The following is a 57,671-nucleotide window of genomic DNA, read 5'->3' as shown; positions in this document are numbered from 1 at the left end:
CCAAGTAGGGAAAACCACCGGGCAAGTACACCGGGATCGGGCACAGATATCTTGTCACCAGGCCGGTTAAATCCTATGTTGAATGATAGAGTTCACCGATCTAGTGAATCACCCAATGAGAACCGCCCCGCCTAACGGTTCTGATCACCTGGTGCATTCGCTTTGGCGTGGTTCTGCGCTGACCGGCAAGGAGAAGCTAGCATGTCAATAACGTCAGAAACTCAATTATCCAAAGATGTATCAGGCTGGATCGACCCAACCATGGACTCGGTACGCGGGACTGAAACGCCCAAGGATCCGAACAAAGGCTACATTGCCCTGCTTGGCTGGAGCTTGAATGCGGTCAAGGCCGCGCAGAAGTTCGACCGTCGCTATATTGTGGTCGCTCCCGACTGGGCTGCGGATTTCTGCACCGCAAACAAGATACCTTTCATTCCATGGGATTTTACCCGCCTGAATGACCGGTCCATGGAGATTGCAGAAAGGCTAAAAGCGGAAGGCGTTGATGTAGCGCTGCCTCTGTTCGAGGAAACCGTCGAGTGGTCAGGGGCGATCAACTCAGTCCTGTTTAACGAACCTCATATGTACGGCCAGTCTATTCTGTTTCGTGACAAAGCCCTGATGAAGCGCCGCGCACAACTTGGCGGTATTCGCGTCGGGATCTTCGAGGAGGCGTATGAAAAAGACGACATTGTCCGCTTCATGAGGCGCGTCAATCAGACACTCTTGCACCTTGAGGGTGACCCGGACGACCCGATTCACGTCAAGGCCTTCGACAAAGCCGGTTGTCTCGGCCATCGAATGATTCGCAAGATAGAAGACATTGACGCCATTCCGCCGGAAGAGTATCCCCTGTTGATGGAGAGTCACCTGAGTGGCTGGGAGTTTGCTGTCGAGGCCTGGATCCACGACGGGAAAATCAAGTTCCTTAATATTTCCGAATACGTCACGCTGGGTTACTCGGTGTTCGTCCCCGCTACCAATGAGCTCGAGAGCTGGCGCAACGCGATCACCAAGCAGATCGAACTCCTGATCAAAACCTTCGACATCAAGTTCGGTTTTATTCATCCCGAGTACTTCGTGACTGCTGACGGTGCAATGTACTTTGGCGAAGTTGCGTATCGTCCGCCGGGGTTCAAGGCGTTCGAGCTGATCGAGCGAGCCTATGGATTCAGCGCTTACCAGGCCTCAATGCTGGTGTTTGACCCCAAGAGCACGAAAGAGGAAGTCGATGCCTTTTTCCCCCGCGAAGTGGTCGACGCGAAGGGCTACGCAGGGTGCTTCGGCGTGTATCCAAGACGTCGTGTAATCAGCAGACTGGAAATGCCCAAGGAAACGGTTGAACACCCCTACTTCGAGTCTCACGAATTGATCGCGCCTAAAGAAGAGATAGTTCCTGAACGGTTAGCCTATGGGACTCATTGGGGCCTGATCTTCTTCTTCGGTGACGACCCCATCAAGATGCGGGACCTCCTGAAAGCCCAGGAAGATCTGGACTTCTACGTTTAGAGGCGCTGTTCAATGCGTCTGGTTCTTTAGCGCGGCGATAGAGCTGGCATGGAACGCCGCTGCATCGGAAACGGCCGCGCAACCGGGGTCGTTTGCCAGGACATTGAATGTATTCACCGGTTTTCCCGTCAGCGCCTGGCTGACAGCGTAGGCGCTGTCAGCCAAAGCCTTGGCACTGTAGCCGCCTTCCAGCATCAGTACCAGGCGCCCCTCACAAAGTTCGTCGGCCAGGTTGCTCATGCGCTGGGTGACGGCGGCATACCCGGTTTCATTCATGTTGCAAACCATGTCGAGGTAATGGCAATCGAAACCCGTGGATACCAGCAGAATATCGGGCCGGAATGCACGTGCTGCCGGCCTCACCACCTGTTCGAAGACCTTCAGTAACGCGGCGTTGCCAAAACCCATGGGCAGTGGGACGTTGAGATGATAACCAAGGCCCGGTCCAGCTCCGGTTTCATCCAACAGGCCGCTGCCCGGGTAGAACGGTGCCGCGCAGTGGCTATCGACCACCAGCACGCCAGGATCGTCATAGAAAATGGCCTGGGTGCCGTTGCCGTGATGCATGTCCAGGTCCCAGATCATGACTCGTTCGTAGCCGAGGGCTTTGCGAGCATGCGCCGCGGCCACCGCCAGGTTGTTATAAAGGCAAAAGCCACGGGCACGATCTGCGGGAGCGTGGTGCCCGGGCGGACGCACAATACAGAACGCTCGCTCGGCTTCACCGGCGGCGATTGCTTCGATCGCGCTGATTCCGGAGCCGGCCGCCAGGCGGGCCGCTATCACGCTTCCCGGCGACACTACTGTCGTGTCTTGAGACAGCCAACCGGATTGCCCATCCAGCGACTCAATATGGGCCACATAGGCTGCATCATGTACCCGCTCGAGTTGAGGGGCGCTGGCCGGGGATGGCAGCATCCAGCGCACGCCGTCGATGGGCTCGAGAAGCAGCCGATCGACGATCGCTGTCAGGCGCTCCGGACGTTCGGGATGGCTATAGGTGTCCAGGTTGGCATTGGGATACTGCCGCTTAATCATCGCCTTGACGGCGTCAGTCCATTCGGGTCGGTCAGGATCCCAGCCGTGTGGATTGTGACCGAGCATACGGAAGTCGTAATAGAGCAATAAGGTCGCGGTCATAGCTGTCATCACAAGACATCATGTTTTGACCTACCCATCTCGCCCGCGTGGATGATGCTCAAATAAGCACGTACCAACACAGAGACAAAATAAAAAGTGCAGATCGTAACGGAGTCTAATGCAGAAATCAGTGAACGTGAAACCTGGACGGCCCAGAGCACCAGTGCAGGAAAGTGTTCAGAAGGAGATATGAGTTACTGAGGTTATGGAAAATGGCGGTGGGCCAGGGATTCGAACCCCGGGAAGGCTACTAACCTTCGGCGGTTTTCAAGACCGCTGCATTAAGCCACTCTGCCAGCCCACCGGTTTTCCATTCGCCGCCATTGCGACAGCGGTGAGCATGATACCGGAATTGCCTGTGCTGTCAACGCTCTGCATAAAACCCGCCGCATTTTTCAACATTAACGGTTTTTAATGGAATCCGGAAGGCGGTTTCCTGTCGTAAATGATTGAAAGTTGCGTATCTGACACTATTATGGGACACAGTATCCAGTCGTTATAAACGGAGATGACAATGGAAGACAGACGATTCGGCGTTCAGAACTCTCAGGGAGCCTATTCGACTCCCCAGACGGAGCGTGCGACTACTGGCATCAGCGATGATGCCATGAAGGTGTTGCGCAACACCTACATGCTGCTTGGTATGACCCTCGCCTTCTCGGCGCTGACTGCATTCCTGAACATGAACGGAACCCACCCGGGCTTCCTGATCACCATCGTGGGATACATTGGGCTGCTGTTCGCGACCTATAAGCTGAAGAACAGCCCCTGGGGCATTCTGACCACGTTCGCCCTGACAGGCTTCATGGGTTACACCCTGGGCCCGATCATCGGAGCGTTTGTAGCTGCCGGCGCTTCCTCGATTGTCGCCCAGGCGCTGACACTGACCGCTGTTGCGTTTGTTGGCCTGTCTGCCACGGCAATCATCACCAAGAAAGACTTCAGCTTCATGTCCAGCTTCCTGACCGCTGGCGCGTTTGTGCTGATCGGCGCGATGCTGCTGGCCTTCCTGATGGAAAGCTCTGTTCTGCATCTGGCAGTGTCCGCTGGCTTCACGATCTTTGCCTCGATCATGATCCTGTTCGAGACCAGCCAGATCATCAAGGGTGGTGAGCGCAACTACGTGATCGCCACGGTTGGCCTGTATGTATCCATCTACAACCTGTTCGTCAGCCTGCTACACCTGCTGTCTGCTTTCAGTGGCGAAGATTGATACCAGGCTGAATAAGCCGCTTGAAAACCCCGGCACTTGCCGGGGTTTTTGCTTTCGGTAAACTGAAAGTCACTATCTGGCAGACTGATAACGAACAGGAACCATGTCCGAGACCTTTACCCTGGTAATTACCGGCGCGCCCTACTCCTCTCAGGCGCCCCAGACCGCTCTTGGCTTTGCGAAGGCAGCGGTAGATGCTGGCCATCACATTGATCGGGTGTTCCTCTACGGTGACGGTGTGCATCTGGCCTCTGCGCTCTGCGCGCCTCCGTCGGACGAAACCCACTGGACAGCCGAATGGTCGCAGTTTCTTTCGCAACACAGCATCCCCGGCGTGGCATGCATTGCCTCGGCTCTGCGTCGTGGTCTGGTAAATGAAACCGAGCAGAAACGCTATGAATTGCCTTCGGCCAATCTTCGGGCCCCGTTTGAAATCGCCGGTCTCGGAGAATGGGTCGAGGGACGAATCAAATCCACGCGCACGCTTTATTTCCACGCTGGAGACTGACCATGAGCACACTGATCATGATTGACCAGCCACCCTACGGCACGTGGACCGGACGGGAAGCACTGGATATGGCGTTTTCGCTGGCAGCCTTCGACCAGTCGACATCCCTGCTGTTCACCGGAGCCGGCGTTAACTGGCTGAGACAGGCTCAGCGCGCCGGAGGAATTGAACAGAAGTCCGTGGAGAAGAATCTCTCTGCAGCACCGATATTCGGCATTGACGCGATCCTGGCTGATCGGGCTGCCTGCATTGCCTACGGCCTCGATGAGCATTCGCTGATTGAAGGCGTGACTATGGTTGATGCTGATACCGATCTCCTCACTGGCTATGACCACACCGCATTTGCAGGTTAGATCAGATGACTGACATCCAGACATTGCACATATTGAACAAATCCCCCGATCATCCCCGGGCCGCCCGGTGCGTTGCAATGATGTCTGCGGAAGATGGGCTTCTGCTGACCGGTAATGGCGTGCTGTTCCTGGCAAGCGGGAACCTGCCGGGCGCCCGCAAGGTCTTTGCTCTCGCTCCGGACGTTGAGGCACGAGGAATTGAAGATGTGAGGGGCAACGTCAGTTCTGTGGACTTCGCGGAGATGGTTACGCTTTCATTGCAGGCACAACGGGTAATCAGTTGGTAGACCATGGTCAGTAATGCAATGCCAGAACGAAACAACGAAGGCTTTCTTGAAGACGCCCAGGCTTGGACGGAAGGTGTCGCCACCGCCATCGCTGCCGAGGACGAGATGGATCTCACAGAAAACCACTGGGAAATCATACGGTTTCTTCGGTCTTTTTATAAAGAGCATGAAATGTCGCCACCCTCTAACCGCCTGTTTGTGAAGGCGGTCAAAGAAGCGCTCGGTGAGGATAAGGGGAACAGTATCTATCTTATGCAGCTGTTTCCCGGCACCCCTGCAAAGACCGCCTGCAGGATTGCGGGTCTGCCGAGGCCGACTAACTGCCTTTAGAGTTCTTTGAGACAGTGCCGTCCGCCTGCCTTTTGCGTTCCAGGTCGGCGGCACTGCCAAGGAAGCTGCTCAGGCCGTTCTCAAACAGGCCAGAGCCGAATTTCAGGAACTGGCGGGTCGATTCTTTCACCGTACCGTCAAGAGCGCTTTCTGGCAGTTCCCGGATGGTATCGGCCACACCCTTTTTCACACCGCGTGTCACCGCCGGCTCGATTCCACGGCTGGCCTCAATCAGTTCCGCCACCCTGGCATCAAGGTATGGACGCACCACGAAACGCCAGAACCCCCAGAGGGTGACAAGCACGGCACCAACGGTTGCAAGAATCTGGATTGTCAGTGTTAACCAAAAAGGCATGGCCTTCCTCCTTGTACTCCCGATAACGGGACGCACTCCGGCTAAAGATTCAAATAGCTCAGGGACAGGAACTGAAGCAATCCTGCCAGGGCCCCGAAAATACCGCCCACGATCATCAACTGAACTTCCTCTTCCCGGAACGCTGGGCGAAGGATGTCCTGAAACTCATCGGGTTTTAGCGCTTTCATCTGGCCGGACAGAACCTCTGCCACTACCGGCGCCCGTTCCCGGTTGAAGGCCGGGTCACTGAACACGTCACGGGTAGCCAACACCGCCTTCTGGTTCATGGCTTTTTTGAGTTCCGTATAACCGGTCATACCAACGGTGACCTGAGCGGTCAGCTTCATGATGACAGAATTGTCGAGCAGTGGCCGAAGGTGTTTCTGGATGATTGCACGTGTCCTGTCGCCATGGCTCCCGTTAATCATGGCATCGGCAACCTTTTCGACCGTAATCAGCTCTTCAGCGACCAACTTTGCCCAGACATCACTGATCTCCGGTTGCCTGCGCAGAAACAGCCCCTGGATTTTCCAGAACAGAAACCGACGGGGCCTGAGTGGCGCAAAGATCAGGTTGATCGCAATCCAGTTGGTTACAAACCCGACCACAAAGCCCCCCAATGGCAGCAGCCAGGGCTCCGGGTAGCGCGTCCATAAAGGGACAAGGATGGCTCCCAGAATGCCGCCGATAATCGCGCCACGGTTGATCACGGATTGCAGCTCCACCGCACCGGCTTGCTGGAAGATCCGGTTCATCATATCCGGATGCTTCTCCAATTCCCGGCTGAGTAGCACCTTGAGATCCACCAACTCATCCAGATCGTCGCCGAAGTCCTCAACCAGCTCCTCTACCCTGGACGGCAACTGCTCACGGGCCCACTGATAAATCCGGTTTCTTACAAACAAAGGCAGGTTGTCCCAGAGAACGGGCTGAATCTCGTACATAACTTCATCAATGTACTCATCCATCCGCGGGGTCACCTGGGAAATAACCTGCTCAACAATGCGCTGGGGTTCGAGCTTTTGGTAAACGGCGTTCAGATCGCCGAACTGCTGAAGCGTCCTGTCTATGCAGATATGCGCCATTTTTTCCGCCTTGCGGGGAATCACCCCCTGCCACCCGACCAGGCCCACGCCGATGAACTGCACCGGATAGAAGGACATCTGGATGGCAAGCCAGTTGGTCAGCCATCCAACAACGGCCGCCATGATAGGCACTGACAGTAGCGCAACGTCGAACAAGTTTGACCCCGGTGTAAGAGTGTAATTCGTTTTAAGCCAGTAATGGTGCCGTTAACGGACAGACAGGATAGTGCCTGCCTGCAGTTGCTGTGTATGCGACAAATGATGCAGTAATTGAAATGTCACAACATTGGCCGAGCAGCCATGGCGATGACGGTAATGCGGCAGGCCGGGATAGGCACCGCGCCCCGGAGGACGCGGTAAACCGGGCAGGATGGCCTTACTGGTAGTAGGCGTTTTCAGTATAGGAGTGGTCGGTTACATCACGCACGGCAGTGATTTCCGGTACGCGCTCCCTCAGGGTTGTTTCAACGCCCTGCTTCAGGGTCAGACTGACCGCAGAGCAGCCCTGACAGCCACCACCGAAACGCAGCACAGCCACGGATTCGTCGACAATCTCGACAAGAGATACCTCGCCACCATGGGCCGCCAGGTTCGGATTGATCTCAGAAGCCAGAATGTAATTCACCCGATCCGGCAGTGGCGCATCGTCATCAATCTTTGGCACTTTTGCGTTCGGTGCCTTGATGGTGAGCTGACCACCCATCTGATCCTTGGAGTAATCCACGTAGGCCTCTTCCAGGAAGGGTACGGAATTGTGATCCAGATACAGGGTGAATTTGTCCAGATCCACCTGCTCGTCCGTGGGTACTACTTCATTGGGCGGGCAGTAGGCCAGACAGGTTTCGGCGTTCTTAGTGCCGGGCTGGGTCACGAATATACGCACACCCATGCCTTCAACGTCCTGTTTTTCGATAAGTTGTGCAAGATAATCCCGTGCGGGATCTGTCACAGTAACCTGAGCCATGTTTTCAACCCGTTTGAAAGTTTGGATTCATTTTAAGGGAGTTCTCGGGAACATGAAAGACCAAGTAAAATAGTCGGGCTTTACGGAGGTAATGAATTTCCCGTATTGGCAGGTATTTGCAGTAGGCAATTGATAATCGTCATTCGTACTAAGACGGGCTCGGGCAATTTTGCTATGATCCCGCGCCATTGAATTTAATACCGCGTTCTTAACGACATCCGGAAGTAAACCTATGACCGATCGCACCACCCGTCTCGACCAGCTCCATAAGGCCCTGCAGGAACGCATTGTGATCCTTGATGGCGGCATGGGCACCATGATCCAGAATCTCAAGCTGGACGAGAAGGCGTTCCGTGGCGATCGGTTTGCCGACTACGAGCGGGAAGTCCAGGGCAACAACGACCTGCTGAACCTGACCCAGCCCGCCCTGCTCCGCAACATCCACGCGGACTACCTGGACGCCGGTGCGGACATTATCGAGACCAACACCTTTAACTCCACCCAGCTGTCCCAGGCGGACTATGGGCTGGAAGCGATTGCCAGGGAACTGAACGTGGCCGCAGCCGAACTGGCCCGGCAGATCGCCGACGAGTACACCGCGAAAAACCCCGAAAAGCCGCGATTTGTCGCCGGTGCCGTTGGGCCCACATCGCGAACGGCCTCCATTTCGCCGGACGTGAACAACCCGGGCTACCGGAATGTCGATTTCCAGACCCTCGTCGATAACTACTATGAGGCGGTCGAAGGCCTGGTTGAGGGTGGCTGTGACCTGATCCTGATCGAGACCATTTTCGATACCCTCAACGCCAAGGCCGCGATCTACGCCACTCAGCAGTACTTTGAAGACAGTGGCATCACCCTACCGATCATGATTTCCGGCACCATTACGGATGCCTCCGGGCGCACACTCTCCGGCCAGACCACCGAAGCCTTCTGGAACTCCGTGGCGCACGCCAACCCCATCTCCGTGGGCCTGAACTGTGCACTGGGTGCCGACGCCCTACGCCCCTATGTGGAAGAGCTGTCGGCCAAGGCGGAAACCTATGTCAGCGCCCACCCGAACGCCGGTCTTCCCAACGAGTTTGGTGAATACGATCAGACACCCGAGGAAATGGCCGAGATTATCGAAGGCTTCGCACGTGACGGCTTCCTGAACATCATAGGTGGCTGCTGCGGCTCACGTCCGGACCACATCGAGGCGATTGCCCAGGCGGTCTCCAAGTACCCACCCCGGAAAATTCCCGAGCGCCCGAAGGCATTGCGCCTGTCCGGCCTTGAGCCGTTCACTGGTGACGACAACGTCCTGTTCATCAACGTGGGTGAGCGAACCAACGTCACCGGCTCCAAGCGTTTCCTGCGCCTGATCAAGGAAGAACAGTACGAAGAAGCCCTCAGTGTTGCCCGGGACCAGGTTGAAAACGGTGCCCAGATTATCGACATCAATATGGATGAGGGCATGCTGGAGTCGAAGGAGGTGATGGTCACCTTCCTGAACCTTGTCGCCTCCGAGCCAGATATCTCGCGGGTGCCGGTCATGATCGACTCCTCCAAGTGGGATGTGATTGAGGCGGGCCTGCGCTGTATTCAGGGCAAGGCGGTGGTGAACTCGATCAGTCTCAAGGAAGGCGAAGAGGAATTCATCAAGCGCGCCAACGACTGTATGCGCTACGGCGCCGCTGTGGTCGTGATGGCCTTTGATGAACAGGGCCAGGCAGACACCTACGAACGCAAGACCGAAATCTGCAAGCGCTCCTACGACGTCCTGACCGGGATCGGCTTCAACCCCGCCGATATCATTTTCGATCCGAACATCTTCGCCATTGCCACCGGCATTGAGGAACACAACAACTACGCGGTGGATTTCATCAACGCCACTCGCTGGATTCGGAAAAACCTGCCTCATGCCTCCATTTCCGGCGGTGTGAGCAACGTGTCCTTCTCGTTCCGGGGCAACGACGTGGTCCGGGAGGCCATCCACTCGGTGTTCCTCTACCACGCCATCAAGGCCGGTATGAACATGGGCATCGTGAACCCCGGCCAGCTGGTGATCTACGACGAGATCGATCCGGAGCTCAAAGAGCTGGTTGAAGATGTTGTTCTGAACCGCCGTGATGATTCCACCGACCGGCTCCTTGAGATCGCCGAACGCTACAAAGGCAAAGGCGGAAAAACCCAGGAGGAAGACCTGGCCTGGCGTGAATGGCCTGTGGAGAAGCGCCTGGAACATGCACTGGTCAAGGGCATTACCACCTACATCGTGGACGACACCGAAGCCTGTCGCCAGAGGGCCACGCACCCAATCGAGGTCATTGAAGGCCCGTTGATGGATGGCATGAACGTGGTCGGAGACCTCTTCGGCGATGGCAAGATGTTCCTGCCCCAGGTGGTCAAGAGCGCCCGCGTTATGAAACAGGCGGTTGCACACCTGATTCCCTACATCGAAGCGGAAAAAACCGAAGACCAGAAAGCCAAGGGCAAGATCCTCATGGCCACGGTGAAGGGCGATGTCCATGATATCGGCAAGAACATCGTAGGCGTGGTGCTACAGTGCAACAACTATGAGGTGATCGACCTGGGTGTAATGGTGCCCTGCGACAAAATCCTTGCCGCCGCAAAAGAACATGATGTCGACATTATCGGCCTCAGTGGGCTGATCACGCCGTCTCTGGACGAAATGGTGCACGTGGCCCGCGAGATGCAAAGACTGGATTTCAACATTCCGTTGATGATCGGTGGCGCAACAACCTCCAAGGCGCATACTGCGGTAAAAATCGAGCCCCAGTTTAAGAACGACATTGCCCTGTACGTGTCGGACGCATCCCGCTGCGTGAACGTAGCATCCCAGCTTCTGAGCAAGAATGCGAAGCCGAAGTTTGTGGAAGGCGCCCGTACGGAATATGACGAGATCCGCGAGCGTCGCAAAAACCGGGGTGACCGGACCAAGCTGGTTTCCCTGACGGAAGCCCGCGATCGCGCCCCGGACATCTCCTTCGAAGGCTACCAGCCTCCAAAGCCGGCATTCACCGGCGTCCGGGTGTTCGAGGAATATGACCTCAACGAGCTGGTGGATTACATCGACTGGACGCCGTTCTTCATGTCCTGGGATATTTCCGGCAAGTACCCGGCCATTTTTGATGACCCGAAGCGTGGCGAGGCGGCTCGCAACCTCTTTGACGATGCCCAGAAGATTCTGCATCGGATGATTGATGAAAAGCGGGTCTCTGCCCGTGGCGTCATCGGTTTCTGGCCAGCCAACCGCCGCGGTGACGATGTCGTACTGTACACCGACGAGTCCTGCACCGAGGAGCTGACTACCCTGCACCACCTCCGTCAGCAGGATGAAAAGGCACCGGGCAAGCCCATGATGGCGTTATCGGATTTCGTGGCGCCTGAAGGCGCCAACACGGTGGACTACGTGGGCGGTTTCGCGGTTACCACCGGCATTGGTGCTGAAGAATTCTCGGTTGAGTTCAAGGATGCCAACGACGACTACAACGCCATCATGGTCAAGGCGTTGGCCGACCGCCTGGCAGAGGCTTTTGCTGAGCGGATGCACGAGCGGGTTCGCCAGGAGTTCTGGGGCTATGCTGCCGATGAAAAGCTGGCCAACGATGACCTGATCAAGGAAAGGTACCGCGGAATACGCCCGGCACCCGGCTATCCGGCGTGTCCGGACCACACGGAGAAGGCAACCCTGTTCAACTTGCTCGAGGCCACTGATACCGCAGGCATCGAGCTGACCGAACATTTTGCCATGTTCCCGACCGCTGCTGTGTCCGGCTGGTACTTTGCACACCCGGAATCCAAGTATTTTGCGGTAGGGAAAATTGGCGCTGACCAGGTTGAGGACTATGCTGAACGCAAAGGCATTTCCAAGGCCGAGGCAGAACGCTGGCTTGCGCCAAGCCTGGCGTACGATCCGGCAGAGTAAGCTTCGGGTGAGCAGAGATCGGGGGCGGATGTATGACGGAATCTTCAGAAGCGGAAAAACGGGAAGAGAAGAAGCCGCGTGGACCTGGCGTTTTGAAAGTCATGCAGAGCATACTTGCCGGCGCGTTCGGAGTTCAGTCCGACAAGCGCCGGGAAGAGGACTTTTCAAGCCATAGCCCCTGGCCCTACATCATCGCCGGCATTCTGTTTACTGCCAGCTTTGTTGTGGGCCTGATCGTTATTGTAAATCTGGTCCTGGCGAGCCAGTAGGCTACTGGCCAGCCACCCAGACCACCGCGAAAGCCACGGCAAGAACCACCAGCAGCACGGCGGCAACGGCATCGGCCTGACTGTCAGATCGTGCGGTCTTTTTCATGTCTGCTCCTCTTTCCGAGTTTTTTGTCTCGTGTTTTTCTTGTTATCACGGCAGCAGCACACGCTGGTGCCGTCGTTCTTAAGTTAAGCAGTTAATTGATATTCGTCCAGTCCCTTGTTCCTTATGCTTATCGCCTGAGTCGATAAACATATTTTGAAATAATCATTTTAAGAATAAAAACCCGCTGTTATCCTTCCCGTCAGATATAAGGCCGTCGGCCTGGATACGTCGCTTTCAAGCAGGATCTTCCCACTATGTACGTATACGATGAACACGATCGGCAAATGGCTGCCGAGAGGGTTGCCCAATTCCGTGACCAGACCGAAAGGGCGCTGGCCGGAGAGTTGGCTGAAGACGAGTTTCTTCCCCTTCGCCTGCAGAACGGCCTGTACGTTCAGCGTCTTGCCCCCATGCTCAGGATCTGTGTTCCTTACGGCATGATGCGCTCGGACCAGCTTCGCCGGCTTGCCCGAATCACTCGGGACTACGACAAAGGCTATGCGCACTTCACCACACGCCAGAATGTTCAGCTTAACTGGCCGGCGCTGGAAGACGTTCCCGACATCCTTGCGGAACTTGCGGAAGTGGAAATGCATGCAAACCAGACCAGCGGTAACTGCATTCGTAACACCACTACGGACCAGTTCTCTGGGGTTCAGTCTGATGAGATCGCTGATCCACGCCCCTACTGTGAGATTATTCGGCAGTGGTCTACATTCCACCCGGAATTCGCCTTTCTGCCACGCAAATTCAAGGTTGCCGTGAATGCGTCCGAGCATACGGATCGCGCAGCCATCCAGGTGCACGACATCGGTCTGCAAATGGTACGCAATGACGCTGGCGAACTCGGCTTCCGTGTTCATGTTGGCGGTGGCCTCGGCCGCACGCCCATGGTCGGACCGGTTATCCGTGAGTTCCTTCCGGAACTGGACCTGCTGACCTACCTGGAAGCGGTGCTCCGGGTCTATAACCGCTATGGTCGGCGCGACAACAAGTTCAAGGCCCGAATCAAAATTCTGGTGAAGGCGCTCACCCCTGAGGGATTTGCCGAGAAGGTTGAAGCCGAGTGGCAGCACCTCAAGGATTCCCCCACCCGACTGACACCCGAGGCGGTTCAACGTATTCAGGCGTACTTTACCGAGCCGGATTACGCCGCGGTGGACAATGCCACAGATCTGCTGGCCAGCCAGCGGTTCGAGAATCGCGGCTTCGACCAGTGGCTTACCCACAATGTGGACACCCACAAAAAGCCGGGCTATGCCATCGTCACCATGACCATGAAAAAGACTGGTACTCCTCCAGGTGATGTCAGCGACAAACAACTGGAGCAGATTGCCGATCTGGCAGACGAGTTCAGCTTTGGCGAAATCCGGGTAACTCACCAGCAGAATGTGGTGCTGGCCGATGTGCGTCAGGACCGGCTACTTGAACTGTGGCAGGCGATCACACCCATGGGCTTTGGCACCGCGAACCTGAATACCCTGACGGACGTAATCTGCTGCCCCGGTGGCGATTACTGCGCGCTGGCCAATGCCAAGTCCATTCCGGTGGCCGAGGCCATCCAGCGGCAGTTCGATGATCTGGACTACCTGTACGACCTTGGCAACATTGATCTGAACATCTCAGGCTGCATGAATGCCTGCGGTCACCACCATGTCGGCAATATCGGCGTTCTCGGTGTCGACAAGAAGGGCCAGGAGTTCTATCAGATCAGCCTTGGCGGTTCGTCCCATCATGACGCCTCGATTGGCAAGATCCTGGGACCGTCGTTTGCCCGGGATGAAATGCCTCAGGTGATTTCCAAAATCATTGATGTCTACGTGGATAAGCGCACGGAAGAAGAGACCTTCCTGGATACTTATCGGCGTGTAGGAATTGATCCTTTCAAGGAGCGGGTATATGCCTAACATTATTTCCCCGGATGGCAGCATCCGTCAGGACAACTGGGTTGTGGTCCCCCGCCCGGCCGAAGGCGAATCACTGGATGTTCCGACCGACCAGCCGGCGTTGATCCCTGCGGATCTCTGGCTGGCAGGCTATGAGCACTTCACCGGGCGGCAGGAGATTGGCGTCTGGTTCGACAGCCACGACGAGCCGGAGATTCTGGACGGTCGGGTGAACGAATTGCCGGTGATCGCTGTGAATTTTCCGAAGTTCAGTGACGGGCGTGGTTACAGCATTGGCCGGCTACTGCGTGAGCGTTTCGGCTTTGAGAACGAGCTTCGGGCCATCGGCGACGTGCTGCTGGATCAGCTGCAGTTCATGAAGCGCTGCGGGTTCGACGCCTACGTGCTGCGCGCGGATAAGGACATCACCAAGGCCCAGAAGTGCCTGAACTTCTTCAGTCAGGGCTACCAGGCCGCTACCGACACTGACATTCCGCTTTTCCGGCGTCGGGCGTCTTAGTTATCAAGCTTTAGAGTACTGTAGGTCGGATTAGGCAAAGCCGTAATCCGACAAACAGCACCAACCGGAAAGAATTACCTGGAGTGATCCAAAACAATCTTGCCGGCTGATTCGCCTTTCAAGAACGCCTTAAGCGCCCCATCGAGCTCACCGCGACCGATATCACGAGCGGAAGCCTCGGTCTTCGGACACGCCCACTCCCCGGCGAATTTCTTCCATACGGCTTCTTTCTCTGGCAGGGGAATCTCTACCGAATCCACACCCAGCAGATTCACGCCTCGCAGGATAAACGGCAGCACGGTGGTCTGAAGGCCCGGACCGGCTACGAGACCACAACAGGATACTGAGCCACCAGGCTTGATCTGCTTGAGCAGTTCGGCCAATGGGCCACCACCCACCGTATCGACAGCGTTGGCAAATGCCGGTTTAACGAGGGGTTTCTTTTCCTCGGCCAGGGTTTCACGACCCACAACTTCTTTAGCCCCGAGAGCTTTGAGATCGTCTGCATGATCGGCCTTGCCGCTTATGGCAACGACGTCGAACCCAAGCTTGGCAAGCAGTTCCACCGCAACGGTGCCAACGGCACCGGAGGCTCCTGAAACAGCGACTTTGCCCTGCTCCGGTTTGGCGCCCATAGTCAGAAGCTTCTGAACACAGAGACCGGCGGTGAGACCGGCGGTGCCATAGATCATAGCGGTACGGGCGTTCCAGCCTTCGGGCATGGGAACGCACCAGGCGGCAGGTACGCGGATGTATTCGCCAAAGCCACCGTCGGTATTCATGCCCAGGTCGTAACCGGTCACGATAACCGGACTGCCGTTCGAGGGTGTGCCAGTGGCGGATTCAACAACTTCCCCTGCTGCGTCAATACCCGGAGTATGAGGAAAAGAACGGGTAACGCCCTTGTTGCCGGAAGCCGACAGCGCATCCTTGTAGTTAAGAGAAGAGTGGCTTACCCGTAGCAGGATGTCGCCATCCGGAAGGTCGCCAGTACTGAGAGACTTTTCGGCACCGACATACTCGCCGTTCTGCTCTTCAACGCGCCAGGCTTTGAATTCGGAATTGGTTGTCATCATTAGTCTCCGCTTTAAGTGGTCTACTGGAACTTCTGGTTGCGGAAGGCGCCCAGGACTTTCCAGACGGTGTGTTCAAGCGCCGAACTGGTGGCCAATCCGAGTTTTTCCGGAAGGGTCCGTTTGCGCTGGTATGCCACTGAGACTACGTCTGCCCGGTCGCAGGCTTCAATGAGATATTCGTCGGAGGTCTTGATCTCGTCGATCAGTTTCACCTCAAGCGCCCGCTTGCCAAACCAAATATCTCCATTGGCAACGACTGCAATGTCCAGATCCGGCCGGCGTTCGCTGACATACTCTTTGAAAAGACCGTGAGTGTCCTCAAGATCTTCCAGAAATTTCTGACGCCCTTTGTCGGTGTTCTCACCGAAGATGGTCATAGTGCGTTTGTGCTCGCCGGCCGTCAGCACTTCGAAGTCGACATCGTTTTTCTTTAGAAAACGATGAAAATTAGGAAGCTGAGCAACCACGCCAATAGAACCCAGAATGGCAAACGGCGATGCAACAATCCGGTCAGCAACACAGGCCATCATGTAACCACCGCTGGCCGCGACCTTGTCGACACAAGCAGTGAGGCGTACACCTTTGCTACGAATTCGATCTAGCTGGGCGGCTGCAAGGCCATAGGAGTGGACCAGTCCTCCGCCGCTTTCCAGGCGGATAACAACTTCGTCTTTTTCCGGATCAGCGATGCTCAATACGGCGGTAATGGCACGGCGAAGCGGATCTGTGTCGCTGGCCTTGATATCGCCGTCGAAATCCAGGACGTAAACACGACCACGGCTGTCTTCCTGCTCGCTGATATCTTTCCTGGCCTTAGCCGCCTTTTTCTCCGCCTTCTCTTCTTTCTTCCGGGCCTTCTGAAACGCCTTGCGTTGCTGATCAGACATCAGCCGAGACTGAATCGATTCACGCAGTTTCTCGTATTTCTCGTTGAGTTTTTTGATCTTCAGCTCTCCCTCGCCCTCATGATCGCCCCGATCCTTCTGGGCGGCAGACATGATGACAGAGATCACCACCAGGGCCGCCACCACGAAAGTAACGATCTTGGCTAAAAACAAACCGTATTCTGTCAGGAACTCCAAAGTGCTTCTCCAACTGGATGTATAAAGGCAAAAGTGTAACTTACCGAATTTAGGGTGATAAGGAGAGGAAAAAAATTAAAACAAGCGTTCGATCGACCTTGACAGAAACGACCACTCACCATAAAGTCGGATTGCGAGGTCGGCTCTACCCGGGCACCCGATCAGGCTCGTGCAGCCAGGGACATCAAGCCGTCGTGATCATGACTAGACAACCACCAAAAGGGTAAAACAATGTCTGTAGCTCAGGTATTTGAACAACTCGAACAGAATTTCAACGCAGACGCAGCTCAAGGCCTGGACCTGGTATTCCAGTTCGACATCGAAGACGACAAGACCTATCACCTCGTCATCAATGACGGCACCTGCAAGAAACACGAAGGCGCGCATGACGATCCTTCTGTTACCCTGATCATGAACTCCGAAACACTGCAGGGCATCGTCTCCGGCGAGACGGACGGCATGCAGGCTTTCATGGCAGGTCAGCTGCGCGCCGAAGGCGACATGATGCTGGCAACCAAGCTGGGCGAACTGTTCAAGATGGGCTGATTGCTTCCGGCAAAACAAAAAAAAGCCTGCGTTCCGACGCAGGCTTTTTTTTGTGCCCGGGATTCTATTGATTCCAGAACTGCACGGCCTCCCTCGCCTGCTCGTTAACCGGAACGGCCGCCAGACCCGAGGACGAAAGCTTTACTTCGAAAACAGCCCCATCCCGCATTGGCATGAAGGTCATGCTCCCGTCCACGGCATCCACAAACGGCAAGTTCAGTTGACGGCCCCACCGCCAGAGATCCGGCCAGATCTCTTCAGACAGCTTAATAGCTGTCCTCGGCGCCGACCGCTCCTGCTCGAGGGACGTGTAACGCCCGCTCAATTGCTCAAGCCGGTACCCGGGAGCGATATCAAGCCAACGGAATGGTCCGGTAAACCGGATGATCCTGGCGTCAATTTGCCATTGATCGCCCTGCAGCGTTCTAACCACGGACAACCCATCCTGGCTTTGGAGGGAAACCTGCCAGATCTGTTCGGCCTGTCGCTGGGTGGAGATGCTTGCCGCGGTCTGCAAGCCTACCAGTGACTGATAACTGGTCAGATTTACCGCAATAACGAGGACATATAACCCGGCCAGAATGACACCGAAAACCGCCGTTCCTTTAATCCAGGTGAGTAACCAACGGGGATGCCTGAAAAACAGCAGGCCCGCTATAACCATCACGAGGCCGGCAGCGGCCAGTACAATGGTAGCGAGCGTATGGGACATGGAACTACAAACCTACATCGTCCAGCGACGATTCAGCGAGTTTGAGTAGATCTACGTTGCGGTCTTCGCTTTTGCCGATACTCTCGATGTAGTACTCCAGCGAAGTCAGAGCGTCCGCCAGCGCCTCGAGCACCTGGGCTGCCGGTGCTTCCTTCGCATCCAGCAAGCGCTCCTGGATTGAAGCCGCAACTCGCTCCAGCACACCGGCGGCTCCGGGATCATTCACCATTTGCAAGCCACCCCAGATGCTGTGCAGGGTTGCAGGCAGATTGGCCAGATGCAGTTTGTCGTAGTCTGATTCAATAAAGGCGGTGATTGCGCGCTTTGCCAGGGTCAATGCCCCACGGGCTTCATCAGCCACCACATAGAGCGCCTCACGGAGGTATACAGACTCCTCTCGCTTGCGTTCGCCGCCGGCCAGCGCATCGGTTTCGGAGGTGATGCCCCGGGTCACAATCTGCATCACGGCATCTTCGATTCCGAGGACGGAATCGGCGAGTCGGTACAGTTCATCATCACCGGGCAGGCGGGATTCTGCTTCCCAACCCCGAAGTTTGCTCGCCTCTTCTCTTGAAACGCCCGCCAGCTTGTTCAGGTCAAGCATCACCAGCGTGTTGGCCAGTCGTTCCAGGGCATCGGCAATGGAAGACAGCTCCGCCAGATCCGGCTCGATACCGCGCTCAATGATGTCCAGTTTGTCTTTCAACTGGTTCAGTTCATCCTGCAGGGCTTCTGACAGGGATTTGAGGACATCAGTGCCAGGACCGTACAACCTGCGCGCATGGGCCTCCAGCATGGAATCCGGAAAATCCGCCGGCGCGAGATGGTAGGCGGACAACACCTCAGTAGCTTCAGGGTTAGCCGACCCGCTGCGGTACAGCAGGTAAACCAGATCCCGGATCAGCGAATCCGGCGCGTCTTTGCCAGTGGCAACCTTGCCCACGTAAACCACTTCCCGGGCATATTTCTCGATCCGCATGAACATGCGCTTGCGGGCCTTGTTAAAGACCATGGCACGATCAAGCATGGTATCTGCAACAATGCCGACGAGGCACCACATCTGCCCCATGGGCGCGCCCTGGCAAAGGCGCGCAAGCCCTCTCGAAGCGCGGCCAATCAATTTCTTGTTCACCACATCGTTCCGGTCGCGAAGAATTCCCAAAAGCGCCACCTGGAAGGTCAGGCGCATGCGACGCGCCATGACTTCGTAATCCGCCTCATTGCCCTCAAACGGCTGCAATGACAAACCGGCACAAAAATCCGGCCTCTCTTTGACATCGACATCAAAAAAACACGATTCGGGATAGGGTTTTTCCCGGCGGGCCTCTCGGAGGTCATTGATCACGGGAAGCAACAACTCAGGATGGTCTTCCCGCTGCTGATGGTAGTACTCGACATAGCGACGGAGAATAAACAGTGCGCTGTTAAGGGTAGTAAGAAGGATGTTTTTGTCGTCATTGGCGCCAACGGGAACGTCGTTGGCCATGGTTACCGCTTCCTGGCAAAGCAGGGTTCCGCCCCGCAGCTCCACCAGAATGAAAATGCCCCGCAACTGGTTGATAAAATCAACACAGTTCTGGAGATCCTCCCCCCTTTCGCGGTTTTCCTGAAAGCGTTCAAGGCTGGATTCTGCCTGCTTGATGGTCTGCTCTATTTCACTTTTGACCAGATCAAACGACTGCGATTTCGTCGCGAGAGACGACTGAACCATAAACGCTTCCCGTTAATGTTGCGGAGACTACCGCATCCTCTTTGGTGGTCACTGGTCCGGCTGTCGCGTACCAGGCCTTTTTGTTCTGGGCCGGTTAACCCCTTTTCCGGCCAAAGCCAGTTCGCAAAAAACTGGCGAACTTATCATTACTTATAACATAAAACTCAAGTACCTCAAGAAAGGCGGAATGTAACATTTGGTACAGCCCGACCCAGTTCTCATTCCTGGCTCTGGAGTTTACCCCACACGGTTTCGCCCGCCTGTTTTTCAAGCAGGGACATGAACTCTTCGTGGGCTTCGGTCTCTGAGCTGGAAGCACGAACCACCGACAGAGGCGCTCTGTCAGAAGGGAGCCTCCGAATTCCGCCGTTACCGCCACCGTTCTCGGATCCGGCATCCAGTGACAGCGCGGTCTGGCCCCCGGTAAGTAGCAGGTACACATCGGCCAGGATCTCCGCATCCAGCAAGGCGCCGTGGAGGTCGCGGTTGCTGTTGTCCACGCCGTAGCGCTTGCAGAGCGCATCCAGGTTGTTCTTCTGCCCCGGGTGGCGGGCCCTTGCGATGGCGAGGGAGTCGACGATTCCGCAGTGGTCCGCGGTTTTCCGCACCGGCTTGAGGCGGGCAAATTCCGAGTCCATGAAGCCGACGTCGAACGCAGCGTTATGGATAACCAGCTCGGCGCCCTTGATGAACTCAAAAAACTCGTCGGCGATTTCGGCGAAACGGGGTTTGTCGGTGAGGAACTCGTTGGTGATGCCGTGAATGGTGATCGCCTCGGCCTCTACTTCCCGATCCGGGTTGATGTAAACGTGGTAGTTGCGGCCGGTGAGTTGGCGCTCCATCAATTCAACACAACCGATCTCGATGATCCGGTGACCCTCTGCCGGGTCGATACCCGTGGTTTCTGTATCCAGTACGATCTGTCTCATTGCCTGTACCTGGTTATCTGTATTTATGCGCTCTGAATCTATGCGCCGGAAAGCTCATCGACACCGCGATTGGCCAGTTCATCCGCCAGCTCATTGTCAGGAACGCCGGAGTGCCCCTTAACCCAGTGCCAGTTAATCTGGTGCCGGGCCACTTCGGTATCCAGCTCGCGCCAGAGATCTTCGTTCTTCACCGGCTTTTTCGCGGAGGTCTTCCAGCCATTGCGCTTCCAGCCCGCCATCCATTCCGTAATGCCTTTACGCACGTACTGAGAGTCTGTAAACAGCTCCACGTCGCAGGGTCGCTTCAGGGCCTCCAGACCACGGATGGCGGCCATTAACTCCATGCGGTTGTTCGTGGTATTTGTCTCCCCGCCGTGAAGGGTCTTGCGATTATCACCATAGCGCAAAACCACTCCCCAGCCGCCGGGCCCGGGGTTGCCTTTGCAGGCGCCATCAGTATAGAGGGTTACCTTGCCGGCCATTCAGCCTCCTGGTTTGGTTTTCGATGATTCACTTCGGTCTGTTAATCGGCGAGCCACTGCGACTGCAACCGCGGGAAGCACCAACGGTACCGGTGCCCGGCAGGGCAATAACCTTGCTTTGACGCCAGACGGGGCGCCTGGGCAACCGGGCGTGGACACGTTTTTTGGCAAGGATACAGTAATAGGCGCCTACCGGCAGGAGTCGATTCCCGGACAACCGATTGTCAATCCGGCTCGTCGGCTTGCGGCCACTGCGCTGCAGCGGCGTTCTGAAAAACCGGGTAATCGACGCTTCAACATTAAAGCCCAGCAGGTGAAGCCAGTCTTCCATGCGTCCGCGCAAGAGGAAGCGACCGCCCCAGGGGCCTTCGCTACTTCTGGAAATCAGTTTGCGCGCGCCCCAGAGGCTCAGAGGATTAAAACCAAACAAGGCCATCGTGCCCTCTCCCCGTAGCACGCGGGCCGCCTCTCGAATCACCTGATGAGGGTAAGGAGAGAAGTCGGCCGTATGGTGCAGCACGACAAGATCCATGGAGTCACCGGGAAAGGCCAGCTCGTCGGCATCGCAGATGGCGACCCCGTCCGGGATATGGGGATACCATCTTGGCGCTGTCATGATCTTCTGGGAGAAATCCGTGCCCGTAGCCAATGGCAGCCGATGGCTGATGCCGACCTGCAACTGCCTGGCGCCTGTCAGACGCTGTAGCTCGGCGTCGACGAAGCGTCTCTGGTCAGCCAACAGTGCCCGACCAAGCGGGGTCTGAAACCAGCGCTCAAAGCTCTCATGTCTGGCGGAATAATCAACAGCCTCGGATTCACTCACCAATGCGCCACTCCCGGAAGCCCTTTCCCATGGTTGGGGCCTTGTATTTAATGCTCTATCATATCAGTCACATTCGATAAGCACATGTGGGGCCCTATGCTGACCATTTCCGCCATACCCGCCTTCAGTGACAACTATATCTGGTGCCTTTCCAACACCGCCAGCGACAAGGCGCTGATAGTCGACCCGGGCCAGGCGCAACCGGTTCTGGACCATCTGGCCGAGAACGGACTGACTCTGGATACCATTCTGGTGACCCATCATCATCCGGACCATGTTGGCGGTGTCAAAGACCTGGTTGCCCGGTTTCCGGATTGCAGGGTGACGGGGCCGGCCGATTCTCCCTATAAAGGCAGTACCAACTTGGTTCATCCCGGTGACGAGGTGATCTGGGAAGATATCACCTTCCAGGTTCTGGGCGTTCCCGGCCATACTCTCGATCATATTGCCTACTTCACCGATGTCGAGGTAAATGATCGACCGGTCCTGTTCTGTGGCGATACCCTTTTTGTCTGTGGATGCGGACGTCTGTTCGAAGGCTCCCCGGAGCAGATGCGTCAGTCTCTTCAGACCCTCCGGGCGCTGCCTGGCAAGACCGCCGTTTACTGCGCCCATGAGTACACCCTCGCGAATCTGCGTTTTGCCCGCAGCTGGTTGCCGGAAGACGAAGGTCTCCGGGCGTTCGAGCAGGAGTGTCAGGCCGCCCGCAATGCAGGAGAACCGACGGTTCCTTCAATCCTTGAAAACGAGAAACGGCTCAATCCGTTTCTGCGCTGGGACGATCCGGCGGTAGTGGACTCCGCCCGCACCTATTGCTCAAGCCGGGGCCTGCCCGCCGATTCTGAGAACGCCATTTTTGCAGCTATCCGCCACGGCAAGGATAATTTCTGACGCCCGGCGATACGCACTTAACAAATCCTCTCAGAGCCGTAACGAGAGGTTTCTTGACCCATTTTAAAGCGGTCCCATAGAATCGTTTCAAAATTGTGACCGTAAATTGTTCAATATGCCGGATTTTTATATGCTGAATCCGGCCTCAACCTTCACCCGGATGCTGTTATGTCGGTCAGACGATTGTCGTTTTTGTTTTTCGCCGGAGCCCTCGCAAGTGGCTGCACCAGCCTGATCAGCCAGGGAGAGCAAAGCCCGCTGAATACGCAGGAAGTTACCGTCGCCGCTGGCGATGAAGGGCTAAAGAAAGCTGTCGAGACCGGAGAAAACCGCGACGCTGCCCGAGATGAGCCGCTGGACGAAGCTATTGCTCCGGAATTGAAGGATGCTGCCAGGGATGCCCGGGAGAAGCTCGACAATCCGGTTCAGAAAACCGCTGAGGCGGAGGTGGTTGAGCAGGATCTGTGGGCAAGACTGCGCACGGGATTTGTTCTGGATCACGATATCGACAATGAACGAGTCCGGGACCAGTTGAACTGGTATGCCCGCCATCCCGGCTACATTGATCGGGTTGTGGAACGCGGCAGTCGCTACCTTCACTATATCGTCAACGAGACCGAGAAGCGGGGGCTGCCTGCCGAATATGCCCTGCTCCCCGTTGTTGAAAGCGCGTTCGATCCCTTTGCCTACTCCCATGGGCGCGCCGCGGGCCTCTGGCAATTCATTCCCTCCACGGGCAAGTACTTTGGCCTGACACAGAGCTGGTGGCACGATGACCGCCGGGACGTCATCGCCGCAACCGACGCCGCCCTGACCTATCTAGAGCGCCTCGCAAACCGTTTTGATGGCGACCACACGCTCGCTCTCGCCGCCTACAACAGCGGCGGCGGCACTGTTTCCAGTGCCATGCGCCGCAACCGGAATGCCAACAAGCCTACAGACTTCTGGTCTCTTCACCTGCCCCGGGAAACCAGACACTACGTCCCCAAACTGATAGCCCTCGCGAAAATATTCGACAATCCCGAGGCCTATGGCATCGAGCTACCATCGCTGAAGGACGAACCCTACTTCGAAGTTGTTGATACCGGCTCCCAGCTCGATCTTGCCCAGGCGGCGGAACTGGCCGGGGTAGACGTGGACGAGATTTACCTGCTGAATCCCTCGTACAACCGTTGGGCAACCTCGCCGGATGGTCCTCACCGGTTGCTCGTCCCGGTACAGAATGCCGAGACTTTCCGCGCAGCCCTGGCTGAGATTCCGGCCAATCAACGGGTTTCCTGGCGCAACTACGAGGTTAAATCCGGGGACAGTCTCAATTCGATCTCCCGCAAATTCTCCACAACGCCGTCAGTGCTGCAGCAGGTCAACAACCTGGACAGCGACCTGATACGCATCGGCCAGCGCCTGATCATCCCCTCGGCCTCCAAAGGCAGCGATGCCTATGCCCTGAGCGCCTCCCAGCGGCTTGAACGTAAACAGGAGCGCAAGCGGGACGGAAACAAAGTTCGCTACACGGTTCGCAAGGGCGATACGTTCTGGGATATTGCCCGAGAGCACCGGGTTTCCGTGCGTGAAGTTGCTGCCTGGAATGGCATGGCTCCCGGCGACCCGCTGATCCCCGGCAAGGAACTGGTTATCTGGTCCCAGACCAGCCAGCCAACGGTGATGGCGGCCAACAGTGGCCGTGGCAAGGCGATGGTTCGGAAAGTGGGCTACCGGGTTCGCAAAGGCGACTCCCTCGCCCGGATTGCCAGCAGGTTTTCCGTGAATGTGCGGGACATCGCAAGCTGGAACGATCTGAATACCGCCCGTTATCTGCAACCCGGGCAAAGTCTGGTACTCTACGTTGATATCCGAAACAGTCCCTGACGTGCGAGACTTATGACAAGAACACGGAAAGCCTCATCCCTTACGTCGTTTTTTTCAGCCCTGGCGCTTATCGCCACACCGCTCATCTCACCGTTTTCCGTCGCCGACGAGGCAATGCCAACACATGGCATTGCCATGCATGGCCAAACCAAATACCCCGCCGGTTTCAGCCATTTCGATTACGTTAATCCGGACGCTCCGAAAGGCGGCACTCTGAAAATGGCGGTTGTTGCCAACGGCTTCGACTCCTTCAACCCTTTTGATATCCGGGGCGTTGCCGCTGCAGGCATCAGCAACTATCTGTATGACACACTCCTTGAGTCGTCGGACGATGAGCCCTTTTCCGCCTACGGCCTGATTGCCGAATCCCTGGAGACTCCTGAAGACCGAAGCTATGTGGTTTTCAATATCCGGGAGCAGGCGCGGTTCCACGACGGTGAAGCCATTACCGCTGAAGACGTAAAATTCTCCTTCGACACCCTTACTACCCAGGGGCACCCCTTCTTCCGGAACTACTACGCTGACGTCAAATCGGTGACCATAGAGGGCCCTCAGCGGGTACGTTTTGACTTCAAGGAAACCAGCAATCGGGAGTTGCCGCTGATCCTTGGCCAGATGCCCATTTTGCCCCAGCACTACTGGGCTGATCGGGAGTTCGGCAAGAATGGCCTCAACCCACCGTTGGGCAGTGGCCCTTACCGTATTGGTGACTTCGAAGCCGGTCGATCGATTACCTACGAACGCGTTGAAGACTATTGGGCTAAGGACCTTGGCGTTCGGAACGGACGGTTCAATTTCGACCAGATCACTTACGATTATTACACCGATGACACCGTGGCGCTGGAGGGCTTCAAGGCCGGCAGTTTTGATTTTCGGCTGGAGTCTTCCGCCAAGAACTGGGCCACGGCCTACACCGGGGAACGGTTCGAAAACGGCACGATTATCAAGGAAGCCATCGAGCACCACCGTCCTTCAGGCATGCAGGGTTTTGCCTTCAACACCCGCAGGAAGGTGTTTTCCGACCCGCTGGTTCGTGAAGCGCTGGCCTATGGTTTCGACTTTCAGTGGGCCAACAAGAACCTCTTTTTCGACCAGTACACCCGCACTGACAGCTACTTCGCAAACAGCGACCTGGCTTCCTGGGGTCTTCCGACCGGCCGTGAACTGGACATACTCGAACCTTACCGGGATCAGCTACCCGATGATGTGTTTACCGAGGAGTACCAGCCACCCACCACCGAAGGACAGCAGGGCCTGCGCGAGAACCTGAGAACCGCTATGGAGCTGCTCAAGTCCGCTGGATATGTCATTCGAGATGGCAAGATGGTACACGGCGAAACTGGCGAACCATTGGCGTTCGAGATCCTGCTGTTCCAGAAGAGCTTCGAGCGGGTGGTTCTGCCCTTCAAGAACAACCTCGGCCGTCTCGGTATCGATGTGACCGTGCGCCTCGTGGACAGCAACCAGTACATCCAGCGCCTGAGGGAATTCGATTTCGACATGATCACCCAGGTCTTCGGCCAGTCGGATTCGCCGGGCAATGAACAGCGGGAATACTGGCATTCATCCACCGTGGATGCCAAAGGCTCGCGGAACTACATGGGCGTGAGCGATCCGGTGATCGACGAGCTTGTGAACATGGTCATTCAGGCTCCAAACCGTGAGGAACTGGTTTACCGGGTTCGGGCATTGGACCGGGTTCTGCTGCACCACCACTATGTGATCCCACACTGGCATCTGAGAAGCGACCGCGTCGCCTACTGGAACCATCTGCAACGTCCGGCCGAGACGCCGAAGAACGGCATCGATCTGGACAACTGGTGGGCGAAGCCCTGAGGAAAACGCCGCTAAATGGGCATCTACATACTCAGGCGTCTGGCGCTGATCATTCCCACGCTGATCGGAATCATGCTGCTCAACTTTGTCATCGTACAGGCGGCCCCCGGTGGCCCCGTTGAGCAGCTTATCGCGGAGATGGAAGGCCACGGCGGCAGCGCCCTGGCCCGGGCTTCCGGCGGCGGCACCGGCGGCGAGGTAGCGGACTCTTCCGGCGACACGCGTGGTTCCCGCGGCATACCCGATGAGCTTCTGAAAGAAATCGAAGTCATGTATGGCTTCGACAAACCGGCCCACGAACGCTTCTTCAAGATGCTCGGCGATTACGCCACCTTCAACTTCGGTGACTCCTTCTTCCGGGAAAAAAGCGTCATCGACCTGATTCTCGATAAAATGCCCGTTTCCATCTCCCTGGGTCTCTGGTCAACGCTGATCATCTATTTCATTTCCATCCCCCTGGGCATCCGTAAAGCCGTTACAGACGGCTCCAGGTTCGATGTCTGGACCAGCTCAGCCATTGTGGTGGGCTACGCCATTCCGGGCTTCCTGTTCGCGATACTGCTCATCGTGCTGTTTGCCGGCGGCAGTTATTTCGACTGGTTCCCACTCCGGGGCCTGACCTCTTCGAATTTCGACGAACTTACCTGGTATCAGAAAATCGGGGATTACTTCTGGCATCTGGCGTTGCCGGTCACAGCAAATGTAATTGGCGGTTTTGCCACCCTGACCCTGCTTACCAAGAATTCGTTCCTGGATGAGATCGGAAAACAGTACGTGGTAACCGCCCGCGCTAAGGGGCTGGATCAGAAAGAAGTGCTGTATGGCCACGTTTTCCGCAATGCCATGCTGATCGTGATCGCCAGCCTGCCCGGGGTCCTTGTCGCTCTGTTCTTTACGGGCTCACTGCTGATTGAGGTGCTCTTCTCTCTCGACGGGCTCGGGCTGCTCGGCTTCGAGGCGGCCCTGAACCGCGACTATCCCGTGATCTTCGGCACCCTTTACATATTCACCCTGATGGGCCTCATCCTGAAGCTGATCAGCGACATTACCTATGTCCTGGTCGATCCTCGGATCGATTTTGAAAGCCGGGAGGGTGCGTGAGTTCCCGGTCTCTGACTCCAATCCAACAGCGGCGCCTGCGAAACTTCCGGAAAAACCGCCGGGGTTTCTGGTCTTTGTGGATCTTTCTCGCCCTCTTCGGTCTGTCATTGGTCGCTGAGCTGATTGCCAACGACTCGCCGCTGGTCGTATCCTATAAAGGCGACCTCTATTTCCCGGTCGTCCAATCGGTCCCGGAGGAAACCTTTGGCGGTTTCCTGCCCACGGAAGCCGATTATCGCGACCCCTTTATCGCCGATGAGATCAGCGCCGACGGATGGATGGTCTGGCCACCGATCCGGTTCAGCTACAACACCATCAATTATGATCTTGAGGTGCCGTCACCGGCGCCACCGAGTGCAGAGAACTGGCTGGGGACAGATGATCAGGGCCGGGATGTTGCAGCCCGGGTGATCTATGGTTTCCGTATTTCGGTGCTGTTTGGCCTGACCCTGACCATCGCCAGTTGCATTGTCGGCGTAGTGGTCGGCGCCATCCAGGGCTTTTACGGTGGCAAAATTGATCTGCTGGGCCAGCGCTTTATTGAGATCTGGTCCGGCCTGCCGGTGCTGTATCTGCTGATCATTCTTTCCAGCATTGTGCAGCCAAACTTCTGGTGGCTGCTGGGCATCATGCTGCTATTCAGCTGGATGGGGCTGGTGGATGTGGTCCGGGCGGAATTCCTGCGGGCCCGTAACTTCGAATACGTCAAGGCTGCCCGTGCGCTCGGCCTCGATAACCGCAAAATCATGTTCCGGCATATCCTCCCCAATGCCATGGTAGCCACGCTGACGTTCCTCCCGTTCATTCTGACGGGGGCAATTACAGGCCTGACCTCCCTGGACTTCCTCGGCTTTGGTCTGCCCTCCGGTTCGCCCTCGTTGGGTGAACTGATTGCGCAGGGCAAGGCCAACCTGCATGCGCCCTGGCTGGGCATATCCGCCTTCGTATCGCTATCGCTGATGCTCACCTTGCTGGTGTTCGTGGGTGAAGCCGTACGCGATGCCTTCGATCCAAGGAAGAGCTGATATGAGCCAATTACTTCAGATCTCCGATCTTTCCATCTGTTTTGATCACGGGTCTCCAGCCGTCGAATCCCTGTCATTGGCGATCCGTGAAGGCGAGACCCTCGCACTGGTGGGCGAGAGCGGCTCCGGGAAATCCATTTCGGCACTGTCGATTTTGCGCCTCCTGGATGCGCGGCATGCCAGTTACCCCAGCGGGCAGATCCGGTACCGTGATGAAGATCTGCTGGCCGCCACCGAGAAACGCATTCGCCAGATCCGCGGTCGGGAGATCGGGATGATATTCCAGGAGCCGATGACATCCCTTAACCCGCTGCACACCGTGGAGAAGCAGATTGGCGAAACCCTGGAACTGCACAAGGGAATACGCGGGCCACAGGCAAAACAACGCTGCCTGGAGCTGCTACAACTCGTGGGGATACAGAACCCGGAAAGCAAGCTTGGCGCCTACCCCCACCAGTTGTCGGGAGGGCAAAAGCAGCGGGTGATGATCGCCATGGCCCTGGCCAATGAACCCGATCTCCTTATCGCGGACGAACCCACAACGGCACTGGATGTAACCGTACAGAAACAGGTTCTCGAATTGCTCAGGGACCTTCAGAAGAAGCTGGGGATGGCCATTCTGCTGATTACCCATGACCTGACCATCGTTCGCCGATACGCCGACCGGGTGGCCGTCATGGAACATGGCAAACTCGTGGAGGAGGCCGACACCGACGCTCTGTTTGCCAGCCCACAACACGCCTATACCCGCAAGCTGCTGGATGCTGAGCCCCCGGAAGCGCCCCTACCCCTCGATAAACGTGCAGAACCGCTGCTTGCTGTTGAACGACTGGACGTGCGTTTCACGATACGTAAAAGCCTTCTGGGCAAGGTGAAGGAATCCTTTCACGCCGTGCAGGGCGCCGATTTCCAGCTCAACCGGGGCGAAACACTTGGGATCGTTGGGGAAAGTGGAAGCGGCAAGACGACCATCGGCCACGCCCTGCTGAAGCTTACCGCCAGTACAGGGAGTATACGCCTCGGCGGCGAGGAGCTGGCGTTTCTTAACCAGAAGGATTTCAGGCCCTGGCGAAGGCGCGTACAGATTGTCTTTCAGGATCCGTTCGGCAGCCTGAGTCCCAGAATGTCCATTGCGGAAATTGTCCGGGAAGGTCTGGAGATCCACGACTCAGACAACGCAGCAGAACATGACAACAAAGTGATTCGCGCGCTGACCGACGTTGGCCTGGACCCGGAGGCACGGCATCGATACCCACACGAATTCTCTGGCGGCCAGCGCCAACGTATTGCCATCGCCCGGGCTCTGGTGCTGCAGCCCGACCTGATCATCCTGGACGAACCCACATCAGCCCTGGACCGCACCGTGCAGAAGCAGGTCATTGAACTGTTGAGGGATATCCAGACCCGTTATGGTCTAAGCTATATCTTTATCAGCCATGACCTGGCTGTGGTGCGCGCCCTGAGCCATAAGCTTCTGGTGCTGCAGCATGGCCGGATCGTGGAATATGGTGACGCAGCCAGGATTTTTGATGCACCGCAGGCGGAGTACACCCGTGAGCTGCTGAACGCCGCATTCTTTTACCAGAAACCAACTACGACTATTTGAGCGTTACCCCGGCCAGAGCACTCAGGGATAATGCTCGCAAATCAGGAACACAGGGAGAACGACCCATGGGAATCCTCAGTGGCAAGAAAGCACTGATCGTTGGCGTAGCCAGCAAACTGTCCATTGCTTATGGCATCGCCGAGGCCTTCGCCCGCGAAGGTGCCGAACTGGCGTTTACCTACCAGAATGAAAAACTTCAGCCACGGGTTGAGAAATTCGCCGAACAATTCGGCAGCAAGCTGACCTTCCCCTGCGATGTCGCCAGCGACGAAGAAATTGAAAACGTCTTCAAGGAGCTGGGCAAGCACTGGGACAACATCGACATTATTGTCCATGCGGTTGGCTATGCGCCTGGACACGAGCTGGACGGCAACTACGTCGACGTCACCACCCGTGACGGCTTCCGCATTGCCCACGATATTAGCTCCTACAGCTTTGTCGCGCTGGCCAAGGGTGCCCGCGGCATGATGCACGAAGGCAGCTCGCTGATCACCCTGAGCTACCTGGGCGCCGAGAAGGTTCTGCAGAACTACAATGTGATGGGCCTTGCCAAGGCTTCCCTGGAAGCCAACGTTCGCTATATGGCCGCCAGCCTGGGCCGGGACGGCATTCGGGTAAACGGCATTTCCGCCGGCCCGATCAAGACCCTGGCCGCCTCTGGCATCAAGAGTTTCCGTAAGATGCTGGCCGAAAACGCCAGGCGTGCACCGCTGCGTCGGAACGTCACCATCGACGAAGTGGGTAATGCTGCCGCATTCCTCGGCTCTGATATGTCCTCCGGTATTACCGGCGAGATCATGTACGTGGACGGCGGCTTCAACATTACCGGAATGGGTGAACTGGAAGAGTAAGTCTCACCTTCACCGAAAGTAAAAGAGCCGGCGCTATGCCGGCTCTTTTCGTTGGGTTGCACCGAAAACGCTCAATCCTCGGCCATCGCCGAGGCCACGGCCTCCACCCACTCGACGTATGCGGTTTCGTCAGACTCGATGATTCGCGCCCCCACCAGAAAGCTCGACTCGTTGGGTCGGCACCAGACCACTTCGACCATCAGACCGAAAGGCTGGGCATGGTTACCAAGAAATACGCTCGCCGGCAGCAGGGCCCCCAGGGAAAGAGGCTCATTAGCGGTCAGGCAAAGGCCACTGGCGGAAATATCACGAATACCGCAGACAAGTTCCCGCTCCTCGCCCCCGGCATCTTCAGGCAAGCCGGATTCGAGCTCAAGTATTGCCCTGGCTCGGGCGGTAAGGCGGTAATCGGCCCGATTGTCTTGATCAACGGGCGGTTCATTCAGGGTCCCAAAGCTATAGTCGTTATCTGCCATTGTTATTTTTCCTGCTTCGGCAATATCAGTTGCGGCCAACACGGATGCGCCCGACTACCCTGCTAAGGGTATCGTCGAACTCCGCGGAGGTTCCCAGAACCCGGATTCGTCCATCGACAATGCCTTCAACCAGGGCGTCCTCGAGAAACTCGCGCCGGTTCAGGCCCAGACGGTCCACAAACACCAGCTTTCTGGACGCATTGATGCGCACGGCCAGTTTCAGACGGGCCGGTTCATCAGACGTTTCATCGGGTTCAACGACAATCCAGCCACCAAGCTTGATGGCGTCCACCTGCTTCTCGGCCAGCAGCGTTCTTTCCTTCCGGATCCGTTCCTTTTCAGCCTGTTCATCGGCAAGACGTTGCTCCTCAGCGGCCTGCCGCTGGCGTTCAAGCTCGGCTTCACGCTCTGCCTCCTCCGCCCTGCGCCGTTCTTCAGCGGCTTCTTTTTCCCGCCTCAATTCCTCGGCGCGCAACCTGGCAGCTTCCGCCGCCTGTTCCCTCTGCAGACGCTGTTTCTCGCAGACGCGGGCAAGCAGTTCGACGGTTTCTGCCAACACCGTTCCGAACGGCGTGAGTTTCGGCAATGGCCGGATCTGCTCCTGCTCCAGGGCCCTCTGGAATTCTCCCCAGGTCTGCAGCCCCAGTTTTACGCCGGCGCCGTTGGTCCAGAGGATTTCTGCCGATTCTGGTAAAAACGCATAGAAGTAACGGCGCTGCTCTCCGGCACCCTCGCCCTCGACAAACCATTGCCCCTCATAGGGTTCAAAGGCTTCTGCGGCGGGCACTTCGAAGCTGAGCCAGCTGCTGTCCCACTGGAAGCTTCCCGCCGCCGGCAGAGCCTCGACAAGGTCTGGTGCTTCCCCTCTCAGCCTGGAAACCATAGCGGATTCGATCCCCGACAGGGACTCCGCGGGCAGTGATTCGCTAAAGACCCGTTTCCAGACGTCGAGGATTCGATCACCGATCTGTTCGCCCACGTGATAGAGCCGGTTACGGTCCTTGTCGGAAAGCGACGGATCACCTATCCAGACTAGCCATTCCAGCAACTTGCTGCCATGTCGCAAATTCTCTCCCTCGAGACCGGAATCCCAGATCGACTGTTTCAGCAGACCCTGCCAGTGATCAAGGATAAAGCGGACAATCGGAAGCGGCAGTTTGCGCCCCTGGAGAGCACGACCGATCAATGCCCGGGAAGACTGTTCTGCCTTGCGCTGCTTTGCAGCACCCTGCTCGGTTTCCAGTAGCCGCTGGCGGAGTTTTCCAACCTGTGCATTCCTCTTCCCGGCGTCTTCCTGCCAGCGATAGCAGAATTCATTCACCGGCTCCGTCTTGCCAGATTCAAAGCTTGCAGAAACGGCGATTACCAGCGAATCAAGTTGATCCAGAAGCACTTTGGAGGAGCGGCCTCCGGAATCACTCCAGCCGCGCCACTCCTGAAGGCTGTCCAGCCACTCCAGTAGAGCCTTGCTGAAGGCTTTCTTGCCTTCCAGATTCATGCGCCAGGCAAGATAGAAACGCAGCCTGGCCACCCGACGGGCGAGGCTCGGGTGCAGACCGCTTGTTTTAAGGAAGACGTCCATGATGCGGTCAGCCACATAGGCGGCGTTCACCTGCCGGGCCGACCACTCCAGATGAACGGAGCGGATAACATGAGTCACCCGCTCGTCGCGCTGTTCCGACCAGCAGGAAATGAGCAGGGGGCGCCAGTCGCTAACGGCGTCTGGTTCGAGCTTGCCAGCCGGGTATGGGAGGTCAGGAACACGAATGCCGGCCAGGACATCGTCAATCTTGCCTGAAACCGCTGCAACGGAAGGCACATCCTTCGGTCTCTGCCTGTTTTGCGACATCCATTCCCCGTACTTAAGAAGCGTTGAAAAGGCCCTGTAAATAACGCAGTATAACCAACTCGTCGGGGTTTACCGCAACCGTGCGCCGACGTTATTCGCGTTAATCTGCAACCTTGTTGGCATAATCCATGGTCCATCAGGGCTGCAACGATCAGAATCGGGGAAGCAGAACAACATGTCGGGCAACAAACTAGAGAATCTGAATGTGGCGAGCCAGGAAGCACTGATCACTCCTGAAGCGCTGAAAAAGGAGATGCCGCTCTCCGATAAGGCCGCAGAAACCGTCTCAAATGGCCGCCAGGCGATCTATGACATCATGGATGGAAAGGACCACCGGCTATTCGTCGTGGTGGGCCCCTGCTCCATTCACGATGTTGAAGCTGCGAGAGATTACGCCGCGCGCCTGAAGAAGCTTGCCGATGAAGTCAGCGATACCCTGCTGATCGTTATGCGTGTCTATTTCGAGAAGCCTCGCACAACCGTTGGCTGGAAAGGTCTGATCAACGACCCCCACCTCAACGACACCTTCGATATCGAGCAGGGCCTGCATATTGGTCGTCGTCTGCTACTGGACATCAACGAGATGGGCCTCCCCGCGGCGACCGAAGCGCTGGATCCGATTTCCCCGCAGTATCTTCAGGACACCATCGCCTGGTCCGCCATCGGCGCCCGTACCACGGAGTCCCAGACTCACCGTGAAATGAGCAGTGGCCTGTCCATGGCCATCGGCTTCAAGAACGGCACCGACGGCAGCCTCGACGTTGCGGTCAACGCCATGAAATCCGTGTCTCACCCGCACAGTTTCCTGGGCATCGACCAGCAGGGCCAGGTGGCGATTATCCGTACCAAGGGCAATAACTACGGCCACGTTGTTCTGCGTGGTGGCGGTGGCAAACCCAACTACGATTCGGTAAGCGTCGCTTTGTGTGAGCAAGCCCTTGATAAAGCCGGATTGCGCAAGTCAATGATGATTGACTGTAGTCACGCCAACTCCAGCAAGGATCCGGCAATCCAGCCACTGGTCATGCAGGATGTAACCCACCAGATCCTCGAAGGCAATACCTCGATCCAGAGCCTGATGGTGGAGAGCAACATCAATTGGGGGAACCAGTCCCTCCCCGAGAACCTGGCGGATCTGAAGTACGGTGTCTCCGTGACAGACGCCTGTATTGACTGGCCGACTACGGAAAAGGCCATTCGGGATATGCGCGACAAGCTGAAAGACGTACTGCCCAAGCGCAAGATCGGCTGATTTTAGCCCGATACCAAACGGGGAGCCTCAGCTCCCCGTTTTTATTACCCCACCTATCCAGTCCAGCCGCTCCCTGAGCGCCACTACGTGGCCGATGATGACCAGCGTCGGCGGTTGAACGGCTTCGGCGTCTACCCTCTCGACAATATTACAGAGATTGCCGGTGACCACACGCTGATCCCTTGTGGTTCCCTTGGAAACCAGCGCAACGGGCATATCGTGGGACATGCCATGAGCGACCAGTTGCCGGCAGATGATCGGCAAACCTACGAGCCCCATGTAGAACACCAGGGTCTGATTGTTCTGGACAAAGTCTCGCCAGGGAAGATCGCAGGTATCGTTCTTGAGGTGGCCGGTCACGAACCGGACTGACTGGGCATAATCCCGATGGGTGAGCGGGATTCCGGCGTAGGCGGCGCAGCCCGAAGCGGCGGTTATACCCGGCACAACCTGAAACCGGACGCCGGCATCGGCCAGGGTTTCAATTTCTTCGCCCCCGCGACCGAAGATAAACGGGTCTCCACCCTTGAGACGGACTACCTTCCGACCCTGCCTGGCCAGATCCACCAATCGTTGATTGATCTGGTCCTGAGGCAAGGTGTGGTTTGCCCGCTGCTTGCCAACATGAATCATCTCGGCTGTGTCTGGAATCATAGCCAGTATTTCCGGCGATACCAGGCGATCGTATAGCACAACTTCGGCGGACGTAATCAGCCTCCAGGCCTTGAGTGTCAGCAGTTCAGGGTCGCCCGGTCCGGCCCCGACGAGGGCCACTTCTCCCGCAGATGTGTTCGGGTTCGAGGTAACCGGGTTTACCCTGTACCTTACCGGTGCAGGGGTTGCACTAACGCCCTTCCCTGGTGCGCTTTCTTGCTGATCACTCATTGGATTCTGTCGACGCCTCCCATGTACGGCTTGAGAACCTCCGGAACCACAATGCTGCCGTCTGCCTGCTGGTAATTCTCCATCACCGCAATCAGTGCACGGCCAACCGCAAGACCTGAACCGTTCAGCGTATGAACGGGTTCCGGCTTTCCGGTTTCCGGATTACGCCAACGGGCATGCATGCGGCGTGCCTGGAAATCACGGGTGTTGGAGCAGGATGAAATTTCACGGAACTTGGCCTGTCCCGGCAACCAGACTTCGAGATCGTACGTCTTGGCCGCTGAAAAGCCCATGTCGCCTCCGCAGAGCGCAACCACACGGTAAGGCAGTTCCAACAACTGAAGCACCTTTTCGGCATGACCTGTCAGAGCTTCCAGCGCGGCATCTGAATCACCCGGACGGACCACCTGCACCAGTTCCACCTTGTCAAACTGATGCTGACGGATCATGCCGCGGGTATCCCGGCCATAGGAGCCGGCCTCACTGCGGAAGCACGGAGTATGACAGACCATCTGCAGCGGCAACTCAGCGGCATCAAGGATGGAGTCTGATACCAGATTGGTCGCAGGCACCTCCGCGGTTGGAATCAGATAAAGCGGATGTTCGCCCTCGGTTTTGAACAGATCTTCCTCAAACTTGGGCAACTGGCCCGTGCCATAGAGGCTATCAGCATTCACAAGGTAGGGTACGTAAGTCTCCAGGTAGCCATGTTCGCGAGTGTGCAGGTCCAGCATGAACTGAGCCAGAGCCCTATGCAGCCGCGCCACAGGGCCTCGCATGACCGCAAACCGGGAGTGCGCCAGGCGGGTTGCTGTTTCGAAGTCCAGGCCTTTCAGGCTCTCACCCAGGGCAACGTGATCCCTGGGCTCGAAATCGAAGTTCCTGGGCGTACCCCATGTGCGAATCTCGACGTTATCGTCTTCACTCTCGCCGGCGGGCACATCTTCATCGGGAAGGTTCGGGATACCTGCAAGGAAGGCGTTCAACTCTTCCTGCAGAGTGCGAAGCTCGTCTTCGGCCTCAGACTTCCGCTTCTTCAGGTCTTCCACCTCGTCCAGCAACGGCTGGATGTCCTCACCGGCAGCTTTGGCCTTGCCGATCGATTTGGAACGCTTGTTCTGCTCGCTCTGCAGGTTTTCCGTGCTTACCTGAAGGGCGCGGCGGCGTTCCTCAAGCTGCTCGAAGGCGGCGGTATCGAATTTGAAATTCTTGATGGTCAGCCGACGGGCGATCTCTTCTGTCTGGGTGCGGACACGTTTGGGATCGAGCATGATTATCCTGAATCTTCCGGTTAGCGATGTTTTGAATGACTGGCCATTATACCTGCACTGGCGCTCGTGGCTACCGCAGCAGAAGGCTCAGGTATAGCGTTTACGGGGGCTTTCAGCGTTGCGGGAATCCAGGCGCTGGCGCTTCTCGGCCAGCTTGACCTCAAGCCCACGATTCACGGGCTCGTAGTATCGGCGCTCGTGGATTGCTTCGGGCAGATAGGACTCGCCGGCGGCGAAGGCTTCCGGTTCATCGTGGGCGTACCGATAGGTGTCCCCGTGGCCCATGCTCTTCATCAGCTTGGTGGGCGCATTGCGCAGGTGCACCGGGACTTCGTAATCCGGGTCCTGCCGGATGTCCGCCATGCATCTGTTGAAGGCGTTATAAACAGCATTGCTCTTGGGCGCCATGGCCAGGTAGGTCACCGCCTGGGCCAATGCCAGCTCCCCTTCCGGCGACCCCAAACGCTCCTGAGCGTCCCAGGCCTCCATGCTGAGCTGCAGGGCACGGGGGTCGGCATTGCCTATGTCCTCACTGGCAATGCGCACCAGGCGCCGGGCAACGTAGAGAGGATCACAGCCGCCATCGAGCATCCGACACAGCCAGTACAGCGACCCGTCTGGATCTGAGCCACGAACGGATTTGTGCAGGGCTGATATCTGGTCGTAAAACACATCACCGCCCTTGTCGAACCGCCGCAGGCTGGTCTGCATGACCTGCTCAAGCTGATCCGCCATAACCCGTTCCGTGCCTGCCTCATCCGGCTCGGCCAGATCAGCGGATACTTCCAGGATATTCAGGGCGCGGCGGGCGTCGCCACCAGAGGCTGCCGCCATCAGGGTCAGCACGTCTTCATCAACCCGCAGGCGTCCACCAAATCCCTCATCAGCGGTCAGCGCACGGCGTAGCAGCTGAAGAATATCCTCTTCCTCAAGGTTCTTGAGCACGTAGACACGAGTTCGGGACAGCAAAGCACTGTTCAGCTCGAAAGAGGGATTCTCGGTGGTGGCACCAACGAAGATGAAGGTGCCATCTTCAATATGGGGGAGAAACGCGTCCTGCTGGCTTTTGTTGAAGCGGTGAACTTCATCCACGAACAACAGTGTGTCCCGGCCCTGAGACTGCTTCCGATTTCGGGCGCGCTCCACAACGGCCCGAATCTCTTTCACACCGCTCAGTACGGCCGAAACCGTCTCGAAGCTGAGATCGCTGACATTGGCCAGTAGTTGGGCGAAGGTGGTTTTGCCGACTCCGGGAGGGCCCCAGAGGATCATGGAGTGAAGCTGGCCCTGCTCGACCGCGCGCCGAAGCGGTTTGCCGGGCCCTACCAGGTGGGCCTGGCCAACATAGTCACCAAGGCTTGCCGGCCGCATTCTCGCGGCCAGCGGGCGAAAGCCAGCAGATTCCGCGAACAGGCTGTCCTGCATCAGGCCCCGTCCCGGATAATGTCCACACCCTCCGGATAGTCGAGGGTAAATGCGCCGGCCTCAACGGGCTCGTTCAGCCTGATCCGGTCAAAACTCAATACGCTGAGCTGTGCCAGGGAATCCTGCATGCGCATCTCCTGGAGCTCACCCTTGAAGAACGTCAGCCTGAGGGACGTGAAGAGGGAGTCCGGGCTGCGTGGCTCCAGGATAAATTCTCGGGTATTGTCGCCAATCTGGCGACCAGACACCCTGTAGGTTTCCTCCAGATTATCCACTTCACCGCTCAGCAGGAGCGCGGGTGTGGATTGCACACGATCGTCTAGATTGTGGATCGTGACCTGTTCCAGGTCCGGATCGTAAACTTCTACGGTTTCGCCATCACTGACAATGAACTGCGACAGGGGCGCACTGGTCTCCCAGTAAAACAGCCCCGGGCGCTTTGCCTTGAGCGAACCACGGGTTTCCTGAACCTTGTTGCCGTTCTCGTTAACAACGATCTGGATGAAATCCGCTTGGTAGGATTCGTAACCCTTCAGCAGCGAGGCCAGCTCGTTCGCGCTTTCGCTGCTCTCGCTCGCACTCACAGGGCCGGCAATAAACACCGCCATTGCCAGGATGGCCAGGCATTTCACAAAAGATTGTCCCATTGCTTGTTACTCCTAATCTCTGGGTGGCGGCGGAGCCAGAACTTCACGGGCCCCGTTGTGGCCCGCGGCGCTTACCACGCCGGATGCTTCCATGGCATCAACCAGGTTCGCTGCCCGGTTGTACCCGATCTTGAATTTTCGTTGTACCGAGGAAATCGAAACGCGACGCCCTTCGGTAACGAATGCAACTGCCTCGTCGTAAAGGGCATCCCCTTCACTATCCCCGCCTCCTTCCGACAGGTTGGGAACACCCGGCAGGCTCTCGCCTTCGGCGCCATTGAGAACATCGTCCACATAAACGGGCTCACCCCGCGCTTTCCAGGCACTCACGACGCGATGGACCTCATCGTCATCCACAAACGCACCGTGCACGCGAACTGGCAGGCCCGACCCCGGTGGCAGGTAGAGCATGTCACCATGCCCTAAAAGCTGCTCGGCGCCGCCCTGATCCAGCACTGTGCGTGAATCAATTTTGGACGAGACCTGGAACGACATCCGGGTGGGAATGTTGGCCTTGATCAGGCCGGTGATCACATCCACCGACGGCCGCTGGGTGGCAAGGATCAGATGAATACCCGCGGCACGGGCCTTCTGGGCAATCCGGGCAATCAGTTCCTCAACTTTCTTGCCGACGATCATCATCATATCGGCGAATTCGTCGATAACGACGACAATGAACGGCAGGGTATCGAGCTCTGGCCGCTCCTGCTCGTCGTTGGCGAGGTATTCGTCCGGTTTCCAGAACGGATCCAGTAATGGTTCGCCGGCGGCCCTGGCGTCTTTAATCTTGCGGTTGTAGCCCGCGAGGTTACGGACCCCGAGGCTGGCCATCAGCTTGTACCGGCGCTCCATTTCAGCGACACACCAGCGTAGTGCGTTGGCCGCCTCCTTCATGTCGGTGACCACCGGCGCCAGCAGGTGCGGAATGCCGTCGTAGATGCTCAGTTCGAGCATCTTGGGGTCCACCATGATGAAGCGCACATCTTCGGGGCCCGCCTTCAGCAACATGCTGAGCAGCATGGCATTGACGCCGACCGATTTACCGGAACCGGTGGTGCCCGCCACCAACAGGTGCGGCATTTTGGAGAGATTGGCAACCATCGGGTTGCCTCCAATGTCGTTACCCAGTGCCAGGGTCAACGGTGAGCTGGACTCCTGAAACACCCGCGCGCCAAGCACTTCACTGAGCCGGACCATTTCCCGTTCTTCGTTGGGAATCTCGATACCAACCACAGACTTCCCGGGAATCACCTCGACCACCCGAACGCTCAGTACGGCCAATGAACGGGCCAGATCCTTTGCGAGGTTTGAAATCTTGCTGACCTTCACCCCCGGAGCGGGCTTGATCTCGAACCGGGTAATGACCGGGCCAGGATTGACCTCGACAACTTCAACGGACACCCCGAAATCCCCCAGCTTTTCTTCAAGCAGACGGGACATATGTTCCAGGGATTCTTCGGAGTAGCCTCTCTCTTTGTGTTCCTCAGGCGGGTCCAGCAGAGAAATCGGCGGAATCGGGCTCTCAATATCTTCCAGCAACGAAGGCTGCTTGCTGCCCTTGTCTTTCGACTGGGTCGGCTGTTCGTCCTTCTTGAAGGGCGAAATCTTCAGCGACCGTCCGGCAGGCTGAGGAAATGGCTCGGATTTGGCCGGTTTTCCGTCAGCGACAGGGGCCTCATCCCGTGAACTGAAACTTTCGAGCCTCGCAGGTTCTGGGTCAACTTCGGCAGAGAGACCATCCAATGCGGGCTCTTTTCGACCGGTTTCGGGCTTCGACGCGGGCTTCGGGGCTTTTGGCTTCTTCGGTCCAAAGCCAGGGATCCGCTGCCACCAGCGCGGTCTGTCGGCATCTGCTTTTTGCCGTTTGCTGTCGATGGCCGGCACACGGTCCTTGACCACCGGTGGCTCAGCTTTGGGTTCTGGTTTGGGCTCTGGTTTTTCCGGTTTCGGCTTGCCTTTAAAAAGGCTCTTGATGGCGAGACCCGCTCTGAGGGTCAAACCACCCACCTGATCCATCAGCCAGAACCAGGACAGGCCGGTGGTGACAGTCAGGGCGAAGAGGAAGATGGCAATCAGCAGGAGCGTGGTGGCCGGGAGGTTGAAAAACCGCACCATGGCATCGGCAACAGCCGTTCCCAAAACACCGCCTGAGGACGCCCCCAGACCAAACACAGAATAGAGCGACAACAGACTGGTTGCCGAGAGAAGAATCAGCAAAAAGCCACCGAAGCGCATCATGAACAGCGGCCAGTGCAGATCCAGGGAATCGTTACGCCGACGGATGAGCATCAACGCGTATCCGGCAATCATGACCGGGAACAGATAGGCAACGTGGCCGAAAAAGTCCATGAACAGGCTGGCCAGCCAGGCGCCGGTGCGACCGGCATAGTTCTGCACGCTGGTGTCATGGCCAATACTGGCCCACCCCGGATCCGAAGGGCTGAAGGTGACCAGCGCCATGGAGAGATATATACACAGGGCTATCAGAGCAATAACGGCGCCTTCACGGGCGCCCTGGGCTGCCAGGCGGCGAAAGCGCAGCTGCTTCTCTGTCAGTTCTTGTGGTGCTTTCTTCGCTTTTGCAGATTCGACCATGAATGCTCAGACGTTATCGGTGCTTGCGTTCCGAAGCGCCTGAAAGCCCCTTTCAAGATCGGTTTTCAGGTCTTCAACAGCTTCGATTCCCACGGAAAGCCTGATCAGGTTTTCCGTAATTCCGGCCCTCGCCTTATCCTCCGGAGATAATCGCCCGTGAGTCGTCGTGGCCGGATGTGTAATCGTGGTTTTAACGTCACCCAGGTTTGCCGTGATGGAAACCATTCGAGTGCCATCAATGAAGGCCCAGGCCTCTTCTCTCGCGCCCTTGAGCTGGAAGGACAACACACCACCAAATCCGGTTTGCTGTTTTTTTGCCAGCTCATGTTGCGGATGACTCTGGAGACCGGCATAGAAAACACGTTCAACCGCCGGCTGTTGCTCCAGCCACAGGGCCAACTCTAACGCATTGTCACAGTGGGCGCGCATACGAATTGGTAAGGTTTCCAGGCCCTTCTGGAATACCCAGGCGTTGAAAGGGCTCATGGTGGGACCGGCCGAACGCAAGAAGCCATAGACCTCTTCCATCATCTTTTCAGACCCGACCACCACGCCGCCCACGCAGCGGCCCTGACCATCCAGATATTTGGTTGCGGAGTGGATCACGATGTCTGCGCCCTGCTCCAACGGACGCTGAAGCACTGGCGTGCAAAAACAGTTATCAACCACGAACAGGGCGTCGTTGTCTCTTGCCAGCTGCCCCAGAGCCGCAATATCCGCCACTTCGCACAGAGGATTGGACGGCGTTTCAATAAACAGCATCCGGGTTTCAGGACGGACAGAGGCCTGCCATTCTTCCATATCTGTCAGGCTGACAAACGTGGTTTCCACGCCAAAACGCGCCATGTATTTTTGGAACAGCACGTTGGTAGTGCCGAAAACACCCCGGGAGCAGATCACATGGTCGCCGCTCTGTAACAGAGCCATGCAGGTACTCAGTATGGCGGACATACCGGAGGCCGTGGCGACCGCACGCTCACCGCCTTCCATGGCAGCGATACGGCCTTCAAATGCCTGGACCGTCGGGTTGGTAAACCGGGAGTAGATGTTGCCGGGCTCTTCACCGCCAAATCGCGCCGCCGCCTGCGCCGCACTGCCATAAACAAAGCTGGACGTGGGAAATATGGCGTCGCTGTGCTCGAGCTGTCCGGTGCGGATCTGCCCTGCCCTGACGGCCAGGGTGTCCACGGACATCCCATCCAGATCGGATTCCGGGATCCAGACAGTTTCTTCGCGGCGAAAAGTCATCTACATCTCCTGCCTGAAAGCGGCGTTCAGTCTTCGTCGTTATGCAAGTCAATAATACCGTTGTCCCCGTCAGCGCCACCGGCACTCTCGGATCGCTTTTCGTCATTGCGCAAGCCGTCAATGCGGCTCAGATAGGCTTCATCAATATCACCGGTCACGTAATCGCCGGTAAATACGGAGCACTCCCAACCCTCGACGTCATCGTTCACGTCACTGACGCAGGTTATGAGATCCTCCAGATCCTGATACAACAGCCAGTCGGCGCCGATCAGCTCCCGGATTTGCTCTACGGTGCGGCCATGGGCAATCAGCTCACTGGCGGAGGGCATGTCGATACCGTAAACGTTCGGGTAGCGCACCGGGGGCGCCGCAGACGCAAAATAGACCTTACGGGCACCAGCATCGCGCGCCATTTGGACAATTTCCTTGCAGGTGGTACCGCGAACGATGGAATCATCCACCAGCATCACGTTTTTGCCACGAAACTCAAGATCAATCGGGTTGAGCTTCTGTCGGACCGATTTCTTGCGCATCTTCTGGCCTGGCATGATAAATGTCCGGCCGATGTAGCGGTTTTTGATAAAGCCTTCCCGGAATTTCACACCCAGACGATGCGCCATCTGCATGGCTGATGTCCGGCTGGTGTCCGGAATCGGCATAACCACGTCGATATCGTGATCCGGTGTCTCGCGGAGTACTTTCTCTGCGAGGGTTTCGCCCATACGCAGACGAGCCTTGTAAACAGACACCTTGTCAATAATGGAGTCAGGCCGGGCAAAATACACGTGTTCGAAAATGCACGGGTACAGATGCGGCTGCTCAGCGCACTGGCGGGTATACAGGGTGCCGTCAGTTTCGATATAGACCGCCTCACCCGGCGCGATATCGCGCACTAGGGTGTAGCCCGCCGCGCTCAGAGCAACGCTTTCGGAGGCAATCATGTATTCCTTGCGGCCATTCTCGTCTGTGCGTTCACCATAGCAGGCAGGCCGGATACCATTCGGGTCCCGGAAGCCAACAATGCCATAGCCGGTAATCATCGCAATCACGGCGTAGGCGCCCCGGCAACGTTTGTGAACCGCACTGACCGCAGAAAAGATCTCATCCTTGGTCGGGTCCAGCTTGCCAAGCTTCTGCAGCTCATGGGCGAACACGTTCAACAGAACTTCCGAATCGGAGTTCGTGTTGATGTGGCGCAGGTCGGTCCGGAACAGGTCCTTGCTCAGATCATCAGCATTGGTCAGGTTGCCGTTGTGAGCCAGGGTAATGCCGTACGGGCTGTTCACGTAGAAGGGCTGGGCCTCGGCAGAGCTGGAGCTACCGGCCGTTGGATAGCGAACATGGCCTATACCAACGTTGCCCACCAACCGACGCATATGACGGGTATGGAAGACATCGCGTACCAGGCCATTGTCCTTGCGGAGGAAAAACCGTTCATCCTGAAATGTCACAATGCCCGCCGCGTCCTGGCCCCGGTGCTGAAGTACAGTCAGCGCATCATAGAGCGACTGATTGACGTTGGAAGTACTGACGATGCCGACAATGCCACACATGGATAAGTGTATCTCCGAGTGTTAAATCTGAATGTTAGCGGGACACGGACGCGGGTTCCACGCCTTCCTGCTCTGTAACGGAATCCGGTTCCGGCGCGTTTTCGGGCGCAGGCCCAAGAAACCGCGCAAATTCATCGCCCAGGGTCCGTCTGGACCAGTCTTCCACCACCGCCAGGCGATCAATAATGATCGAGGTGCGCCACCAGGTATCCTGAGCCAGCGGTGTGTAACGGGTAAATGCAATCGCAACGATCACCACCACCACGCCCCGCAGAAGGCCAAAACCCATACCCAGCACCCGATCGGTGGCCGACAAGCCGGTGGCCCGAATCAGATGGCCGATCATGTTGTTGATGATGGCACCGACGATGAGCGTTCCAAAGAAAAGTATGGCAAAAGCAGCAATAAGCCGGACAAGCGGCGTTTCAACCGTGCTTTCCAGCAGGGACTGCATCTGGGGGTGGAAGGTTCTGGCCAGGATGAACGCGCCCACCCAGGTCACCAGCGAGAGGGCTTCCCGTACAAAGCCCCGTTTCAGACTGATGAGGGTGGAAACTGTAATCAGGGCGATAATGACCCAGTCAATCCAGATCAGCGCTTCCATTGAAAACCCGGTGGAGAAAAGGAAGCGCGAATTCTATCAGGAAACCCCGGTTCGCCAAACCGCAAGACACACATAAACCGGATCCCGGGCGTTATTTTTCGCCGGAGGTCACCAGACTGTTAAGACCAAAGGCATCGTCCAGAGCCCTTTTGGCGGATTCGGCCTCGGTTTTCGACGTAAAGGGCCCGCTGAAGACCCTTGTCAGCGTTGTGTCGCCCCGGACAACCTCCTGAAGATGCGAGCCATAGCCCTTTTCCCGGACCTGATCCCTTAAGCGGCGGGCGTTATCGGAATTGCCGAAGCTCCCCAGCTGGACTACCCAGGCGCCTTCCAGAGACCGCTCATACTCCGCAGCTTCTGTGGCAGCGTTCTCAGAGGTTTGATCGGGTGTCTCAGCCGGCTCGCTGGCAGATTCCTGAGCGTTGTCGGTCTCGGGCTGGCCAGCATCGGACGAATCTGTTGTGTCCTGCTCCTCATCCTGGCCGGGAGCCTCTTCGAGGATGCGGTAACCCGGTGAATCACCCGCCTCCTGCGCGCCTGATGGTGCTGCCAGGTCGCTATCACTGGACTCAAGACCGTAAGACGGCGCCGGCGCCAATTCCGATTCGGGCGCTTCCACTTCAGGGAAAGGCGGCTCTTCCGGAATCTTGATGGTCGTGGACGTGCGCTCGGAATGGGGCTCATCAAAAAGCATGGGAACAAAGATAACCGCCAGGGAAACAAGTACCAGCGCCCCGATTATTCTCTGTTTCAGTCCATCCACGTTGCTAGGCTCCCAACTGTTATGACTGCGCCCCGACGGGCACCCATGCGCAGATACTAACTGGCCGGCAACCGGAACTCAAAGTGTCAGGCGCGGCCATGGACAAAGTTTAAGGCGGCCTGCCTAGCTTCAAGCTATCTTGCCAGCTAGCAGAATCTCGCGTCCTTCAGCGACCGTGAAGAAAGAACCGAACACAACCACAAGATCTGCCGGGCCAGCCACGGCCAATGCTGAAACCAACGCCTCTCGCACGGATTCAAAAGCCGGCGCCTGGATGCCCGAACCGCCCAGCCTCGCTTGCAGATCCCGACCGGACAGGCCTCTTGGCACCTTGAGACTCGACAGATACCAGGCATCAACCACGTCAACCATGGCTCTGCCCACACCTGCCACGTCCTTGTCCGCCAGGGCGCCATAAACCGCATGCACCCGTCTGCCCGGAGACTTTAGCTGGCTCAGTTGACCGGACAACCAGCTGGCAGCGTGGGGGTTATGACCAACATCCAGAAAGATATCCGGTGAGGATCCGAGACGCTCGAAACGCCCGGGCACGCTCAGACGTGAAAGCACCTGCTCAATAACTGATACCGGCAGGTTCGGTTCGAGATGGCGCATGGCGACCACGCCTGCTGCCACACTTTTGATCGGCAGGGGACCGGCCGGCAGACGAATCGCCTGGTCTTTATGGCGAAGCACCACTGCCGAAGCATCAGGGCCAGTCTGCTGCTCCGTCACCAGCTCATAATCCCGTCCCAGAAGAGCCAATTCGACTTTCTGCGCAGTGGCCTGCTGAAGCACCGAACGTGGCGGATCGGTATCGGCATAGACCGAGGGGATACCCGGCCTCAGGACCCCGGCCTTTTCAAACCCGATGACTTCGCGATTGTCGCCAAGGAAGGCAACATGATCGATGTCCACCGATGTCAGGATGGCGAAATCCGCATCCAGCACATTAACAGCATCCAGTCGCCCACCAAGACCAACTTCCAGCACCCAATCATCCAGGCCAGCCTCGGCAAAGGCCACGAAAGCGGCCAGGGTTCCGAATTCAAAATAGGTAAGGGAAACATTGCCGCGTGCAGCCTCGACCGCTTCGAACGCCCTGACAAGTGCGTCGTCGGAGATATCCTCACCATTAACGCGAACACGTTCGTTATAGCGCTGTAGATGGGGTGAGGTATAGGCGCCGGTCCGGCGACCAGCCGCGCGCAAAAGTGACTCGACAGCAGCAACCGCGCTGCCTTTGCCGTTAGTGCCAGCCACAGTGATGATCCGGGCGGACGGCTTACGCCGGAACAACCGCCGCAGAACCACAAGAACCCGGTCCAGGCCAAGATCAATCTCTGTAGGGTGTATCGCTTCCAGGTAGGTAAGCCACTGATCGACAGTGGCACCAGCCCCCGGCGAGGCCGGGGACCGGTCGGCAGGGTTACTCGGCAGGGGCATCGGTTTCGGGCTTCTCCGAGACTTCAAACTCGATGGGCTCTTCCGTTCCCGGGCGCTCGTGACCGGTAAACTTGGCCAATACATGGGCAATGCGTTCACGTAATTGATGGCGATGGAGAATCATATCGATGGCGCCATGCTCGAGAAGGAACTCACTGCGCTGGAAACCTTCCGGCAGTTTTTCACGAACCGTCTGCTCGATAACTCGCGGGCCCGCAAAGCCGATCAATGCGTTCGGCTCTGCAATGTTGAGATCGCCCAGCATGGCCAGACTGGCAGACACGCCACCGAACACGGGATCTGTCATTACCGAAATGTAGGGAATCCCCTCAAGTTTCATCCGCTCAAGCACTGCGGCCGTCTTCGACATCTGCATCAGCGACAGAATGGCTTCCTGCATCCGGGCACCGCCACTGGCCGAGAAACAAATCAGCGGAATTCGCTCCTTGAGGGCAACATTGGCTGCCTGGACGAATTTTTCGCCAACCACCTGACCCATGGAGCCGCCCAGGAAGCCAAACTCAAAGGAACAGGCAACCAAGGGCACACCGAGCGTGGTGCCTTTCATGGCCACCAGTGCATCTTTCTCACCGGTGCCTTTCTGGGCCTGAGACAGACGGTCTTTGTACCGCTTACTGTCCTTGAACTTAAGCCGATCCCAAGGCTCGAGCTCAGAGGCGATTTCTTCCCGTCCTTCCGGGTCAAGAAAAACGTCCAGACGACGGCGGGCAGTGACCCTCATGTGGTGGTTGCATTTGGGGCAAACATCCAGGTTTTTCTCAAGTTCCGGCTTGTAGAGAAAGGCGCCACATTTGGGGCACTTCTTCCATAGCCCCTCTGGCACTCCGGTTCTCTGCTTGGAATCCGAGCGAATCTTGCTCGGCATGATCTTGTCCAGCCAGTTACTCATGGTCTCATCCTGTCCTTTGACGCCTGTTTGCCCTCCTCCCTTTCATTCAGGAGGCGAGACTGTCCAGTGCTTCGCGCATCGGGTGGAGCAGATCCGTCAATGCCCGTTTGAGCTGGTCGGTATCTGCCTGATTTCTGGCTATTGTATCGACCAGGACGCTGCCAACAATTACACCATCGGATACCCGACCGACCGCTGCGGCAGTTTCCGCATCACGAATCCCGAAACCAACACCGACCGGGAGAGCTGTCAGTTCGTGAATATGATTCACCTTGGAAGCCACCTCTTCCACGTTAATAGTGGCCGATCCCGTTACACCCTTGATAGAAACATAGTACACATAACCGGAGGAGTGCTCACTGATTGCCCGGATCCGATCATCGGTAGTGGTCGGTGAGAGCAGGAATATGGCGTCGAGATTTCGCTGGGTAAATAGCGGAGCAACCTCGTCGGCCTCCTCCGGTGGCAAATCAACGGTCAGAATGCCATCGACGCCAGCATCTTTGGCAGCATCTGCAAAACGCTCGTAGCCCATGGCTTCCATCGGGTTCAGGTAGCCCATCAAAACCACCGGAGTTGCATCGTCTGACTTCCGGAACTCCTTGACCATGGAAATCACCTGTCGCAGCGAGGTTCCGTGCACCAGCGCCCGCTCACAGGCAAGCTGGATTACCGGGCCGTCTGCCATGGGGTCGGAGAACGGCACGCCCAGCTCGATAATATCTGCGCCCGCCTCAACCAGCGTGTGCATCAGATCTACCGTGACATCGGGATGCGGGTCACCGGCGGTAATATAGGGAATTAGTGCCTTCCGACCTTGTCCTTTCAGGGCCTTGAGGACCCCTTCAATTCGGCTCATGCCTGCTCCTGTTTATTCTTCAGATCTCGATGCCTTCAAGCTTGGCAACCGTGTTGATGTCCTTGTCGCCACGCCCGGAAACGTTGATAACGACGGTCTGGTCTTTATCCATGGTCGCCGCCAGTTTGATGGCATAAGCAACTGCGTGAGCGGTTTCCAGAGCGGGCATAATGCCCTCTACCCTGGTCAGCTTCCGGAATCCTTCCATGGCTTCGTCATCAGTCACGGAAACATAGTGCGCCCTACCAATATCCTTCAACCAGCTGTGCTCGGGCCCGACACCTGGATAATCGAGGCCGGCACTGACCGAATGGGTGCCCGCGATCTGGCCATTCTCGTCTTCCATAAGGTAGGTGCGGTTGCCATGAAGCACACCCGGACGGCCGGCACAGAGCGGTGCTGCGTGCTTGCCGGTTTCAATACCAAGGCCGCCCGCTTCTACACCGTAAAGCTCCACCGACTCATCAGCCAGGAACGGGTAGAACATCCCGATGGCGTTGGAGCCGCCACCGACACAGGCCACCAGCGCATCTGGCAACTTTCCGGTTTTCTCGAGAGCCTGGCGGCGAGTTTCACGTCCGATCACTGACTGGAAGTCACGGACCAGCAGTGGATACGGGTGTGGACCAGCAACGGTACCGATGATGTAGAAGGTATCGTCGACATTCGCCACCCAGTCACGCATCGCGTCATTCATGGCATCTTTCAGGGTCTTGGTACCGCCCTGGACAGAATGCACTGTTGCACCTAGCAGCTTCATACGGAACACGTTCAGAGACTGACGCTGGACATCCTCGGCACCCATGAACACATGGCACTCAAGCCCCAAACGCGCACAGACCGTGGCGGTGGCCACACCGTGCTGGCCGGCACCGGTTTCGGCAATAATCCGCTTCTTGCCGAGGAAGCTCGCAAGCAAGGCCTGGCCGATGGTGTTGTTCACCTTGTGAGCGCCGGTGTGACAAAGATCCTCACGCTTCAGCCAGATCTGGGCGCCCCCGGTTTCGCGGCTGAGGCGTTCGGCAAAATACAAAGGCGTTGGCCGGCCCACATAGTCTGCCAGTTCTTTATCAAACTGCGCCTGGAATTCCGGATCTTTCTTCAGGCGAGCGTATTCTTTCTCGAGCGTCATCAGGGAATCCATCAGAGTCTCGGAAACAAAACGCCCACCAAAGGCCCCGAAGTGACCCCGCGCGTCCGGCAGTGCGCTCAGCATTTCTTCAGTCAGTTTTACAGACACGGTGAACCTCTTTAATAAAATGAGAAATTTTCTGGATATCCTTGATGCCTTTGTCCTGTTCAACGCCGCCACTGACATCTACAGCCCAGGGTTTCACCTGCTTTACAGCGGCAAATACGTTATCAGATGACAACCCCCCGGCCAATATGATCGGAAGCGGCCGGTAGTCAGGGATCAGATCCCAGTTAAACGATTTTCCTGTGCCTCCATACCGGTCCGGATCCCAGGCGTCGACCAGCAGGCCGGATGCGTTGTAAAACTCCTCGAAGGCGGTTTCAATCTGCCCGGCCTCACGGACCCGGATGGCCTTGATCCAGCGTCGACCAAAACCGGCGCAGAAATCCGCCGATTCGTCGCCATGAAACTGCAGCAAATCCAGTGGCACCCGCTCGAGAACCGCCTCGACTTCCTGCCTGGATGGGTTAACAAATAATCCAACCACCGACATGAACGCCGGAACACGCTTTGCCAACTCGGCGGCCTGCTCCAACGACACTGATCGGGGACTGGGCTCATAAAAAACCAGACCGAGAGCGTCGGCGCCGTAATGAACAGCCCCGTCGATATCCTCGGGACGGGTAAGACCGCAAATTTTGACCCTTGCGCTCATTGGCTTGGAATCCGCTGTTTGACATGGATGTGTGTTGGGGTGAACGGACTGTTTTCGCCTCGACTGAACCACGGCCGCAGAAAGCCCGGGCCGCATTCGACAGCGGGAATCCCGAATTCCTCCGGGTACCCCACATCGACCAGATATAGACCGTGGGGAGGCGCGGTTACACCTGCAGCTGTCCTATCTCTGGCCTCCAGTATCTCATGAATCCACTCCGGTCGCTGCTTTCCCGAACCAACCGCCATCAGGGCACCGGCGATATTCCGCACCATGTGATGCAAAAACGCATTGGCCTGCACGTCTATTACGACATAATCCCGCTTCCGGGTTACCGAAATCCGTTCCAGAAACCGAATCGGTGTTCGGGACTGACACCCGGCCGCTCGGAAAGAGGAAAAATCATGTTCTCCGGCCAATGCCTGAGCGGCCTTGTGCATGCGATCTGCGTCCAGTGGGCGGAAGGTCCAGCTTACCTGGCCCCGCTGTATACCCGGGCGCACTGGATGGTTGTAGATGATGTAACGGTAACGCCGATAGGTCGCGGAAAACCGAGCATGGAAATCACCGACTCCATTTCCGGCCCAGTGCACGGAAATGTCCTCGGGCAGAGCTGTGTTTATACCCATAACCCAGGAGCGCAGGTTACGAACAGACGGAGTGTCAAAATGGGCGATCTGATAACTGGCGTGCACGCCGGCATCCGTACGGCCCGCGCACACCAGATCAACTGGATGGTCCGCAACCTTTGCCACCGCTGCCGTCAGTTCTGCTTCTACCGATCGGACACCGGATTTCTGAAGCTGCCAGCCATGAAATCCACGCCCATCATATTCGAAGGCAAGTGCGACGCGGCCCGCGCCTAAGGCGTTATCGGTGGTGAGCTGCTGAGTCTCGAGAAACAAGTGCGAATCCGAAGAGAGTGGTTCTATAAAAACAAAGCGCCGACCTTGTTGCCGGGAAGAAACCCGGCGGCCGGCGCTTGCTACCTGTCAGATCCGATTATAACGGATCAGGACAGATTTTTAAGGAGGTCTTGCGCCTCTGCTTTCTGATCTTCGTTTCCTTCAAGGGAGACTTCTTCCAGAATGTCGCGAGCTCCGTCAGCGTCACCCATCTCGATGTAGGCCCGCGCGAGATCCAGCTTGGTCGCGGCCTCATCGGTTCCAGCCAGGAAGTCGAAATCGTCTTCGTCACCGAGTTCGCTTTCCTCAATGTCCGCAGCCTGCGATTTGCGCGACTCATCGGAAACCTCATCAGACGCAACTGGGAGATCGAGATCATTCTCAGGTGTCTCCGAGTCTTCTAGCTCATCGGTTACACCCAGTTGCTCAAGATCCTCTGCGTCTTCAACAGTCTGTTCAGGATCCGATTCTTCTGCATCGCCCTCACCGAGCGTGTCCTCAAGACCAAGCTCTTCATCGAGTGACGCTTCTTCACTCTCCTCGGGATTGGCTGAATCGGCCGAATCGGAAAACTCTTCCATCAGGGCCAGGTCTTCATCGGAGACATCGAGTTCCAGATCATCCAGCGAAGATTCTTCCATTTCACTGCCACCAATCTCGTCTTCTTCACCGGCCACCTTGTCCAGTTCCGCATCGAGCTCGTCCAGGAATGACTCGTCCAACGAATCAATGTCGGATTCGCCGTCAGTATCAGCATCCTGCTCCGAGACTTCCTCAGATGTGGTTTCCGGCTTTCCTGCTGGTTGCTCCTCCGCCAGGTCTCCTTCGTCCAGATCACCCTCTTCCAGATCAAGGCTCAGGTCGTCATCAGAATCGTCGAGCCCCTGATCTCCGCCGGATGGCTTTTCAGAGTCCGCTTCGAATTCCGAAGACAGATCCCAGTCTGTGGACTCCTCAAGCTCAGAGGTGTCTTCGGTCGAAGGCTTTTCTTCATCCGATTCCAGCTCCAGACCCGACAGATCGTATTCGATCATGTCGTCCCGGCTTTCCTCTTTGTCCTCTTCAGACACGTCCTCCTTGGTCGACTTGGAGGTCTCGGATTCGTCAAGCTCATCAAGCTCGAAATCGGAGAAATCAGTCTCTGAAAGATCTGAATCGAAGTCACCAAACTCGTTCTCGGCCGGCTCTTCTTTCTCGGAATCAAACTGATCGGCAAGAAGCTCGTCAGATTCCGGCCTACCCTGCTTCTCAGTTGACTCATCACCAATTTCTTCAGAATCAAAGGACGTAGCAAACGAATCGGAACGCAACTCAGACTCAAGGTCATCAATGCTGGGCATCGACTCCGCCTCTTCCAGCCGCTCGCGCAGCTCGTTCGCGGTGGTCAGCGCTTCTTCATCGTCCAGAGCCTCGACCTCTCCGAATTGTTTTTCGAAAGAGTCGCGATCCTGGGTATCGGCATAGACACCCAGCAGCTTCAGGCGCAGATCGGTGCGACTGGGCTCACGGGAAATTGCGGTTTCCAGAGCTTGGGCAGCCCGATCATGCTGGCCGTAGGCAATGTAAGAGTCAGCCTCCGCCAGGGCGTCGCCTGCCGCTGACTGCTGATCCTCTTCATCCAGGCTCAGATCAAAGGAATCCGTTTCTTCGTCGGTTTCATTGTTCAGCTGTTCGTAAAACGCCTTTTCCCGGTTTGCATTGCGACGAGCAAGCAGCAGGAGAAGCAACAGGAGAACGATCAGACCGCCACCAAGGGCAATCTGATACATCGGATTGCCAGTAATGGCATCAATAACGTTGCCGGGGAACCCTTTGTCGGCAGCCGGAGCCTGTTGAGCAGGCTTGGGCGCAGGCTCGGCGGACTGCTCTGTTTGTGTCGGGGCTGGCTCCGCCGCTTCAGTCTCTTCAACCGCATCGTCAGCGGCCACATCCACCGACTCATCCGCTCCAGACATATCCGCCTGTTCTGATGCGTCACCGGCATCGGCACCCATCTGATCATCGGCTCCTTGACCGGAACCGACCATTTCGTCAGTTTCGTCGACCATGGCCTCGGACTCGGCCATATCGGCTGATTCGCCCGAACCTTCGGCACCTTCAGCTTCACCGTCCATCATGTCAGCATCAACAGCAGTAGCCGTATCACCTTCAGCGGCATCGTCCATGGCGACAGACGCCTCTGCCCCGCCATCGTCAACCTGACCTTCAACGGGTGCGGGCTGCTCTGCCGTTTCATCACCGGCAGTCTGCTGCATTTCAGCAAGCTGGGTATTTTTGAGCTCAAGCAGGCGCTGCAGAGTCTGCACCTGATCCTGCAGATCCTCGACGCGACTGTTCAGCTCATTGTTCTCACGGCGCGCGCTTTCAAGCTCTTCCATCGCGACCGCTGTGCCGGCATCAACGCCGCCAGGGAGTTCGCTGTCACCGCCTGCGGAGCCACTTTCGCTGGACTCACTACCGGCATCCTCAGAGACCACCAGTTTCAGCTCATCGCCTCCGGCACCAGCCTGCTGCTGAGGCGCAGACGCCGGCTGCTGCTCCGCGGTTGCATCCACAGTGCGCTGGGGAGACTGGAATTCCTGATTCTGCTGGGCAACCACGCGGGTAGCTTCAGCGCGAGTGCGACTCTGGATCTGATCCAGAGACGGGACGCGCAGCACTTCGCCGCGCTTCAGGCGATTGATGTTATTGCCAATGAATGCGTTCGGGTTCAGGTCCTGGATTGCCAGCATGACCTGCTGCATCGAGACACTGTTGTTTGGACGCACCTGAGAGGCGATGGTCCACAGAGTGTCTGAAGCTCCGGTGGGCCCGAATGTATTGGCCTGATATCCGGAACCCAGCGACTGTTCTGCCTGAGCCTGGCGACGAACTGACTCGGCACTGCGAGTGGTCGTCGGCTGGCTGGTTGTCTGGGACGTGGAGACTGTTGGAGTGCTGACCTGTTCCTGCACGCCCGACTCTTCCGCGTATACGGGTGGATCCACCAGCACGGCGTATTCCCGCATTAACCGGCCATTTGGCCAGGTCAACTCGAGCAGGAAGTTGAGGTACGGCTCCCTCAGCGGCTCACGCGAGGAAACATTGACAATGAGACTGCCATCATTGCCGGTGACCACCTGGAACCTGAGCTTGCTGAGAAACTGGTTGCGATCCAGCCCCACCCGCTCATATGACTGTTCCGAGGCAATATTGACGAACACGTCCGCTGGATTGACGCCACGGCTTTGGGGCAGAACAATCTCTGCGTCCAGTGGCTCGTTCAGATAGGACTGAAGTTCTATTTCACCCAGCCCCAGGGCCTGTGCGACGCCGGATCCGAGCCCTCCCGCCAGAGCCAGGGCAACCGCAAGCTTGCGTACCTTCATGCTTTTTCCTTTCCAGTCTCCGTTATTCGTTACTGCTCTCTTTCAAACAGAATCGGACGAGGTTGGATGACTTCCGTCTGGATAATTCTCGTTATTATGTGTTCTTTTTAATTTTCAGTCCGGCAAGTATTGTTGATAAAACCTCTTTTATCAATCAATCAGCCGCAATCCTTGTACCATTTTTTTATCAATCGCGCGGAACTACCTAGCGCTCTTGAAAATAACAGGGGCGGAGACTGAAATCAGCCTCCGCCCCCTTACCGGTTTACCGAAACCGGACACAGTTGGCATTTATTGCCTCTGTGTAACAATTTTTAACGCTCCTGAAGGATCCGGAGCATACGGCGCAGCGGCTCGGCAGCACCCCACAGGAGCTGATCACCCACGGTAAACGCGGAAATATATTCCGGCCCCATGGTCAGCTTGCGGATTCGCCCGATCGGAACGCTCAAGGTACCGGTCACCTTCGCTGGAGTCAGTTCCTCAATGGTCGCATCACGGTCATTGGGAATTACCTTCACCCAGTCATTGGCTTTCGCAAGGATCGACTCAATTTCAGAAACCGGGAGATCCTTCTTCAGCTTGATGGTCAGTGCCTGACTGTGGGAGCGCATGGCGCCAATCCGCACACAGATGCCGTCGATAGGAATCGGGTTATCGGAGCGGCCGAGAATCTTGTTGGTCTCGACACCCGCCTTCCACTCTTCCTTGCTCATGCCGTTGTCGAGCTGCTTGTCGATGAACGGGATAAGGCTACCGGCCAGGGGCACCTGGAAGTGCTCGGTCGGGAAACCATCCGAACGCATGGTTTCGGTCACCTTGCGGTCGATTTCCAGAATCGCGGAGGAAGGATCGTCCAGCTCGGTCTTGACGCTGTTGTTCAGCTCGCCCATCTGGTTCAACAGCTCGCGCATGTTCTGAGCGCCAGAACCGGAAGCCGCCTGATAAGTCATGGGCGACACCCACTCGATCAGATCCTGTTCCAGCAGCCCACCCAGAGCCAACATCATCAGGCTCACGGTGCAGTTACCACCGATGTAGTCCTTGACGCCTTTCTCGAGTGCGGCATCAATCACGTTTCGGTTCACCGGATCCAGAACAATCACGGAATGGTCGACCATCCGCAGCGTGGAGGCTGCATCAACCCAGTAACCTTCCCAGCCCGCGTCACGAAGCTTCTGATAAACCGCGCCGGTATAGTCGCCACCCTGACAGGTCACGATGACATCCATCGTTTTCAGAATCTCGACGTCAAACGCGTCCTGCAGAGGCGGAACCTCGTCTTTTCCCACGTCCGGCGCAGGCTTGCCAGCCTGGGATGTGGTGAAAAAGACCGGTTCGATATCGGCGAAATCGTTTTCTTCACGCATGCGCTGCATGAGGACCGAGCCCACCATGCCACGCCAACCTACAAGTCCAACTCGCTTCATGTGCGATCTTCAGACCTCGTTTTATGCCCGCCCCATACCTCTATCGCTGGCAGGGACAGGATGGATGATCCCGCGGCAACTGCATCGCGTTGCCGTCGGGTCTCAGATACGCCTGTCAGGGCCCGGTCTTTACAGCGCAGCCAGAACCGCCTCACCCATGTCCCGGGTGGACACTTTCTTTGCGCCCTCAGACATGATGTCTGCTGTTCGCAGACCCTGATCCAGGACCTTGCTGACCGCCGCTTCAATAGCTTCAGCGGCTTTTTCCTCATTCAGACTGTACCGCAGCATCATGGCGGCACTGAGGATGGTGGCCAGCGGATTGGCAATGCCCTGCCCGGCAATATCCGGCGCAGACCCGTGGCAGGGCTCATACATGCCCTGCTTTTCCGAGTTCAGCGACGCCGATGGCAACATGCCAATCGAGCCGGTGAGCATAGCCGCTTCGTCCGAAAGAATATCACCAAACATGTTGCCAGTCACAATCACATCAAACTGCTTGGGTGCACGGACCAGCTGCATGGCGGCATTGTCCACGTACATATGGGACAACTCCACATCCGGATATTCCCGGCGCAGATCGTTCATGATTTCCCGCCACAGAACAGTCACTTCCAGCACATTGGCCTTATCCACGGAGCACAACTTCTTGCCCCGCTGCTGCGCGGCCTCGAAAGCCACCCGCCCGATACGACGAATTTCCGATTCTGTGTAGGCGTAGGTGTTGTAACCCTGTCGCTCCCCGCTCTCCAGTTCTCGCACACCGCGCGGCTGACCAAAATAGATGCCGCCAGTCAGTTCACGGACAATCATGATATCCAGCCCGGAAACAACTTCCGGCTTCAGGGAAGAGGCGGAGGCCAGTTGCGGATAAAGAATTGCCGGGCGCAGGTTGGCGAACAGCTCCAGGTTGGAGCGCAACCCCAGCAGCCCCTTCTCCGGGCGCTTGGCCATGGGCAGACTGTCCCACTGAGGACCGCCAACCGCACCCAAAAGAATTGCGTCGGCTTTGGTCGCCTTCTCGAGGGTTTCATCCGGCAGCGGTGTGTCAGCTTCATCAATGGCCGCGCCGCCCACGAGGCCGGACTCGAAACTCAGGTCGAGATTGAACTGATCGTTGATCTTGCGAAGCACTTTTTCCGCTTCGGCGACGATTTCCGGGCCGATACCGTCGCCCGGAAGCATCAGAATTGTTCTGGACATGTTGTTTCCTTAATTCCATTCCTTTGTGTCGGATTACGCCTTCGGCTAATCCGACCTACGTTTTCTTATGTTCCGGCGTGATGACAGGTAGGTCGGATTAGCGGAAGCGTAATCCGACGCCAAAATCAGCTACCAG

General features: G+C 57.0%; 50 protein-coding genes, 1 tRNA gene and 1 pseudogene (1 of these 52 only partly in view). 19 read left to right on the top strand and 33 right to left on the bottom strand.

From position 1 onward, the window contains the following. The first annotated feature begins 201 nt into the window (after nucleotides 1-201). On the top strand, nucleotides 202-1,509 hold the full coding sequence (locus tag ACWJ62_RS16800) for an ATP-grasp domain-containing protein (RefSeq protein WP_449287227.1): 1,308 nt from the start codon (nucleotides 202-204) through the stop codon (nucleotides 1,507-1,509). Nucleotides 1,510-1,518: 9 nt separating this feature from the next. Here ACWJ62_RS16800 and ACWJ62_RS16795 read toward each other — a convergent pair whose 3' ends face one another. Further along, nucleotides 1,519-2,658 carry a histone deacetylase family protein gene (locus ACWJ62_RS16795; RefSeq protein ID WP_449287226.1) on the bottom strand — a complete coding sequence of 380 codons (1,140 nt, stop codon included), beginning with the start codon at nucleotides 2,656-2,658 and terminating at the stop codon, nucleotides 1,519-1,521. Between the two features lie 204 nt (nucleotides 2,659-2,862). Continuing rightward, nucleotides 2,863-2,953 (bottom strand) — tRNA-Ser (locus ACWJ62_RS16790). Between the two features lie 210 nt (nucleotides 2,954-3,163). Here ACWJ62_RS16790 and ACWJ62_RS16785 point away from each other — a divergent pair. From ACWJ62_RS16785 to ACWJ62_RS16765, 5 genes are all read left to right on the top strand, one after another. Then, nucleotides 3,164-3,862 carry a Bax inhibitor-1/YccA family protein gene (locus tag ACWJ62_RS16785; RefSeq protein ID WP_148607103.1) on the top strand — a complete coding sequence of 233 codons (699 nt, stop codon included), beginning with the start codon at nucleotides 3,164-3,166 and terminating at the stop codon, nucleotides 3,860-3,862. Between the two features lie 103 nt (nucleotides 3,863-3,965). Continuing rightward, nucleotides 3,966-4,370 (top strand): sulfurtransferase complex subunit TusD, encoded by a 405-nt coding sequence (gene tusD / locus ACWJ62_RS16780; RefSeq protein ID WP_449287225.1) that lies wholly within the window; start codon nucleotides 3,966-3,968, stop codon nucleotides 4,368-4,370. Nucleotides 4,371-4,372: 2 nt separating this feature from the next. Continuing rightward, a complete protein-coding gene (locus tag ACWJ62_RS16775) occupies nucleotides 4,373-4,723 on the top strand; it encodes a DsrE family protein (protein WP_449287224.1) in 351 nt (116 codons plus the stop codon). A 5-nt stretch (nucleotides 4,724-4,728) separates the two neighbouring features. After that, the gene (gene tusB / locus ACWJ62_RS16770; RefSeq protein ID WP_449287223.1) at nucleotides 4,729-5,010 is read left to right on the top strand and encodes a sulfurtransferase complex subunit TusB; all 282 of its coding nucleotides are present in this window, start codon (nucleotides 4,729-4,731) and stop codon (nucleotides 5,008-5,010) included. Nucleotides 5,011-5,013: 3 nt separating this feature from the next. Next, entirely contained in the window at nucleotides 5,014-5,340 is a 327-nt protein-coding gene (locus tag ACWJ62_RS16765) for a TusE/DsrC/DsvC family sulfur relay protein (RefSeq protein ID WP_449287222.1), read from the top strand. Here the strand turns inward: ACWJ62_RS16765 and ACWJ62_RS16760 are convergent. The 3 genes from ACWJ62_RS16760 to nfuA form a co-directional block, all read right to left on the bottom strand. Next, nucleotides 5,327-5,695 carry a hypothetical protein gene (locus tag ACWJ62_RS16760; RefSeq protein WP_449287221.1) on the bottom strand — a complete coding sequence of 123 codons (369 nt, stop codon included), beginning with the start codon at nucleotides 5,693-5,695 and terminating at the stop codon, nucleotides 5,327-5,329. The two genes, ACWJ62_RS16765 and ACWJ62_RS16760, sit on opposite strands and share 14 nt — an antisense overlap. A gap of 41 nt (nucleotides 5,696-5,736) precedes the next feature. Next, nucleotides 5,737-6,903, bottom strand: a complete 1,167-nt coding sequence (locus tag ACWJ62_RS16755; protein WP_449287220.1) for a DUF445 domain-containing protein — start codon at nucleotides 6,901-6,903, stop codon at nucleotides 5,737-5,739. A 253-nt stretch (nucleotides 6,904-7,156) separates the two neighbouring features. Continuing rightward, nucleotides 7,157-7,744 carry a Fe-S biogenesis protein NfuA gene (gene nfuA, locus ACWJ62_RS16750; protein WP_088828324.1) on the bottom strand — a complete coding sequence of 196 codons (588 nt, stop codon included), beginning with the start codon at nucleotides 7,742-7,744 and terminating at the stop codon, nucleotides 7,157-7,159. Between the two features lie 232 nt (nucleotides 7,745-7,976). Between nfuA and metH the strand changes: the two genes are divergently transcribed. From metH to ACWJ62_RS16730, 4 genes are all read left to right on the top strand, one after another. Continuing rightward, nucleotides 7,977-11,675 (top strand): methionine synthase, encoded by a 3,699-nt coding sequence (gene metH, locus ACWJ62_RS16745; protein ID WP_449287219.1) that lies wholly within the window; start codon nucleotides 7,977-7,979, stop codon nucleotides 11,673-11,675. 32 nt (nucleotides 11,676-11,707) lie between these two features. Beyond that, nucleotides 11,708-11,944 carry a DUF2970 domain-containing protein gene (locus ACWJ62_RS16740; RefSeq protein ID WP_449287218.1) on the top strand — a complete coding sequence of 79 codons (237 nt, stop codon included), beginning with the start codon at nucleotides 11,708-11,710 and terminating at the stop codon, nucleotides 11,942-11,944. 360 nt (nucleotides 11,945-12,304) lie between these two features. Then, complete coding sequence (locus ACWJ62_RS16735) at nucleotides 12,305-13,957, top strand: nitrite/sulfite reductase (protein ID WP_449287217.1); 1,653 nt, start codon at nucleotides 12,305-12,307, stop codon at nucleotides 13,955-13,957. Continuing rightward, on the top strand, nucleotides 13,950-14,456 hold the full coding sequence (locus ACWJ62_RS16730; RefSeq protein WP_449287216.1) for a DUF934 domain-containing protein: 507 nt from the start codon (nucleotides 13,950-13,952) through the stop codon (nucleotides 14,454-14,456). Before ACWJ62_RS16735 ends, ACWJ62_RS16730 begins: the two co-directional genes overlap by 8 nt. A 74-nt stretch (nucleotides 14,457-14,530) precedes the next feature. On the opposite strand, the gene ACWJ62_RS16725 is transcribed toward ACWJ62_RS16730, so the two are convergent. Together ACWJ62_RS16725 and sohB are read right to left on the bottom strand one after the other, a co-directional pair. Further along, nucleotides 14,531-15,529 carry a YhdH/YhfP family quinone oxidoreductase gene (locus ACWJ62_RS16725; protein ID WP_449287215.1) on the bottom strand — a complete coding sequence of 333 codons (999 nt, stop codon included), beginning with the start codon at nucleotides 15,527-15,529 and terminating at the stop codon, nucleotides 14,531-14,533. A 23-nt stretch (nucleotides 15,530-15,552) separates the two neighbouring features. Then, complete coding sequence (gene sohB / locus ACWJ62_RS16720) at nucleotides 15,553-16,614, bottom strand: protease SohB (protein ID WP_449287214.1); 1,062 nt, start codon at nucleotides 16,612-16,614, stop codon at nucleotides 15,553-15,555. 231 nt (nucleotides 16,615-16,845) lie between these two features. Here sohB and ACWJ62_RS16715 point away from each other — a divergent pair, with 231 nt between their 5' ends. Then, on the top strand, nucleotides 16,846-17,160 hold the full coding sequence (locus ACWJ62_RS16715) for an SCP2 sterol-binding domain-containing protein (RefSeq protein ID WP_088557218.1): 315 nt from the start codon (nucleotides 16,846-16,848) through the stop codon (nucleotides 17,158-17,160). Between the two features lie 64 nt (nucleotides 17,161-17,224). Here the strand turns inward: ACWJ62_RS16715 and ACWJ62_RS16710 are convergent, their stop codons facing one another. From ACWJ62_RS16710 to ACWJ62_RS16690, 5 genes are all read right to left on the bottom strand, one after another. Beyond that, nucleotides 17,225-17,872 (bottom strand): multidrug transporter, encoded by a 648-nt coding sequence (locus ACWJ62_RS16710; protein WP_449287213.1) that lies wholly within the window; start codon nucleotides 17,870-17,872, stop codon nucleotides 17,225-17,227. A gap of 4 nt (nucleotides 17,873-17,876) precedes the next feature. After that, nucleotides 17,877-19,583, bottom strand: a complete 1,707-nt coding sequence (locus ACWJ62_RS16705) for a chemotaxis protein (RefSeq protein ID WP_449287212.1) — start codon at nucleotides 19,581-19,583, stop codon at nucleotides 17,877-17,879. 218 nt (nucleotides 19,584-19,801) lie between these two features. Next, nucleotides 19,802-20,512, bottom strand: coding sequence for a DNA polymerase III subunit epsilon (gene dnaQ, locus ACWJ62_RS16700; protein WP_449287211.1), 711 nt, complete (start codon nucleotides 20,510-20,512; stop codon nucleotides 19,802-19,804). Between the two features lie 38 nt (nucleotides 20,513-20,550). Further along, a complete protein-coding gene (gene rnhA / locus ACWJ62_RS16695) occupies nucleotides 20,551-20,994 on the bottom strand; it encodes a ribonuclease HI (protein ID WP_449287210.1) in 444 nt (147 codons plus the stop codon). 28 nt (nucleotides 20,995-21,022) lie between these two features. Further along, nucleotides 21,023-21,817, bottom strand: coding sequence for a class I SAM-dependent methyltransferase (locus ACWJ62_RS16690; RefSeq protein ID WP_088559176.1), 795 nt, complete (start codon nucleotides 21,815-21,817; stop codon nucleotides 21,023-21,025). A 96-nt stretch (nucleotides 21,818-21,913) separates the two neighbouring features. On the opposite strand from ACWJ62_RS16690, the gene gloB reads away from it, so the two are divergent. The 7 genes from gloB (at nucleotide 21,914) to ACWJ62_RS16655 (ending at nucleotide 30,996) form a co-directional block, all read left to right on the top strand. Beyond that, nucleotides 21,914-22,708, top strand: coding sequence for a hydroxyacylglutathione hydrolase (gene gloB / locus ACWJ62_RS16685; RefSeq protein ID WP_449287209.1), 795 nt, complete (start codon nucleotides 21,914-21,916; stop codon nucleotides 22,706-22,708). A 168-nt stretch (nucleotides 22,709-22,876) separates the two neighbouring features. Further along, complete coding sequence (locus tag ACWJ62_RS16680; RefSeq protein ID WP_449287208.1) at nucleotides 22,877-24,577, top strand: LysM peptidoglycan-binding domain-containing protein; 1,701 nt, start codon at nucleotides 22,877-22,879, stop codon at nucleotides 24,575-24,577. A gap of 12 nt (nucleotides 24,578-24,589) precedes the next feature. After that, nucleotides 24,590-26,413: an extracellular solute-binding protein gene (locus tag ACWJ62_RS16675; RefSeq protein WP_449287207.1), complete on the top strand. Its 1,824-nt coding sequence runs from the start codon at nucleotides 24,590-24,592 to the stop codon at nucleotides 26,411-26,413. A gap of 15 nt (nucleotides 26,414-26,428) precedes the next feature. Next, nucleotides 26,429-27,514 carry a microcin C ABC transporter permease YejB gene (locus ACWJ62_RS16670; protein ID WP_449287206.1) on the top strand — a complete coding sequence of 362 codons (1,086 nt, stop codon included), beginning with the start codon at nucleotides 26,429-26,431 and terminating at the stop codon, nucleotides 27,512-27,514. Continuing rightward, nucleotides 27,511-28,539 (top strand): ABC transporter permease, encoded by a 1,029-nt coding sequence (locus tag ACWJ62_RS16665; RefSeq protein ID WP_449287205.1) that lies wholly within the window; start codon nucleotides 27,511-27,513, stop codon nucleotides 28,537-28,539. Before ACWJ62_RS16670 ends, ACWJ62_RS16665 begins: the two co-directional genes overlap by 4 nt. A 1-nt stretch (nucleotide 28,540) precedes the next feature. Beyond that, complete coding sequence (locus ACWJ62_RS16660; RefSeq protein WP_449287204.1) at nucleotides 28,541-30,145, top strand: ABC transporter ATP-binding protein; 1,605 nt, start codon at nucleotides 28,541-28,543, stop codon at nucleotides 30,143-30,145. A gap of 65 nt (nucleotides 30,146-30,210) precedes the next feature. Then, the gene (locus ACWJ62_RS16655; RefSeq protein WP_449287203.1) at nucleotides 30,211-30,996 is read left to right on the top strand and encodes an enoyl-ACP reductase FabI; all 786 of its coding nucleotides are present in this window, start codon (nucleotides 30,211-30,213) and stop codon (nucleotides 30,994-30,996) included. Nucleotides 30,997-31,067: 71 nt separating this feature from the next. Here the strand turns inward: ACWJ62_RS16655 and ACWJ62_RS16650 are convergent, their stop codons facing one another. Both ACWJ62_RS16650 and ACWJ62_RS16645 read right to left on the bottom strand, forming a co-directional pair. Beyond that, complete coding sequence (locus tag ACWJ62_RS16650) at nucleotides 31,068-31,472, bottom strand: PilZ domain-containing protein (protein WP_449287202.1); 405 nt, start codon at nucleotides 31,470-31,472, stop codon at nucleotides 31,068-31,070. 25 nt (nucleotides 31,473-31,497) lie between these two features. Next, nucleotides 31,498-33,321 carry a DUF1631 family protein gene (locus ACWJ62_RS16645; RefSeq protein WP_449287201.1) on the bottom strand — a complete coding sequence of 608 codons (1,824 nt, stop codon included), beginning with the start codon at nucleotides 33,319-33,321 and terminating at the stop codon, nucleotides 31,498-31,500. A gap of 175 nt (nucleotides 33,322-33,496) precedes the next feature. Here ACWJ62_RS16645 and ACWJ62_RS16640 point away from each other — a divergent pair, with 175 nt between their 5' ends. Then, nucleotides 33,497-34,573 (top strand): 3-deoxy-7-phosphoheptulonate synthase, encoded by a 1,077-nt coding sequence (locus ACWJ62_RS16640; RefSeq protein WP_449287200.1) that lies wholly within the window; start codon nucleotides 33,497-33,499, stop codon nucleotides 34,571-34,573. 27 nt (nucleotides 34,574-34,600) lie between these two features. Here the strand turns inward: ACWJ62_RS16640 and cobA are convergent. The 19 genes and pseudogenes from cobA to leuD all read right to left on the bottom strand — a co-directional run. Beyond that, nucleotides 34,601-35,467 (bottom strand): annotated as a pseudogene (gene cobA / locus ACWJ62_RS16635) (uroporphyrinogen-III C-methyltransferase); the annotation flags it as partial. After that, a complete protein-coding gene (gene serS, locus ACWJ62_RS16630; protein ID WP_449287199.1) occupies nucleotides 35,455-36,729 on the bottom strand; it encodes a serine--tRNA ligase in 1,275 nt (424 codons plus the stop codon). The gene serS and the pseudogene cobA, both read right to left, overlap by 13 nt. 87 nt (nucleotides 36,730-36,816) lie before the next feature. Next, the gene (locus ACWJ62_RS16625) at nucleotides 36,817-38,154 is read right to left on the bottom strand and encodes a replication-associated recombination protein A (RefSeq protein ID WP_449287198.1); all 1,338 of its coding nucleotides are present in this window, start codon (nucleotides 38,152-38,154) and stop codon (nucleotides 36,817-36,819) included. After that, a complete protein-coding gene (lolA, locus tag ACWJ62_RS16620; protein ID WP_449287197.1) occupies nucleotides 38,154-38,801 on the bottom strand; it encodes an outer membrane lipoprotein chaperone LolA in 648 nt (215 codons plus the stop codon). The genes ACWJ62_RS16625 and lolA overlap by 1 nt, the downstream gene beginning before the upstream one ends. A gap of 12 nt (nucleotides 38,802-38,813) precedes the next feature. Next, a complete protein-coding gene (locus ACWJ62_RS16615; RefSeq protein WP_449287196.1) occupies nucleotides 38,814-41,396 on the bottom strand; it encodes a DNA translocase FtsK in 2,583 nt (860 codons plus the stop codon). 6 nt (nucleotides 41,397-41,402) lie between these two features. Beyond that, nucleotides 41,403-42,644 (bottom strand): O-succinylhomoserine sulfhydrylase, encoded by a 1,242-nt coding sequence (locus ACWJ62_RS16610; protein ID WP_449287195.1) that lies wholly within the window; start codon nucleotides 42,642-42,644, stop codon nucleotides 41,403-41,405. 26 nt (nucleotides 42,645-42,670) lie between these two features. Continuing rightward, a complete protein-coding gene (gene purF / locus ACWJ62_RS16605) occupies nucleotides 42,671-44,197 on the bottom strand; it encodes an amidophosphoribosyltransferase (protein WP_449287194.1) in 1,527 nt (508 codons plus the stop codon). A 34-nt stretch (nucleotides 44,198-44,231) separates the two neighbouring features. Then, nucleotides 44,232-44,801, bottom strand: a complete 570-nt coding sequence (locus tag ACWJ62_RS16600) for a CvpA family protein (protein WP_008171742.1) — start codon at nucleotides 44,799-44,801, stop codon at nucleotides 44,232-44,234. Nucleotides 44,802-44,892: 91 nt separating this feature from the next. After that, nucleotides 44,893-45,564: an SPOR domain-containing protein gene (locus ACWJ62_RS16595; RefSeq protein ID WP_449287193.1), complete on the bottom strand. Its 672-nt coding sequence runs from the start codon at nucleotides 45,562-45,564 to the stop codon at nucleotides 44,893-44,895. Nucleotides 45,565-45,693: 129 nt separating this feature from the next. Next, the gene (gene folC / locus ACWJ62_RS16590; protein ID WP_449287192.1) at nucleotides 45,694-47,010 is read right to left on the bottom strand and encodes a bifunctional tetrahydrofolate synthase/dihydrofolate synthase; all 1,317 of its coding nucleotides are present in this window, start codon (nucleotides 47,008-47,010) and stop codon (nucleotides 45,694-45,696) included. Continuing rightward, nucleotides 46,994-47,920: an acetyl-CoA carboxylase, carboxyltransferase subunit beta gene (gene accD, locus ACWJ62_RS16585; RefSeq protein ID WP_449287191.1), complete on the bottom strand. Its 927-nt coding sequence runs from the start codon at nucleotides 47,918-47,920 to the stop codon at nucleotides 46,994-46,996. Before accD ends, folC begins: the two co-directional genes overlap by 17 nt. Before the next feature lie 46 nt (nucleotides 47,921-47,966). Further along, the gene (gene trpA, locus ACWJ62_RS16580; protein ID WP_449287190.1) at nucleotides 47,967-48,779 is read right to left on the bottom strand and encodes a tryptophan synthase subunit alpha; all 813 of its coding nucleotides are present in this window, start codon (nucleotides 48,777-48,779) and stop codon (nucleotides 47,967-47,969) included. Nucleotides 48,780-48,798: 19 nt separating this feature from the next. Next, nucleotides 48,799-49,995, bottom strand: a complete 1,197-nt coding sequence (gene trpB, locus ACWJ62_RS16575; protein ID WP_449287309.1) for a tryptophan synthase subunit beta — start codon at nucleotides 49,993-49,995, stop codon at nucleotides 48,799-48,801. A gap of 4 nt (nucleotides 49,996-49,999) precedes the next feature. Next, entirely contained in the window at nucleotides 50,000-50,629 is a 630-nt protein-coding gene (locus ACWJ62_RS16570) for a phosphoribosylanthranilate isomerase (RefSeq protein ID WP_449287189.1), read from the bottom strand. Further along, entirely contained in the window at nucleotides 50,626-51,534 is a 909-nt protein-coding gene (gene truA, locus ACWJ62_RS16565; protein WP_449287188.1) for a tRNA pseudouridine(38-40) synthase TruA, read from the bottom strand. The genes ACWJ62_RS16570 and truA overlap by 4 nt, the downstream gene beginning before the upstream one ends. 107 nt (nucleotides 51,535-51,641) lie before the next feature. Next, a complete protein-coding gene (locus ACWJ62_RS16560; RefSeq protein ID WP_449287187.1) occupies nucleotides 51,642-54,902 on the bottom strand; it encodes a FimV/HubP family polar landmark protein in 3,261 nt (1,086 codons plus the stop codon). Between the two features lie 314 nt (nucleotides 54,903-55,216). Beyond that, entirely contained in the window at nucleotides 55,217-56,332 is a 1,116-nt protein-coding gene (asd, locus tag ACWJ62_RS16555) for an aspartate-semialdehyde dehydrogenase (protein ID WP_449287186.1), read from the bottom strand. Between the two features lie 129 nt (nucleotides 56,333-56,461). Further along, entirely contained in the window at nucleotides 56,462-57,535 is a 1,074-nt protein-coding gene (gene leuB, locus ACWJ62_RS16550; protein ID WP_449287185.1) for a 3-isopropylmalate dehydrogenase, read from the bottom strand. A 125-nt stretch (nucleotides 57,536-57,660) separates the two neighbouring features. After that, a protein-coding gene (gene leuD / locus ACWJ62_RS16545; RefSeq protein ID WP_449287184.1) for a 3-isopropylmalate dehydratase small subunit crosses the window boundary here: on the bottom strand, nucleotides 57,661-57,671 show its 3' portion. 637 nt of this gene lie beyond the right edge of the window; only the last 11 of its 648 coding nucleotides appear in the window; its start codon lies beyond the right edge, outside the window — the gene reads right to left on this strand; its stop codon occupies nucleotides 57,661-57,663.

The organism is Marinobacter sp. PE14 (assembly GCF_053566155.1).
The sequence above is the reverse complement of the archived record's forward strand: the minus strand, read 5'-3'. Positions and strand labels throughout refer to the sequence as shown.

Excerpts from the sequence above, each read along its gene's own strand:
- ACWJ62_RS16800 (WP_449287227.1), top strand. The coding sequence starts at position 202 with ATGTCAATAACGTCAGAAACTCAATTATCCAAAGATGTATCAGGCTGG.
- ACWJ62_RS16795 (WP_449287226.1), bottom strand. The coding sequence starts at position 2,658 with ATGACAGCTATGACCGCGACCTTATTGCTCTATTACGACTTCCGTATG.
- ACWJ62_RS16785 (WP_148607103.1), top strand. The coding sequence starts at position 3,164 with ATGGAAGACAGACGATTCGGCGTTCAGAACTCTCAGGGAGCCTATTCG.
- tusD (WP_449287225.1), top strand. The coding sequence starts at position 3,966 with ATGTCCGAGACCTTTACCCTGGTAATTACCGGCGCGCCCTACTCCTCT.
- ACWJ62_RS16775 (WP_449287224.1), top strand. The coding sequence starts at position 4,373 with ATGAGCACACTGATCATGATTGACCAGCCACCCTACGGCACGTGGACC.
- tusB (WP_449287223.1), top strand. The coding sequence starts at position 4,729 with ATGACTGACATCCAGACATTGCACATATTGAACAAATCCCCCGATCAT.
- ACWJ62_RS16765 (WP_449287222.1), top strand. The coding sequence starts at position 5,014 with ATGGTCAGTAATGCAATGCCAGAACGAAACAACGAAGGCTTTCTTGAA.
- ACWJ62_RS16760 (WP_449287221.1), bottom strand. The coding sequence starts at position 5,695 with ATGCCTTTTTGGTTAACACTGACAATCCAGATTCTTGCAACCGTTGGT.
- ACWJ62_RS16755 (WP_449287220.1), bottom strand. The coding sequence starts at position 6,903 with ATGGCGGCCGTTGTTGGATGGCTGACCAACTGGCTTGCCATCCAGATG.
- nfuA (WP_088828324.1), bottom strand. The coding sequence starts at position 7,744 with ATGGCTCAGGTTACTGTGACAGATCCCGCACGGGATTATCTTGCACAA.
- metH (WP_449287219.1), top strand. The coding sequence starts at position 7,977 with ATGACCGATCGCACCACCCGTCTCGACCAGCTCCATAAGGCCCTGCAG.
- ACWJ62_RS16740 (WP_449287218.1), top strand. The coding sequence starts at position 11,708 with ATGACGGAATCTTCAGAAGCGGAAAAACGGGAAGAGAAGAAGCCGCGT.
- ACWJ62_RS16735 (WP_449287217.1), top strand. The coding sequence starts at position 12,305 with ATGTACGTATACGATGAACACGATCGGCAAATGGCTGCCGAGAGGGTT.
- ACWJ62_RS16730 (WP_449287216.1), top strand. The coding sequence starts at position 13,950 with ATGCCTAACATTATTTCCCCGGATGGCAGCATCCGTCAGGACAACTGG.
- ACWJ62_RS16725 (WP_449287215.1), bottom strand. The coding sequence starts at position 15,529 with ATGACAACCAATTCCGAATTCAAAGCCTGGCGCGTTGAAGAGCAGAAC.
- ACWJ62_RS16715 (WP_088557218.1), top strand. The coding sequence starts at position 16,846 with ATGTCTGTAGCTCAGGTATTTGAACAACTCGAACAGAATTTCAACGCA.
- ACWJ62_RS16710 (WP_449287213.1), bottom strand. The coding sequence starts at position 17,872 with ATGTCCCATACGCTCGCTACCATTGTACTGGCCGCTGCCGGCCTCGTG.
- ACWJ62_RS16705 (WP_449287212.1), bottom strand. The coding sequence starts at position 19,583 with ATGGTTCAGTCGTCTCTCGCGACGAAATCGCAGTCGTTTGATCTGGTC.
- dnaQ (WP_449287211.1), bottom strand. The coding sequence starts at position 20,512 with ATGAGACAGATCGTACTGGATACAGAAACCACGGGTATCGACCCGGCA.
- rnhA (WP_449287210.1), bottom strand. The coding sequence starts at position 20,994 with ATGGCCGGCAAGGTAACCCTCTATACTGATGGCGCCTGCAAAGGCAAC.
- gloB (WP_449287209.1), top strand. The coding sequence starts at position 21,914 with ATGCTGACCATTTCCGCCATACCCGCCTTCAGTGACAACTATATCTGG.
- ACWJ62_RS16680 (WP_449287208.1), top strand. The coding sequence starts at position 22,877 with ATGTCGGTCAGACGATTGTCGTTTTTGTTTTTCGCCGGAGCCCTCGCA.
- ACWJ62_RS16675 (WP_449287207.1), top strand. The coding sequence starts at position 24,590 with ATGACAAGAACACGGAAAGCCTCATCCCTTACGTCGTTTTTTTCAGCC.
- ACWJ62_RS16670 (WP_449287206.1), top strand. The coding sequence starts at position 26,429 with ATGGGCATCTACATACTCAGGCGTCTGGCGCTGATCATTCCCACGCTG.
- ACWJ62_RS16660 (WP_449287204.1), top strand. The coding sequence starts at position 28,541 with ATGAGCCAATTACTTCAGATCTCCGATCTTTCCATCTGTTTTGATCAC.
- ACWJ62_RS16655 (WP_449287203.1), top strand. The coding sequence starts at position 30,211 with ATGGGAATCCTCAGTGGCAAGAAAGCACTGATCGTTGGCGTAGCCAGC.
- ACWJ62_RS16650 (WP_449287202.1), bottom strand. The coding sequence starts at position 31,472 with ATGGCAGATAACGACTATAGCTTTGGGACCCTGAATGAACCGCCCGTT.
- ACWJ62_RS16645 (WP_449287201.1), bottom strand. The coding sequence starts at position 33,321 with ATGTCGCAAAACAGGCAGAGACCGAAGGATGTGCCTTCCGTTGCAGCG.
- ACWJ62_RS16640 (WP_449287200.1), top strand. The coding sequence starts at position 33,497 with ATGTCGGGCAACAAACTAGAGAATCTGAATGTGGCGAGCCAGGAAGCA.
- serS (WP_449287199.1), bottom strand. The coding sequence starts at position 36,729 with ATGCTCGATCCCAAACGTGTCCGCACCCAGACAGAAGAGATCGCCCGT.
- ACWJ62_RS16625 (WP_449287198.1), bottom strand. The coding sequence starts at position 38,154 with ATGCAGGACAGCCTGTTCGCGGAATCTGCTGGCTTTCGCCCGCTGGCC.
- lolA (WP_449287197.1), bottom strand. The coding sequence starts at position 38,801 with ATGGGACAATCTTTTGTGAAATGCCTGGCCATCCTGGCAATGGCGGTG.
- ACWJ62_RS16615 (WP_449287196.1), bottom strand. The coding sequence starts at position 41,396 with ATGGTCGAATCTGCAAAAGCGAAGAAAGCACCACAAGAACTGACAGAG.
- ACWJ62_RS16610 (WP_449287195.1), bottom strand. The coding sequence starts at position 42,644 with ATGACTTTTCGCCGCGAAGAAACTGTCTGGATCCCGGAATCCGATCTG.
- purF (WP_449287194.1), bottom strand. The coding sequence starts at position 44,197 with ATGTGTGGCATTGTCGGCATCGTCAGTACTTCCAACGTCAATCAGTCG.
- ACWJ62_RS16600 (WP_008171742.1), bottom strand. The coding sequence starts at position 44,801 with ATGGAAGCGCTGATCTGGATTGACTGGGTCATTATCGCCCTGATTACA.
- folC (WP_449287192.1), bottom strand. The coding sequence starts at position 47,010 with ATGCCCCTGCCGAGTAACCCTGCCGACCGGTCCCCGGCCTCGCCGGGG.
- accD (WP_449287191.1), bottom strand. The coding sequence starts at position 47,920 with ATGAGTAACTGGCTGGACAAGATCATGCCGAGCAAGATTCGCTCGGAT.
- trpA (WP_449287190.1), bottom strand. The coding sequence starts at position 48,779 with ATGAGCCGAATTGAAGGGGTCCTCAAGGCCCTGAAAGGACAAGGTCGG.
- trpB (WP_449287309.1), bottom strand. The coding sequence starts at position 49,995 with ATGCTGAGCGCACTGCCGGACGCGCGGGGTCACTTCGGGGCCTTTGGT.
- ACWJ62_RS16570 (WP_449287189.1), bottom strand. The coding sequence starts at position 50,629 with ATGAGCGCAAGGGTCAAAATTTGCGGTCTTACCCGTCCCGAGGATATC.
- ACWJ62_RS16560 (WP_449287187.1), bottom strand. The coding sequence starts at position 54,902 with ATGAAGGTACGCAAGCTTGCGGTTGCCCTGGCTCTGGCGGGAGGGCTC.
- asd (WP_449287186.1), bottom strand. The coding sequence starts at position 56,332 with ATGAAGCGAGTTGGACTTGTAGGTTGGCGTGGCATGGTGGGCTCGGTC.
- leuB (WP_449287185.1), bottom strand. The coding sequence starts at position 57,535 with ATGTCCAGAACAATTCTGATGCTTCCGGGCGACGGTATCGGCCCGGAA.